This window comes from Marinimicrobium locisalis (assembly GCF_039822625.1).
Lineage (GTDB): Bacteria > Pseudomonadota > Gammaproteobacteria > Pseudomonadales > Cellvibrionaceae > Marinimicrobium > Marinimicrobium locisalis.
The window spans coordinates 57,672-115,342 of the sequence record NZ_JBDLLG010000015.1 but is presented as its reverse complement, the minus strand read 5'-3'; the positions used below and the strand labels follow the sequence as shown (position 1 = coordinate 115,342).

The window sequence follows — 57,671 nt, the reverse complement described above, 5'->3', positions numbered from 1 at the left end:
GTCGGGCAGGAAGTGGTAGAGCGCATCCAGTTGATACAGCGTTAAATCTACATCATCGGTCGGGCTTCTGAACTGTCCTTCCTTGGCGCCGAAGATGGACGCGTCGTCCACTCCGCTGTTGACCATGGATACGGCGCCTTCCACCGCCCAGTGGCGAGTAAGGCTGTAGCCCAGGCGGATACCGTAAGTGGCTCCGTTCTCAAGGTTCTGATCGCTTTCGAAAACGTGGTAGCCCGCGAACGGGCTGATTTCTACTTGGCCGTCCTTGATTTCCGCGTGGGCGGGGATGGCGGCCAGCGCTGCCGACAACGCAACCAGTGGCAGCGAAGCCAGTGTCATTGCGGGGCGAATAGTGAATTGTTTCATGTTGTACTTCCTTCCAAGAAGCCCTGCTCATCAGGAGCCTGGCTTCGAACTACTGCGGGGATGGGGCTGGGCGTACCCAGCGCCTCATCTGTTCTTTTTACTGTTTCTATATCTTGTGAGGCTTATTCGGTGGGCACGGTGACGAGCGCTTCGTCCTGTATCACCACTTCGGCGCCTCGTGCCAGAGCCCGGCCTTCCATGTCGGTGCCGGTGTTAACCGTGACGCCGATGAGTGCCAAAATGGTGCCGGCGAAATCCGAGTTGGTGCCGCCGATGGTCGCGGAGCTTTGAGCCACCCAGAACACGTTTTTGGCTTGGGCACCGTTTTGCAGAATCATGTGGGTGTCGCCGCCAATGGTGTCGATGGTGGATTCCGACTGGAAGATGAACACCGCATCATTGTCGTTGCCGCCATCCAGCGTGATGGTGCCACCGGCCGGAATGGCGATGGAGCTGCCGGACCAATACAGACCAGGACTATAAACGCCGTCGGCATTGCCACCACAAGCCGCAGAGGGGTTGGTGGTAAGCACACCAGAGTCGATTAGCGTACAGACGTTGGTGGTACGGTTGGTCGCTTCGTTGTAAGCCGCTTCCAGCGCGGTTATCGCCTCTTCCGCCGTGACGGTGCCGATCTCAATAACGCCGCTTACCGTCGTGGTATCACAACCGATGCAGGCGCCTGCCGGGAAGATGCCCACGTTGCCATCAACACGCAGCCCAGTGGTGCTGTCAGGGCCGCCACCCAGGGTGACGCCGGTGTTCGAAAGCACACCGTAGGGTTCGGTCGCGCCCAGAGTAATGGTTTGCTGGCAGAATGAGTCGCTAGTGGTAAAGCTCCATACCAGATCCTCTTCCAAAGAGTTGCCGTTTACATCTTCCACCTCGGTGGTAATGGTCGCGGTATATTCCAGGTCCGGGTTCAAGGCTTGCGCCGGCGTAAAAGTGGCGGTGGTGCCGCTCTCATCAAGGCTGACGTCGCCGTCCACGGTGAAGGTGTTGGCCGTTTCAGCGAGTGTAAAGGTGGTTGCCGGAGACACAATGGTGGACGGCTCGAGCGGCTCATTGAAGGTCGCGCTAGGGCTTTTATTGGTGCAAACGCCGGTGCCCGCTTCCACTGGGTTGGTCTCGGTGGGTGTGATGGGCTCAGACACTGTATCGTCGGTGACCGTCGTGAAGCTCCACTGATGGTCGCTGGCCAGCCCCTGTCCGGTCTCACTCTGAGCGCTGGTTGTGACAGCGGCGCTATAGGTGGTGTCGAATTCCAGTTCATTCGCGGGCACGAAGGTCGCAGTCATGTTGGCGACGGAGTAAGTTACTTCGCCCGCCACTGAGGCGCTATCCGGCCCTGTAAGGGTAAAAGATGAGCCAGTGATGGAGGCTTCATCCATTGCCCCATTAAAAGTAACGTTGACCGCTGTGGAGGTAGTCACACCCACGGCTTCATTAACGGGCGTTGTGCTGGTGACCGTTGGGGCGTCTGGCGTGTCGGTTCCGGTGTTGGCGTCGGTGTCCCACTCTCCGCCGCCGCAGCCAGCCAAAAGGCCCAGGGTTAGAAGCGTCGCAGCCCAGGCTGATGTCTTGGTGTAGTATTCAAAGCTTTTCATATTGGTCTTCCAGTTGATTCAAGCGTGACTTTTGAGCACGCGAGCGGGGGCCTTAGCCTACTTTTTGGGTACGCGTTAGCACCTGATGTTTGTCAAGGTTGGATAACTGCATTGGAACGTTGAACACCGACGGGGCGAGCGTGGAACCCAGAGTGGGGATCGCCGTAGCCTTAATCGTGGTTCGGTTCCAAGGGATGGATGTTGTTTGGAAGAGCGCCTTTCGGCGTTGGTGAGGCCGCCTTGTTCTTCGGCTAAGTACCCTTATACGCCCTATTTCAGCAAATAGGTAAATTATGTTGAGATGGCACCAAAGTCGGCTGAAGGCCTTACGCCGGGTTCAAGCCCCCTTGCCGTCAATCGGTTCTATACTCCATATTGAAGGCGTGAGGTTATCGGTCGTATTCCCGGCACGAGACCACGTTCCGCCTTTGGCGCAGAGGTCCCGAGTTTGAAAACCGCAGCACAAATTCCCCTGGACGGTCGCGAGTACGGCATGTCCCGGCTGTTAACCGAGGTCTTCGACCTGCGCGAAGGCACCTTGGCCACGGTGCTTCAGCGCTTGCTCCAAGCGGCACGTATGCATATGGGCATGGATGTGGCGTTTATCTCAAAACTTGAACAGGGCCTGCGTAGGTTTTATTACGTGGACCAAGCCCAAGGCGTGGATTTGCTGAAAGTAGGCGATAGTGACCCACTGGAGGAAAGCTATTGTCAGAAAGTGGTGGAGGGCAGTCTCCCGGAGTTAATGTGCAATGCCCAAACCGTGGAAGAGGCGAAAAAGCTTGAGGCGACAGAGGCGGTGGGGGTAGGGGCTCATATGAGCATTCCCATTCGGTTGCGGGATGGATCGGTATTTGGAACCTTCTGTTGTTTTAGTTTTCAGGCGGACTACTCGTTAAATGAGCGGGATCATGCGCTAATGACGGTGTTCGCTGAAATTGCCGCCGAGCTGCTGGAGAAAGATGTGCAGCGTGCCAAGGAAGAGGAGCAAACCCGCAGAAAAGTCGATGCCCTTCTGGCAGAAGATGGCGTCGCCATGATGTGGCAGCCGGTCGTCGAAATGGTTTCTGGGCGTATCATCGGCGTGGAGGCCTTGGCTCGGTTCCCCTCCGCTGAGGGGATGGGGCCGCCGCAGTGGTTTGAGGAGGCGGCTAGTGTGGGCCTCGCCAACGAACTGGAAGCGCGTGCGATCGCCAGCGGCTTGGAGATTTTGGGGAGCTTGCCTGCAGATCAATACGTGGCTTGCAATGCCAGTGCCCAAGCCGTCTTGAAGGGCGATATCTTCGATTTGCTGGTTGAGGCACCTCTATCCCGAGTGGTGCTTGAAATTACCGAACACGACATAGTCGCGGACTACCGCGCATTGTGTGATGCGATTGCCCCGCTGCGGCGACGAGGGATGCGTCTGGCCATAGACGATGCCGGGGCCGGCTACTCCAGCTTTCGGCATATTCTTCGGCTGCGCCCGGACATCATCAAGCTGGATATGAGCCTTACCCGACATATCGATTCCGATTTAGGGCGGCGCGCATTGGCCGGCTCCCTCGTGACCTTTGCCCGGGAAATCGGCTGTAAATTGATTGCCGAGGGGGTGGAGGCCGAAGGGGAACTACAGATGCTGGCCCAGCTTGGGGTAGAAGCCGCCCAGGGGTTTTACCTGCACAGGCCCAAACCAGCTCGGGACCTGACTCAAATTCTAGCCCGCCAGGCCTGACCCGAAACGCCGTTTCATAACCACTTAATGGTGCCGGAGACGGCAATTCTTCTGCGTTTAATGGCAACGGAAATTCTGTGGGTACCTCAGAATATCACTCACTCTCGCCAACAATCAGGCGCAAATCACTTGTTTTGGTGAGAGCCCTCGAATAGACTTCGGGGGCGCCAGGAAGGCAATGCCGGCGCCATCGTATGTATTATAAAAATATCTTAAGGAGAATTCCAAAAATGACTCAATTAAACCTTTGGGGCTGCCTTGCGCTTTTATTGCTTGTCGGCTGTGGTGGTGGTAGCGGCTCCACCCCGGATGAAGAGACTCCAGCGCCCGAGAATACCGCACCCTCTGCAAACGCCGGTGCGGCGGCCACGGTAGCGGGGGGCACGGTCATCCCGCTGGACGGGTCCGCCTCCTCGGACGAGGATGGAGACGAACTGACTTACGCTTGGTCTCTTGACGCCGCCGCTACCGCCTATTTCCTCGCGGAGGACGGCACGCTAACGGAAACGTTGGAATCCGCTACTGGAAAGCTTCTAATCCCCGCGAGCCAGGCCGGTGAGGACATCACTGTCAGCCTGGAAGTCAGTGATGGCACTGAAACCGCCTCTGACACCGTCACTTACTCAGTGGAGCCCTGTACAGAACAAAGCGGCTACGTTTTCACTGAATGTGTTGACCCTATCTGGCAAGGCCCAATGGCGTGGGACGTTAACTTTCTCGAAGTATCCGAGAACTTTGGCTATTACGGTGGCGACACCGACAACCATGTCCGGTGGGACTTGGTGGATGCTGAAGGCGACAACCGTGGACGGGTGTTCGATGTCACTTTCAACAAAGAGAACTGGAACGGGTCTTTCCGAATCGTCCCTGCTGGTCGCGTCCTAGACGCCGACACGAGTGTGGATATGAGCTCGTACGAAGGTGGGAACCTGGTTTTTGACCTTCGGGTGGTGGAGCCCACCGACGCCGACATTTATGTGACGGCAGAGTGTATATACCCCTGCGAGGCGACGCCACGCCAGGTTTTGCCAGCGACAGATGGAAGCTGGTCTACCATTTCTATTCCACTGGCGGATTTCGAGGGAATGGATTGGTCTAAAACCAGCATCCCCCTCTCTATCTATCCTGAGTGGGGCGCTCAGACTGATGTTCGTTTTCAGGTGGATAATATTCGCTTTGAAAGTGCATCCTGTGTAGAAGAAGAAAACGTCATCTTCGACGAATGCCTGGGTCCTGAGTGGCACACGATGGCTGCCGTTGACAGCGACACCATCAATGAATCGGGTGAGTATCTTTCGGGCAATACCGACAACCACGTTCAATGGAGCGAAGCGTTCTCCGGTAGCCCCGAACGCGGAGATATTCTCGCGGTTCAGTTCACCAATGAGGCGACCGGTGGGCATTTTTACGTGCGCACTGAAAGTAGGCAATCCTCCAATGACATGTCCGCTTATATCAACGGGGCGCTGGTGTTCGACATCAATGTTCAGGAATATGGTTCCAATACCGATGGAATCGTCGTGCGTGTGGACACTTGGTGGGACGGCGAAACCAGCGATGAAATATTGTTGCCGGAGGTGGCGACTGGCGAGTGGGCCACGATTGAAATCCCCGTGTCGGACTTACTGGTCGGCGGCGGCCTGGACATTGCCGATGTTCTTGCCGGGTTCTCCATTTGGCCGGCTGGAGACCAGCGCGGTGACCAGAAAGGCGTAGAAATTCTGCTGGACAACATTCGCTGGGAGATGCAACTTAGCGAGTAAACGCCATTAAAAGGCGCTCTAGTCAGAGCGCCTTTTTCATTTTCCTTCCCCGCTAAACGTCCTCGCCCAATCACGAGCGCCCCTCTTATAGGCCAAGCCAACTGCCACCGCATTTGAGGCGTGTCACCTTAGTGTTTCGCAAGCTTCAAGGACGTCGGTAAAGGGCGTTTCGGCCAAAGCGCCGAAGCGGGCGTGCCGGCTAAGCTTCGCACGACTGGCCTTGGGGCTGGTGATGCCGCATAGAAAACGGGCGAGCTGGCGGGGCTGAGTAAGTGCCGAGTGCTGCTCGGCAGCCACCTCCCGCACAATCTCAAGGTCGACAGGCTCGCTTTGGCGAGGTGGCAGGTTATGGTTGTGACCCAGACAGCCGCTGCACCGGCCGCAGGGTTGTTCCAGGGTTTCCCCAAAATATTGCATCAGAGGCTGCTGCAGGCAGCCCGATGTTTGCGCCCAGTCGCAAACGCCCTGTAGCCGGTCGATATCGCGCTCCTCCCGTTCCCGAAAAAGCTGTGCCATTTTGGCGATTAGCGCCTCCCTATTCTCAGGGGCCTGTTCCAGGCGGTAGCCCTGGCGTAGGCCGGCTACTTTCATTTCGATCATTCCTTGTTGTTCCAGGTAGTTCAGGGCCTTGATGATTCTCAGTTGGGGCTCATCCAGTTGCTCGGCCGCTTCCCGAGGCTTGAGGGTCAGCCAAGTGCGCCCGGCCTTGCCCGTGGCAAACAAGCGCTGTAGAAACGCCGCTCGCGATGAATCAAACCGGGATAGTAGTTCGCCTTCGCCCTGGGCGAAGGCGACTTTGTACTCGGTATAGAAGGGCGCGGTGGCGGTGAGAATACCTTCCAGTTCCAGGTAGGTCAGCAGGGTGTTGAGCACCAGCGGGCGGACGTCGAACTGTTGCGACAGTTCATAGTTAGACAGGTCAAAATGCGCTGGTTGATCGCACAACCAGTGCACCAGCTCGGCGAGCGCTTGAGGGTCCGGCGTGTCGCCGTAGGTGAAATTCTCCAGCACGGTCAGGTCGTCCCGGCAGGCCAGCAACTGGCACTGGGAATCGCCCCCGTCACGACCGGCACGCCCGATTTCCTGCATGTAATTTTCCAGAGACTTGGGCAGGTTGTAGTGGTAAATGGCCCGAATGTCGGACTTGTCGATACCCATGCCGAAGGCAATGGTGGCCACCACAATGGGCGTTTCGCCACTCATAAAGGCATCCTGCGTCGCGCTGCGCTCCTCATCTTTCAGCCCGGCGTGGTAGGGCCGGGCCCGGAAACCCTGTTGGCTCAGAAAGTTGGCCACCGCGAGTGCGGTTTTTTGCAGGGTGACGTACACAATGGAGGGCTCGGCCGGCCGGCTTTTGAGCCGCTCCAGCAAACGTGCCTGGCGTTGGTCAGCGGTGCAGGGCGTTACGCCAATTTGCAGATTGGGCCGATAAAAACCGGTCTGGATGTGATCCCGCGGTGCTATACCAAAGTTCTCGCGGATCTGTTCGGCCACTTTTGGGGTGGCGGTCGCGGTCAGTGCCAGCACTCGCCCGGTGTTCAGAGTGCGCGCCAGTTGCGCCAGCTTGAGGTAGTCGGGGCGGAAGTTGTGGCCCCACTCAGAGACGCAGTGGGCTTCATCCACGGCCATCAGGCTGATATTCAGGCGTGCCAGCCGGGCGAGGAAGCGTTCGTTGGCGAGCCGTTCCGGGGCGACATACAGCAATTTTAGCTCACCCCGTTCTATCGCCCGGTAAATCGCCTGAACCTCCTCCCCGGTTCGGCTTGAGTCCAGGCGTGCGGCAGGCACGCCCAGGGCATTCAGGGCGTCCACCTGGTCCTTCATAAGCGCGATCAGGGGTGAGACCACCAGGGTCAGGCCGTCGAGCATTAGTGCCGGTAACTGGTAGCAAAGGCTTTTACCGCCGCCGGTGGGAAAAATCGCCAGGGCGGACCGGCCTTCCAGAAGCGTATGGATAACGTCCTGCTGGCCCGGGCGAAAAGCGTCGAGTTTGAAAGTGTCTTGCAGAATGTGCTGCGCGCCGTCCATCACATCGGCTCCCTGTGGGTGAATGACCACCTAGTGTAACGCAGCAAACAATATTGAGGGGAGCAGCAGGGGGTAAAGGCCGGTGCGCACCTAACCGGAAAGTCGAGGGAGTGAACCGGCCCGCAACCGGGCCGGCTTTACTCTTAAGCGGGTTCAGCACCCTCCGCCGCACTGATGTCAGCGGTCATCTGGCTGAATATCGCTTCCAGCCCCCGGTAGTTTTCCTTGAATACCGAAATCATGTGCTGGCTCGCCGGGTCCGGGAAGATGTCCTGCTCGCCCCGCTCAAGCGCCTGGAGAGTGTTTGCCGCCGCGACGTCGGGCGAGGTTTTGTCGAAATCCGAACCGGCGGTCATGTCGGTGTCGATGGGGCCCGGGTTGACGGTAAAGACGTCAATATTGTCCGAGGCAAGCTCGATACGCAGGCCCTGGCTCATGGATAGCAGAGCCGCCTTGGAGGCGCAATAACCCCCCAGCACCGGCAGGTTGGCGAAGGCACCGATGGAGGTGACGTTGACCAGTGCCGTGTGCCGCTCGCTCCGGGCGTTGGATCTCAGGGTGGGTATCAGAGCCTGGGTGATCGCCAACGGGCCGTAATAATTGGTGTCCATGTCTCGCTTCACTTCCGAGCTCGGCGTGGTGGTAAAGGGGCCGGCCGCGATGATGCCGGCATTGTTGATCAGCAGAGTGAGGTCGGTCACCCGTTCGGCAACGGCGTGGATGTGCCCTGCGTTGGTGATATCCAGAGGCACCACTTCCACTCGGGGGTCAGTGAACTCGGGCATGCTGCTCGGGTTGCGGCAGCCGGCGTAGACTTTCTTGATGCCCTGGGCCAGTAGGGATTTGACCAACGCCAGACCGATGCCGCGGTTGGCCCCGGTAACCAGAGCGGTGTGCTGGGAAAAGTTCATGTTGTACTCCTTTGCGTTCAAAAAAGGACCGGTCGGTCCATAAATGGGCGAAAGAAAAGCGAGCTGCTTAAAGCTCGCCTTCATTGCCCGTTTGCGTGAGCCGTTAGCTCAAAAGCCTTTCCACCATTTGCAGGCAGTCTCGGCGTTGTTGCGGGGTAAAACTCATGCGCTCCATTACCTTCAGGCCACAAATCAGCGCAAAAACCTGATTGGCGACCGCATCTGGCTCCCGCCCTTTGGGCAGCTCGCCGTTTTCCGCCATCGCCCGGCAAGCCTGCTGCATAATCGCGAGCGCCTTGTCCCGGCGCTTGAGTAGCATCGGCCCGGCCCGGGGGCTCTCGGCCCCCAGCTCGCAGGCGCTGTTCACCAGCAGGCAGCCATTTGGGCCGTCTTCGCTGTGATAGCTGGCGGTGGCCTCCACTAGGTCCAGCAAAAACTGTTTGGGCGATTTCGCTTGCGCCAGGGTGTCGCTCATATAGCCCGCCGTCATTTCCCCGTAGCGGTCCAGGCACAGGTTAAACAGCGCATCCTTGGAGCCGAATGCTTGGTAGAGGCTGCTTTTGGATAGCCCCATAGTGGCCATTAGCTGACTGGTAGAGGTGCCTTCATAGCCTTGGGCCCAGAACAGCAACATGGCTTGCTGCAAGGCTTGTTCGGGGTCGAACTGCAGCGGTCGACCTCGGCCTGTGGAGGCAGATTTGGCCATAATGTCTCCAATTGAGGTGATAATAGAACCGTTCAGTCCAATAATCAAGTATTGCGTTGAAGCCAAAGGGGAGCATTGTAGCGACTCTGTGGCTTCGGTGGGCTCTTCCCGTCAACCCAAAGCGATATTTGAGTAGCGTCCTGGAATTGTTTTTGCTACTTTGTTATATAAAGTATAGGCAGCTATTCGATATATTTATGTCGAATAACAAGGCCCAAAGTTCGTGATAGTGATTATATTCATTGGGGTTGCTGAGCCCGGCTACGGTATAGGCGTGGGGACTGGCTGCCCTCGCCTATGACTGCAATAACCGACAAACGGTGCTGAAGATGAATCGAGGTGGACGGCCCATCAAGTTTATCTCTAAGTTGGAGGCGGCCTTGGTCGTCATGGCCTTGGTGTCGGTGGCCATCATCCTGATCCCCTCTGAAAGCCTCCGTACCTCGTTGACAATAAACCCCACCGACTATCCCGCCACCTTGGTGGATGATGCCTACTCGGGTGGTAATAGCGAAGTGCGCTGGCTGGACCGCGATTCCCAACGCTGGGAGTGCGAGCTCGGCCGAGGCGCCAATGATCCTTATTGCAGCCTTCAGCTCGATGTCACCAATGCCGAAGGTCAAGGCTTGGACTTACGTCGCTTTGACACCGTGACCATCTGGACGGATTACCAGGGCAGCGCCAAGCATATGCGTTTCTATCTTCGCAACCGACACTCCAACTACTATGATCCGAGCAATAGCATTACCACCAAATACAATGCGGTGGAACTGCTGGTGGATGAGTTGGCCACCGGCGTGGCCGTGGACATGAAGAACGACTTTTCCGTTCCTTCCTGGTGGCTCATTCGCTGGGAAATACCCCTGGCATTCTCCCATCCGGAATTCAATGAAGTTTCGGTGATAGAGGTTCAGACCGGTTCCACCGTCCGCTCGGGAACGCACGAAATTCAGCTACAGAAGGTCGTTTTCAGTGGCCCTCTGATAGAGCAGAGCGTTCTGTATCAAGGTGTCATTATAGTGTGGGCCATCATCATTTTCGGAATGCTCATTTCTCGTTTACTGAATATGAGGTCGGCCCTGAATCGTCAGCGGCAATACCAAGAGGAGCTGCTGGCAATTAACCAGTCCCTGAATCTTAAAAGCCAGCGTTATAAAGACATGGCAAAAACCGACGCCCTGACCGGTTTGCCTAATCGTGTGGGTATTCGGAATATGCTACACAAAGGCTTAATGGATTGGCGCAACCACGGCGCGCCTTTCGCCTTCGTGATTATTGACCTGGATAACTTCAAACAGATTAATGACACCTATGGTCACGACATAGGGGACAGAATTTTGAAAGATGCCGCCCGGCTTATGTCCAACCGGGTTCGCCGAAGCGATGCCTTGGCCCGATGGGGCGGTGAGGAGTTTGTACTGGTCTGTCCGGACACCACGCTTGAACAGGCAGAGCAAGTGGCCGAGAACCTCCGGGCCGAGCTAGAGCATTCGCTTGTCCATGAAGGGGAGAGCATTACCGCGAGTTTCGGTGTGGCATCCATGGATGATGCCAATTTGGATCATTTGTTTAAAAAGGCCGATACCGCTCTGTACAAAGCAAAAGATCTCGGACGAAACCGGGTCTACAGTGATAAAAGTTCTGAATCGCTCAGGTGATTCAGGAGGAGGTGATGTGAATCGCAAAGAGCGCGACGCCGCGCGGGGAAGAAACGATTACGATGCCTCGCCAGCGGATCTATCCAGCCCCGAGGTATATTCCGGCTCGGGAAGGGTGTATGACCGGCTGAGCAGAGAACTGGTTCTTATTTCCTTCGGTTTTGTAATGATAGTTGTGCTTGCATGGGCGGTAATGTCCGGCGCCCTGACCGATGAAGAGGGAAAGCGTTCTGGCACCAATTGGCTGGGGGTGGCGCAGGTTCGGCTAAAGGAGAATCGGTTAACGGAGCCACCTGATGACAACGCCCTGGATGCCTACCTCCAAGCCCAGGAGCTGGCGGTCGGCTCTTCCGCCGTGAAGAGCGGGTTGGAAACCATTCCAAAGCGTTATTTGGCCATGATCAATCGCTTGATTGACGCCGGAGACCTGGAGTTGGCGGAGAAGACATTGGGGTCGGCCGCTCGAGTGATTCCTCATGCCTCCGACGATTATGCGTATGCCTTGGCCGAGGCTCGTGCACGATTGGAAAACGCGGTCCGGGAAATGTCGCAGCGGCGACAGGCGGCAAGGTCCACGGCGGAAAACTACGAGCCTCTAACGGTGTTTCAGGACTATCTTAAGGACGGCACCTTGGGCCCCAAAATGGTAGTGATTCCGGGCGGCACTTTTGTGTTGGGCTCACCTGAGGATGAGCGGAATAGAGATCCGGATGAAGGACCCGCGCACCCCGTTTCCGTCGAGCGCTTCGCCATGGCGCAAACCGAGACCACCTTCGCCGAATACCGCCGGTTTGCCGAAGAGGCCGGCTGGGCGCTGCCCGACGATTACGGCTGGGGGCACGGCCAGCAGCCCCTGATCAATGTCAGTTGGGTAGAGGCCAAGGCCTACGCCGCTTGGCTAAGTGAACAGACCGGCTTTCGCTACCGCCTGCCTACTGAAGCAGAATGGGAGTACGCGGCCCGGGCGGGTACCACGACCCCATTTATTGCCGGGAACTGCTTAACGCCCGAATACGCTAATCTAGACTTTCGGGCACGGTCCGAGCAGTGTCCCGGTATTCCTGTGAACGCGGGCAAAGCCGTGGCTGTGGCCGGTCACAAGCCCAACCCTTGGGGGTTGCATAACCTGTACGGCAACGTACGGGAGTGGGTGCGCGATTGCTGGGAGCCCCGCTATGACCCTCTGACTGATGGCCGTGCCAGCTTTTCCGGTGAGGGAGGCACTTGTGGGGTGAATGGCGACAGGGTTTTGCGCGGGGGGGCATGGCCTTCGCCAGCCAACAGTGCCCGAACGGCCAACCGCTACGCCATGGCTGAGCAGGAATGGTCCAGCGGTGTTGGTTTTCGCTTGGTCAGAGAACTGGATTGAGGCCCGGCATGCCGGACTTCGCTATACGATAACCGACAGGCGGTGTCGAACATGACTTTAGGCGGGCGGCCCCTCAAATTTATCTCTAAGCTGGAAGCAGCTTTGGTGGTCATGGCTTTGATTTCCGTGGCTATTATTCTGATCCCCGCCGCAAGCTTGCGCACCTCGTTGACAATAGTTCCCACTGAGTATCCGGCGGCCTTGGTTAACGACGCCTTCACCGGTGGTAATAGCGAAGTGCGCTGGCTGGATCGGGAGGCGCAGCGCTGGCAATGCGAAATCGGCCAAGCGTCTCCCGAGCCTTATTGCAGCTTACAGCTCGATGTGACCGATGCCAACGGCCAAGGGCTGGACCTCCGTCGCTTTGACACCATGACCGTCTGGGCGGATTATCAGGGTAACGCCACGCACATGCGCATTTACCTACGCAATCGCCACCCCAATTACTATAAGCCGGGCATTAGCATTAGCACCAAATTCAATGCGGTGGAAGTTCTTGTGAAAGATTTGGCGGCCGGCCTGGTGGTGGATATGAATAATGATTTTTCGGTTCCCGACTGGTGGCTGGTTGGGGGAGATATACCCCTGGCGTTCTCTCGTCCGGAGTTCAACGACATTTCCCTAATAGAGTTTCAGACTGGCTCCACCGTCCGCTCTGGGGTACATGAAATCCAGGTTCAGAAAATCGTGTGGAAGGGGCATTTGATTGAGCGCACCGTTCTCTATCAAAGCGTCATTATCGCTTGGGCCCTTGCCATTCTCGGAATGCTTGCTTATCGCGTTCTGAACATGAGGTCGGATCTGAACCGTCAGAGGCAGTACCAGCAGGAATTGCTGGCGATCAATCGGTCCCTGAACGTGAAAAGCCGGCGCTACAAAAATATGGCGAAAACCGATGCCCTGACCGGCCTGCCCAATCGCGTGGGCATTCGGAACATGTTGCACAAGGGGTTGACGGATTGGCGCGACAACGGGGCGCCTTTCTCATTTGCGATTATTGATCTGGATAACTTTAAGCACATTAATGACACTTACGGCCACGATGTCGGAGACAGAATTCTGAAAGACGTCGCCCGGCTTATGTCCAACCGGGTTCGCCGAACCGATGCCGTGGCCCGTTGGGGCGGTGAAGAGTTTGTATTGGTCTGCCCGGACACCACGCTGGAGCAGGCGTTGCAAGTCGCCGAAAATCTTCGGGCGGAGCTGGACCAGTCGCTCAGCCATGACGGCCTGAACATCACGGCAAGTTTCGGGGTGGCCTCCATGACAGAGCCAAATCTGGACTCGCTGTTTAAGAAGGCTGACAATGCGCTTTACAAAGCAAAAGAGCTTGGACGTAACCGCGTATGCAGTCAGCTGGAACCCTAACAGCTTGCTCCAGTGCATACCGTGGCCCCGCCGCCGAAGAAGCCACCCGCAAACAGCTTCACGTAAAGGGCCTCCTCGCTCCGGTAGTAACTGGTGGAGCCGGCGGCTCGCAATGCCGCCAGGCTTTCCTGCTCGGTGCCGGTACTCACCGCGCTGAACTGGGGAAAGCGCAGCAGCACCCAGGAGTCGCTGGCCCCCTCACGGGCGGAAATACTGAGTGAGTCCACGGCATTTTCTGTGGTGACTTCAACCTCCGTGCCGTAGCGAATCGTGGTCTCCCGGCTCGACATTCCGCCGAACGAGGTCCCGTGGATGTCGAAGCTACCGCCATTGCCGGTTCTCTCCACCGTCACGATACCGGGGTCTTCGTTCGAGCCGCCGCCGAATCGGCCGTTGAACGTCAGTCGTCCGTAGTCCCCCTGGCACACGGCAGCGTTCCAGCTGGCCTGGATCATGCAGTCGGTCGCATCGGTGAAGAAGGGGTCATTAATAACGATGTAGGCACCGGCGATTCCCCCCACCGAGCCGTCCAAGTCCTGGAAAACCGCGCTGCGGTAACCGTCGGCATGGTCGTTGTGAAAAGCCCATTCGCTCCGGATTTGTGGAAACAGCACCGGCTTGGCGTTATCGAATACGGCCCCTTCCGCCGAGTTGTTGGTGCTGACGGCAAAGTCGGTAAAGAATAAATAGGAAATGGCCCCTGCCTCGCGCGTGGAATTGGCCTCGAAGTTGCGAAAGGTGACGTTACTAAAACGGTTGGTAAAGTCATAATACTCGTAGCCGTGAATGGGGTAGCTGCTGGAGCGGTGGGGCAGGCTGCGGCCATAGTCCCGTTCCGCCTGTGAGGTGGGGGTTCCCTGGTTCTCGGTTTCACCCACAATCAATGAGTCCATCAAGTCGGAGCTGCCGGAGGCGTGGGTGAAACCAATGGCGTTGTCCGCCAGCGCGAAGTTTACGAACTCATGGTTAAAGCCGCGCGCCCAAACGCCATTGTTGCGGTTCTTGTAGGCGGTGAAGTCCTCCATGCGGGTGATCAGTCGTTCGCTGCTGGTATCGGTCGGGTCCGCATAAGCCTCATGGTTATTGCCCGAGATGGGGAAGGTGCCGTCGGGGTTGGGGCCGCGGTCGAACATCATGCCGTCGTAGTTGGAGTGGGCAACGTTACCGGTAAAGGCTCTCAGCGCCGTGCGGCGAGGCCATATCGCCGCGCCTTGCTCGGTGCCCTCAAAAGCGCCCGTCGGGTGTTCCGGCAACGCGAGCCAGAAGCCAATGGCTTCCGAACCCGCCGCCACGTTATTGCGGAAAATGTTATCGGGGTTGGTGATCCAGAAGGTGGAGGCATTGTTGTCCGAAGGCAGCAGAATGTCATCGGCGCTCTGGTTAAAAGGCCTACAACGGCGCGTCGGGTGGCACTTGGTCTGAATGCCCAAGTTGCTCACGAACTGGTTCCCGGTTTCGGCGCCGTCTTCCAAAAAGAAACAGTGCCCGACATGATCAAAGGCCACATTGTTTTCCACCCGGACATTGTTGGTGCCGTGAACCGTTACGCAGCGGTTATAACTGTGGTGAATGGCCGAGTTCTCGATAAACTGTCCATCAGCGTCACCCATCAGGTGCCAATGCACCGGGTAGCGTCCATTGTTCAGGTGTTGTCCCATCCGGTACAACTCTACGCCCGACATCTCAATCTGCCCGGGGTTCATGGCCATGACATGGCCGCCCTGGTAATCATTCTCGGAGTCCGCCGACGACTGAACACGAATGTTGCGCGTGAGCAGCCCCACTTCACCGCGCTGGTCCACCCCCTCGGTAACAGCGCCATAGTGCATGTATTCTAAGGGGCCATCCAGAGTCAGGGTGTCGCCATCCACGCCGGTGATGGTTTTCTGTTCCGCCTGGCGTGAATCGAAATCCGTGGAAGCGAGCACAAGCTCATCACCCACACGCCATTCGGAAGCGTCTTGGACTCGGACGGTGGTATCGCCCACGCTGGCGGTTTGGGCCAGCTGTGACCAGGTGTGGGTGCGATTGCCGTACAGCTTGAGCGCGCCGTCCACAACCATAATCCCCCGATCCCCCATGCCTTCGACATTCTCATCAGGCTCATTATTCACCAGCGTAATGATGGCCTGACGCCCAAAGGGGGCCGTTTCGGTGCCGATCTGTAGCAAACCGCGCACCAATATCCAGTCGGTTGTCAGCTCCAGGTCGGCCTCGCCGAAGGTGAGCCCGCCCTCAATGGTAAGGCTGCGCAGCACCGGCGGGGTCACGTCAAGGGTTACGTCCATGTCCTCGCGAATGACCACCGCCTGCCCCTCCCGAGGCACCTCGCCGCCGGGCCAGGTGTCGGGATCGGACCAGAGACCGGCCCCTGCGGGTTCTTCCGCCTCGCTGGAGCGGCTACTTTGACTGCTGCTACTACTGGCTAACACGCTGCTTGAAGACGAGGCGCTGGCGGCCGCAGAGCGCTCGCTGGAGGAGCTGCCTGCCGGTGGTGCCTCCAGAGAAGACGAGCTGTGGGAGGAGCGAGCGAGGGAGCTCTCGGAAGAGGCCGTGCTCATACTGGACGAAGAGGGAGCGCTGGTGGTTAGCGCCGACGATGAGGAGCCGCCAAGGGGGGAGGCGCTGCTACTCGACGATAGGGCGCTGGAGGAGGAAGCACCTGCATCGGTTTCGTCCTCGTTGCTGCCATCGTCACCACCACAAGCGGTTAGCGCAAGCAGTAAGGCTAGCAATAAAGGTTTTCGTGCCAATATCAGCATTGGGTCGCTCCTAAGGCCGGTCGTGTTGGCAAAGAACACTTTGGTTTTGCGGGGTGATCAAAGGCTCGTGCCGTTTTGGAATTGGGATTTTTGAGGCGGCAAGTGTAGAAACAAAGGAATAAAGACACTGAGACGGCGATCCCGTTATAGAAGAGAAATGGTTCTTCGACGAACTTGTATTCCGAATTTGCGAACAGATAGCGGTAGCGGGTGAGAAGTGGTAGCCGGACCCCATTTGTCAGTTGGTGGTTAAGTGACTTTTCACTCTCGGAAGGGTTTCCTCTGGATTTTGCCCCCCAAAAAAGGTTATCTTGTGCCATAAACCATAACCAATGGATATCTGGGCTTCCGCATGCAGGACTATGACCTCTTCACCTACTGGTTCATCGGCGGCGTCGTGCTGATGTTGCTGGAATTCCTCTTGCCTGGCGGCATCGTTTTCTTTCTGGGCCTTGGCGCCACGCTGGTTTCTCTACTTCTCTATACCGGCCTTATCGAAGGCTGGATACAGGCCTTCACCGCCTGGTTTGTGGGCTCGCTACTGTTGTTGTTTGGGCTGCGAGGCGTGGTGCAGAAGCTGATTCCGGCCCAGGTTGAGCGCGGCCGCACTGACGAGGACCTGGACGCCTACGACCAGATTGCGCAAGTGGCCGAGACCATTCCCGCTGGCGGCGAGGGGCGCATCACCTTCCGGGGCAGTACTTGGGCCGCCAAGCACTATCATGACGACCAGGCCCTGGAAGCCGGCACCCCCGTGCGCATAGTATTTCGTGACAACCTGCTCTGGACTGTGGAAGCCATCGACCCGTCCGAGCGCGAACACCCCAAGGAGTAATACCCGTAACAGCTTCCGGCGTCGAGGTCTTCGCCGGAACCCTCAATCAAGGAGCATCTCATGTTTACCGCTTTAACCATTTTTGTCATCGTAGCCGGCATTTTTGTCTGGAATCTGATGATTGTTGTGCCCATGCGCCAGTCCTGCGTGCTGGAACGCTTCGGTAATTTCCGGCGTGTGCTCGAACCGGGCTTTCACGTAGTCGTCCCGTTTCTGGATAAAGTCGCCTATCGCCATGAAATTCGCGAGCAGGTGTTTGATATCCCCGCCCAAAGCTGCATCACCCGGGACAATATCCAGGTCGCCGTGGATGGGCTGGTGTATTTAAAGGTGATGGATGCCAAGCGAGCCAGCTACGGTATCGGTGATTACCAGATGGCCAGCGTTAACCTGGCCCAGACCACCATGCGCTCGGAAATCGGCAAGCTCACCCTGGGGGATACCTTCTACGAGCGGGACAAACTGAACGAGTCCATCGTGCGGGAAATCGACAAGGCCTCGGACCCCTGGGGCATCAAGGTAATGCGCTACGAAATCAAGAATATCGAGCCCTCGGCCCAGGTGGTCCATACTCTGGAAAAACAAATGGAAGCGGAGCGGGAAAAGCGCGCCGACATTACCCTGGCCACCGCCGGTAAGGAATCGAAAATTCTGATCTCCGAAGGCTATCGCCAGGAGGCCATCAATATTTCCGAAGGTGAGAAACAAAAGCGGATAAACGAAGCCAAGGGCCGCGCCAGTGAAATCGAGATTCTCGCCGAAGCCTCGGCCGAGGGGTTGCAAAACGTGGCTCGGGCCATCAAACAGCCCGGCGGCGACTACGCGGTGAAAATGCGCTTGGTGGAAGACTTCATCGGCCGTACCGGCGAAGTAATGAAGAGCGCCGACATTTCGGTTCTGCCCTCTGACCTGGCGCACATCAAGGGCATACTGACCGCCCTGAACCAGAACCTAGGACAGGGTTCAGCCACCGCCGCGAGTGCCACCGCATCGAAAGGAGCCGCCCAATGAACCCGAATCAAATGAACCCCGTGGATATGTTCAATTTTGCCGTATGGGGCATTATCTTCTTTACCATTGTGGTGCAGCTGTTTCGCTCCATCCGCATTGTATCGACCCGTACCACACTGATTGTCGAGCGCCTGGGTAAGTACAAGGCCACACTGGGGCCAGGTTTCCACGTCTTGATGCCGTTTATCGACAAAGTCACCGCCTTGCAGGACCTGCGCGAAGAAACCATTGATGTGCCGCCCCAGGAATGCTTTTCCCGGGATGAAGTTCAGGTGCAGGTGGATGGTGTGATTTACATGTCCGTGGCGGACCCGGTCAAGGCGACCTACGGGGTGACGGACTATCGCTTTGCCGCCATGCAGTTGGCCATGACCACAACCCGCTCGGTGATTGGCACCCTGGAGCTGGACAAAACCTTTGAAGAGCGGGATATGATCAGTCAAGCGGTGGTGGACACCCTGAATCAGGCTGGCGAGGCCTGGGGCGTACATGTGCATCGTTATGAGATCAAGAACATCAAACCGCCCAGCAGCGTGCAGAACGCCATGGAAAAACAGGTGACCGCCGAGCGCGAACGCCGGGCCATTCTGGCGCGGGCCGAAGGCGACAAACAGAGCCGAATCAACACCTCCGAAGGCACCATGCGCGAGTTGATTAACCTTTCAGAAGGTGAACGGCAACGGTTGGTCAATGAAGCGGAAGGCCGGGCTTCGGAAATTCTGTCCCTCGCCATGGCCACCGCCAGCTCGTTGGAGAAAATCGGTAGCGCCGTGGTGCAGCCCGGTGGCGAGGAAGCCATTAAGCTCAATATGTCGGAGAAGTTTATCGACAACATTGGCCACCTGGCCGATGCTCATACATCGGTTATCTTCCCGGCGGACCTCACCAACATGAGTCAGTTGCTGGAAGCGCTGGACTTACACATTGATGGCACAAATCAAACCAATGTTGTTACCGCACGGGAATAGCCGCTACCACGGCTCGCGTTGGCGCCCGCTACGGCTGACGGTGTTCCTGCTAATGCTCTTGGCCGGTATTGCCGGCGTGGTCCAGGGGCAGGGCGGCAGTGGTAAGGCTCCGGTCTACCAAATCGATATTGACGGCGCCATCAACCCGGGCGCTCTCGGGCTGTTGAAACATGGCATCGAGGTGGCGGAGCTCAACGACGCGGCGGCTCTGATTGTGCGTATTGATACCCCCGGCGGGTCGCTCAGCAGCACGCGGGATATGGTCAGCGCCATTGGAGCGGCGCGGGTGCCGGTCATCGGTTATGTTGGCCCCTCGGGCGCGGGCGCCACTTCGGCGGGGGCGTTCATCTTGCTGTCCACCCATGTGGCCGTGATGAACGAAGGTACCACCGTGGGGGCTTCATCGCCCGTGGCGGGCGATGGCAGTGACATCGAAGGCACCATGGCGAAAAAGGTGATGAATGACTCCCGGGCCTTCATGCGCAGCATTGCCGAACGCCGGGGCCGAAATGCCGATGTGGCGGAGCGTTTCGTCTCCGATGCCGAAAGCGTGACGGCCACCGAAGCGCTGGAGGCCCGGGTCATTGATCGGGTGGTGGCAGAGGCCTCGCAGCTGCTCTCGACTCTTGAAGGCACCGAGATTCAGTTCCAAGGTGAGCCCATGATGCTGGACCTTGCTGGCCGCACGCCGGTGAAGATCGAGCCCCGGCTTATTGACCGCGTGCTGGCGGTAATTGCCAGCCCCCAAATCGCCCATATGCTGATTTCTCTGGGCATGCTGGCCATTTACATCGAACTTCTCAGCCCTGGCTTGGCCTTCCCCGGCGTTCTGGGCACTATCGCGGTGATTCTAGGGCTGATCGGTGCGCAAGCCCTGCCGGTTAACATGGGCTTTCTCATCCTGTTATTTCTGGGCCTGGCCCTGATGTTCGCCGAGCTGTTTGTCGCCGGTCTTGGCGTGCTGGGCATAGGTGGGGCCATTGCCTTTGTGTTGGGCAGTTTAAACTTGTTTGACTTACCGCCGACCGACCAATACCGCAATACGGTACTGGCCGTCAGTGTAGGCGTCAGTGCTGCCGTCATGTTGGCAACCTATCTGATCGGCCGCGGCCTGGCCTCCGCTCGCCCCAGGGAAAAGTCCCTGGTGGGCAAGCATGGCGAGGCCATGGTCAATTTTGAAAAAGACGGCTACGTTCTGATCGACGACAAGCGCTGGCCCGCCGAGACCCGAACACCGCTCCACCACGGCGACGCCATTGTCGTGGTAGCAGAGACCGATGATAATCGGTTGGTGGTTGAGTCGGCCCCCAAGCGGGAGGACGTTTGAGACCTTCCGGTTGGGGCCGGGTTTCCACCTTTGTTCATCTCCGATAAGTACCTGGAGGAAAAATGAAGCTCGAAGGTTCCTGTCATTGCGGAAGCGTAACGTTTACGGTTCAATCCGAGCACCCCTACCCTTTCAACCTATGCTACTGCTCCATCTGCCGGAAAACGGCAGGCAGCGGGGGATACGCCATTAACCTGGGTGGAGACTACGAAACGCTGGAGGTTGACGGAAAGGAACATATCAGCGTCTACCAAGCGCTAATGACGGACCCCGAGACCGGAGAAAAACAGGAAAGCTCTGGGCAAAGACACTTTTGCAAACACTGTGGGAGTGCGCTCTGGTTGTGGGACCCAACGTGGCCGGAGCTCGTTCATCCCTTGGCCTCCGCGATCGATACCGCGTTACCTAAGCCGCCAGAGCGCACGCACATGATGTTGGCCTCAAAGGCGCCCTGGGTTGAAGTGTGCAATGGCCCGAAAGATAAATTGTTTGAAGGGTATCCCGACGAGTCGCTTGCTCAGTGGCATCAGCGGCTAGGGGTGGGTGATGCCCCGAAGATATAACGTACCCGCTTGGGCCGCCGTTAGAACCTGATGCTTTCGGTGGCCTCGGTGCGCGGGCGGGAAGGCTCGACGGGATAGGCCGAGCGCCCTGCGTTCAAGTCTAATAGCAGCAAAGCATCAACCTCGCGGGCGGCTGGCACGGGCTGGTCCGGGTCCACTCGGAGAATGAAAATGCCTTCTGTTTTCAAGTCAGAGGGTAGGGTGTCTGCTCCTTCCGCGGTTCGAACCGAATTGACATCTCTTAGTCGATACAGTACCTCGTTGGCCTGTGAGTGCCCAAGATTACCGCTGCGCCGGCTGCTGTCGCTGGGTGGGTTGGCGCTGTCCGTGCGGGCTGGCTTGGTGCCTGACTTTAGCCCCAAGTGAAACAATAGCATGGTTAATAGCACGAATAGCGCGACCGGTAATCGATAGGAGTGTCTCATATCACCACGCGTTTGGAGCCTGTTTCATTGTAGTGTAGCCCCCCTTGGTAGGCACAGGGGCCATGTTGGGAGTCGGAAGGTCCTGTGTCGGTTTTTGCAGTGCAACCGGGTCGTGCCCTCGAATATTGAGCAGTTAACATCTTAGCTCCTTGTTGAAGGTGTCGTTGCCGCGAATCCTACCTGTACTAGAGCGTTTTTCTATAACGTGAGTTAAACTTACAAAATTTCCGAATGACGATGGTTGTAAGGGTTGGTTTTTAAGCATCCCTCGCTAATAAGGAGCGTGCTATAACATAAGTTATGAACGGGCGGTGCTTCCATCATGATGTGGGAACTTCGCTGCCAGCCATCGGTCTTTTTTTTCAGGATGGCGCTGAAATCGGTTCTTCGATTAAGCGTTTTGGGTATTAATGGGTGTACAAAACAATGGAAAAAAGCTGCATGCTCAAACACTTTAGGAGTTACGCAACGCTCGATTCCGACGACGAGACGCTTCTCGCGTCACTGGAAAAGAGCCCTAAAAAAGTTTGCGCCGATACGGTAGTGTGCCGCGAGCATGATGCGGCAAAGGCGTTTTACACCGTGATGAGCGGGTGGTTGTTCTCCTATCGGGAGCTCGAAGACGGCACGCGTCAGGTGCTGGACATTTATGTTCCCGGGGACGTCATCGGGTTGCGGGAGTTTGCCTTTTCCAACCGTTTAACCACAGTGATGGCTTTAACGGATGCGGAGATTTGCGAATTCCCCAAATCCCGCATGGCCGAGGAGTTTGCCCACTCCGTGTTGCTATCGAACCTGTTCTTTGCAATTGCCACTCGCGAGCAGGCCGTTTTGCTGGAGCGGCTGGTGAACCTCGGGCGTCGCTCGGCGCCGCAGAAACTGGCGCACTTGACGCTGGAAATGTTTTCCCGGCTGCGGCGCACAAACCCCTACCCGGAGAACCAATTCAAAATGCCCTTGCCTCAACATGTGTTGAGTGACGCGCTGGGGCTGAGTGCGGTTCATGTCAGCCGTACCTTTACGGAGCTTAAGCAGGAAGGGTTGCTATTCCGGGACGGCTCCACCATTCTCATCCCGGACCTTGAGAAGCTTAAAGAGTTTGCCGGCTTCAGCCCCCATTATCTTGAGGAGAGTGTGCCGCGCCTGCCGACTCTAGAGGCTTGAGGGCGTTTACAGAATTTGGTTTGCCAGCGCCTGGGTCAGCAAGACGAACCCGGCCAGCAAGGTGGCGGCGCCCAAGCTTGTCAGGAGCGCGTGGCGCCTCCACAGCGCTTCGGCTCGGTCCCCGAACCGGTACACCAGCCAGGCCAGCCCGTAGTAGCGAAAGCCGCGTGCAATCAGAGCGGCCAGGACGAACAGATGGATGGGGTAGCCGGAAAGCCCGGCGGTAATCATCGCCACTTGGAAGGGGATGGGAATAATCCCAAGGGCGAGAATGGCGGCGAACCCGTATTGGTCAAAAAAACGCCGAAAGGACTCATAAGCCTCCTGCATACCCATGGCCTCGATAAACCAGGTGCCCGCGGATTGGTATAGCGCCATTCCTACCCCATACCCTAGAAGCGCGGCCACCAGGCACCCGGCGGTGGTGACGGTGGCAATGGTCCAGATCCGGTGCTTGTTAATGGCCATCAACGGAATCAAAACCACTTCAATCGGAATGGGGATAAGGATGGTTTCCAAAAAGGAGATTACGCCCAGGAGCCAGAGCATGTGGTTTGAATGAGTGAGGCGGTCAAACCACCGTTGGGCTCGTCGGGATTTAATCTCCATGACAAACTCGTGCCTAGTTAGAAGGTTTGACCCGTCCGAATACGGCTGCCAAGGCGCTGTAGGCTCCGAACGCGAATAGGCCGATTGCGACCGTTGCAAAGAGCCACTTCCCGAAAGGTTGTGCTCTTAACGTATTCAGTGCTTCGCCTGTACCACCGGCTTGCTCGGGATTAAAGTGGTAGGCGGCGGCGACGAATAGACCGCCGACAATCATGAACACCAGCCCGCGCACGGTCAGGCCGAAGCGAAACAACGGGAAGGCCCAGTAGCGGGAGCGGCTGGGCATGTCGAACTCCTCGTCAAAGTCGGTGCTCCATGCCCTTATATGGTGGACCACCCCAATACCGACAATGACCAGCCCCACCGAGGCGACCAACCAACGGCCAAAGGGCTGACCCATCAGCCAGTTCACCGTACTTTGCGTCGACCCTTCCGAGCCGCTGCTTGAGGCGCCAATGGCGAAAATCATCATTACGGAGAGGCCGGCCAAAACAAGGTGGGAGAGGGCGCTGCCCAGCAGGCCCGCGCGAATGGCGAGCCCCTTGAGGTCGGTGCCGTTTTGGTCGGGGTCCATTATCGCCTGAATCCCTCGCCAAAGCGCGTAGCACAGAAGCCCTAGCGCCAGTATAAGCAGCAGCCAAGTGCCCAGAGGCGCAGTCATAACACTCTTCAGTGCGCCGGGGCTGCCGGTGGTTTCACCGCCACGACCGAAAGCCGCCAGGGTTGCCAAGCCTCCGACCAATAAATACACAATGCCACGGGCGGCATACCCGGTACGGGCTAGGCAAACGATGACGCTGTCGGAGGTGGAGGCATTGCCAGACATAGTATCCCGTTCCCGGCGTTGATGGGGGCGTGGCCCCGGCGTGTTCCTTGTTTAAAGTGTAACAGTTTGCCTGAGGGTTGGCAGATTGCTGGAAACCCCCACCGTGGCCCTTGAGGTTGGACGGCCGCGCTAGCAGTGGTCTGTTCAATGATAGGCAAAGAGGAGGAGTTATTGAATGATCCAGTGCTGAGCTGTCTTACGCATAGTAGAGTACTGATCATCCATTTCGCTCAGGAGAAGACCCTATGGCCACAGTGAACGCCTACGCCGCCCAATCCGAAGCCAGTCCCTTGGCGCCGTATGATATCGAGCGCCGTGCGCTCCGTCCGGACGATGTGGCGATCGATATCGACTACTGCGGCGTCTGCCACACGGATATTCACTTTGTTGAAAACGACTGGGGTATGACGCAGTTTCCCGTGGTGCCGGGCCATGAGATTATTGGCCGGGTGACCGCCGTCGGTGAGAAAGTGAGTGCTTACAAAGTGGGAGATTTAGTGGGCGTTGGCTGCATGGTGGACTCCTGCCGAGGGTGCGCCGCCTGCGAGTCCGGCCTTGAACAGATGTGTAAGGAGGGGTTTGTGGCCACCTACAATGGTGAGGACCGACACGATCAAAGCATCACCTTCGGCGGCTACTCCAGCCACATCGTGGTCAGCGACCGCTTCGTTGTGAAGGTCCCCGCCAAACTAGACCCTGCCAGTGCGGCCCCTATTCTCTGTGCCGGTATTACCACTTACTCTCCGCTCAAACACTACGGTGTTAAGCCTGGTGACAAGGTCGGGGTGATTGGCATGGGCGGCCTCGGCCATATGGGGGTGAAGTTCGCCAAGGCGCTGGGGGCGGAGGTCACTATTTTTACCCGCTCAGAGTCCAAAGTGGCCGAGGCGAAAAAGCAGGGCGCGGACCACGTTGTCATCTCCACCGACGAAAAGCAGATGGAGGCCGCGGCCGAGACGTTCGACTTCCTGCTTGATACCGTGCCCGTTCAGCACGATCTGAACCCGTACATTAACTGTCTGACGTTCGATGGGGTGCACATCATTGTCGGCCTGTTGGATCCGGTGGAGCCCGCCCTGCAGGCCGGAGGCCTGGTGATGCGCCGGCGCGTTCTGGCCGGCTCGCTCATCGGCGGCATGCCGGAAACCCAGGAAGTGCTGGATTTCTGCGCCGAGCACGACATCACCTGCGATATCGAGATGATCGACATGCAGGATATCAATAGCGCCTACCAGCGTATGAAAAAAGGTGATGTAAAATACCGCTTTGTCATTGATATGAAGAGCTTGAAAACGTAAATCCCAGCCACGAGCCGCCGTGGTTAGTGGGAAGCAGGCCAGTCGGGGATAGGGGTCACGGAGCCTTGCGTGGCGTAGCCCTGTTCGCGGCTGATGTCCTCTAGCCGGTCGATCCGCGCGGCGACATCCGGGTGGCTGGAAAGCCACTCAAGCGGGGCTTGATCCGCCTTCTCTTGCGCCAGCCACTGGAACAGGGCATCGGCTCCCTGGACGTGGCCGTAGTGGTTCTGTAAGGCTCTCAGCGCCCAGGCATCCGCCTCGCGCTCCAGGTCGCGGGAGTAGTTGAGCATGGCAATTTGCCCGCCGGCGCCGGCAAGCTGGGCGACATTGGTGTTGCCAAACACCAGCCCCATGATGACCCCGAAGCCCAGTTGCCGGATAGTCGCTTTCAGTGGGTGTCGGTGTTGCACATGGGCAATTTCGTGGGCCAACACAAAAGCCAGGCCCTGCTCGGTTTTCACCTCATCCAGCAGCCCCTGAAGAATAAATACATGGCCGCCGAGGCTGGCGTAGGCGTTGACCGCCTCGCTCTTCTGGTAATGCACCGTAATGCGCATCGACTCGTCCAGGCCACCCGCTCGCGCGAGGTCATTGGCGAGGGTTTGCAGGTAAGTCAGGCGCTGATCGGGGTCAGAGGGTTGTTGCAAGGAGCTGCTCAGGGCCTGTTCCCAACTGAACGGAATCCAGCGGGCCGACCAGCCCAGGGCGAGCATCATCAGCCAGAGCAGCAGGGCCAGGCCTGCGAAGAAACCCCCTACCAGCAGAACAAAGTCCCTCTGCCAGCCCTTCTTCACGTAGTTGATGCCTTCCGGCGGCTGGGGGTTTCGGTAGCCCATTAGTCCTGCCCGATCAGAGCGGTACCGTAGGCCAGCACTTCCATTGAACCCACCTGACCCTGTGCGCCTCGGCCGGCGATAACGGCGGTTTCGTACTTCACGTTGAACACCTGCTTGGCGCCCATCGCTTGCGCCTCGGCCCGCATCCGCAGCAGGGCTTCCCGGCGGGCTCGGTCGAGCAAGGACTCGTAGCTGTTCAGCCGACCGCCCACCAGCATGCGCAGCGTGGCGATAAAGCGCTTGAAGTAATCTACGGAAATCACCACCGAGCCCATGACCAGAGCGCTTTGCGGCGGGGAGAGGCTCGGTGGGGGTAGCCGTGATGGGAAGACCATCACCTGGCCCGGCCGGGTCTCCTCGGCAATGATGCGCTCGTAATGTTTACGCTCCAGGTAGCGCCCTGAAAAGTAGCCGGTGGCCAACAGGAGCAACGCGAGTAGTAGGGGGAGAAGAAACTGCAAAGTGATCAGAGCGCCCACGGCTTAATCCTCTAGGATAACGGCGCTGCCATACACAAACAGTTCGGCCGCCCCCTGGGTAAGCGAGCTGGTAGAGAACCGGATATTAAGCACGGCGTTGGCCCCAATGGCCTGCGCTTGTTCCTCCATTCGCTTAATCGCTTCCTGGCGGGAGTCATTGAGCAGGTCGGTGTAGCCTTTCAGCTCGCCGCCGAACACGTTCTTGAACGAGGCGGCGATATCGCGCCCTACGTGCTTGGCGCGCACGGTGCTACCCTGTACCAGCCCCAGGTGTTCTTTGACCTTGCGGCCCGGGACGATTTCGAGGTTGCTCAAAAGCATGAATTACTCCTTGTCGATGTTGTTTTTAGCCGCGGCCAGTATAACGAGTTTTGTGCCCAGGGGTAGCTCGCGCTTGGGCTGGCAGACAAAGAAAAGGGCGCCCACCGGAAGGTGAGCGCCCAAATCGGACGGGGGGAACCGCAACGGTCAGAAGGCGGGGGGCAGTTGCCCCAGCATCTCCCGACGGGAGTGAATCAGCTCTTTGTAGGTTTGCATCATGCTGAAGTCCACCGGTTCATCACTGCTTTTTAGGGCGCCCAATTGGCGCTCGAACCGGGTGATTTCTCCCACCAGTTTTTCCCGCAGTTGCTCGGTTCCCTTCAGGTTTGCACTGAAAGCGTGGTTGGGTCGGGTCATGGGGTGTCTCCTTGTCAGTTCCATGTCGGTCTAGCATAGCCCAAAAGGGAGTACTAGTTCTGTGTCCCGCTAGACTGTTTAGTTCCCAAAAACCGGGTTTGGCGCATTAGTCGACATTGGCGGTTATAAGGCGTTTGCGCTGGAAAAGCGTCGGCTCAGCCTTGCTTGTCGAGCCAGGCTTTGGCATAGAAGAGGGCGGCAATGCTGCGCCCCTCACAGACTTCGTCCATTCCCACCAAACTGAGCAGGTCGTCAAAGGCCATGGGCACCACCTCAATGGGCTCGGGCTCGTCGCCTTCCAGGCGTTCCGGGTACAGGCCCCGGGCCAGAATTACGTTGATACCATGCTCCATATAGGCGGGCGAGAGGTGCATGCGCTTGAGAAAGTGCAGTTCCCGTGCGCCGTAGCCGATTTCCTCTTTCAGCTCCCGGTTGGCGGCCTCCAGGGGCTCCTCCCCCTTATCCACGGCTCCCTTGGGCAGGGCTAGGTGGTAGTCGTGAATGCCGGCGGCGTACTCGCGAATCATCACCACCTTGCCATCGTCCATGATCGGCACCATTAACACGGCCCCGGGGCCCCCGGCGCACAGTTTTTCATACACCCGCTCCTCCCCATTGCTGAAGCGAAGGAGCAACTCGTCGGCACGAAAGAGACGGCTGCGGGCCACGGTGTGACGCTTTAATATCTCGGGTTTTCTGGGCATACTGAACATCAAACTCCGCTGTAAAGGCTGTTCCCGGCAATGATCAACTGGCAAGCGATCGACACCGTGTTACTCGATATGGATGGTACCTTGTTGGACCTCCATTTCGACACCTATTTCTGGCTGACCCATCTGCCCAAGCGCTACGCGGAAATCCACTCGCTGGATCAGGCCGCGGCGCGCGAGGCGTTGCTGGGCCAGATTGAAGCACGCCAGGGTACCCTGGAGTGGTACTGTCTGGAGCACTGGTCCCGGTCCCTTTCGGTGGATATTCGCGCGCTTAAAGAGGAAATTCGCCACAAAATCCAGATTCGCCCCCATGTGGAGACGTTTCTCACGCGCTTGCAGGCCCACGGCAAACGTCGGCTGCTGGTCACTAACGCCCACCCCTTGAGCATCTCCCTCAAGCTGGAAGAAACCGCCATTGACCGGTGGCTCGATGGTATCATTTCCTCCCATGAGCTGAGTGAACCCAAGGAGTCCCAACGCTTCTGGGAGCGCCTGAATGAGCGCGAGCCCTTTGACCCGGAGCGCACGCTGTTTGTGGACGATACGCCCCGCGTGCTGGAGGCGGCCAGAGACTATGGTATTCGTCACCTGCTGTGCATCCACCAACCGGACAGTCAGGAGGAGCGCATGATTGAGGAATACCCCGCAATTCACCATTTCGACGAAATTACGCCGTCAGAGCTGCCGAAAACCCTATGAGTGACACACTGGATAAAGTCCGCGTTGATAAGTGGCTCTGGGCCGCCCGCTTTTTTAAAACCCGCAACCTAGCCAAGCAGGCGGTGGAGGGGGGCAAGGTCCAGTGCGATGGCCACCGCGTCAAGCCCAGTAAAGAGCTTACCACTGGGCTGATGTTGACTATCCGCCAGGGCTACGACGACAAAACCGTGTTAGTCAAAGCGCTGTCCGACAAGCGCCGGGGCGCGCCCGAGGCGCAGCTGTTGTATGAAGAAACCCCCGAAAGCATCGCCAAGCGCGAAGAGCGTGCCGCTCAGCGCAAGGCCGGGGGCCTGGCGGGCCAAATCATTAGCGACCACCGCCCCAACAAAAAAGAGCGGCGCCAGATTCACCGTTTCCAGCGCCAGCAATTAGACCCCTAACCAGTAACTAGGCCCCTAGCCAGTAACGAGACCCCTAGCCAGTAACGAGACCCCTAGCCAGTAACGAGACCCCTAGAAAAGTAGCGAGACTCCATGCCCGACAACGACTTACTGCACCGTTTTTTGTTCGATGAATGTGACATCCGGGGTGAAATCGTCACCCTGGAGGATAGCTATCAACAGGTGATGAACAATAACCCCTACCCCGATGGCGTGCGCGAGCTGCTGGGCGAGTGCCTCACGGCGGCGGCGCTGCTGTCCAGCACCCTGAAATTCAACGGCATGATCAGCCTGCAGGCTCAGGGGGACGGACCGGTCAGCATGGTAATGGCCGAGTGTAATCACCACCGGGACCTGCGTGGCATTATCCGCCTGGCCGACGCCAACGACCGGCCCCAGGGGCGCGGCGTGGGGCAGCTTCTAGGCAAGGGCATCATGGCCATTACCATTGAGCCGGAGCGGGGCGAGCGTTATCAGGGAGTGGTGCCGATGGACAGCGACAGTCTCGCCCATTGCCTGGAGCATTACTTCCTGCAGTCGGAGCAACTGAAAACCCGCCTGTGGTTTGCCACCGGGGAGAAAACCTGCACGGGCCTGATGCTGCAGGTGCTGCCCAGCCAGAAGAACGCGGACCCGGACAAGAACCGGGACCACTGGGAAACCCTGGGCACCCTGGCGAGCACGGTTACCCCGCAGGAGCTGCTAGAGCTGCCCCACGCCGACTTGCTTTACCGCCTGTTCAATGAATATCAACTGAGGCTGTTTGAGCCCGGCAAACTCCGGTTCAAATGCAGCTGTTCGCGTGAGCGCAGCGCCAATGCGTTGCTGTCACTCGGCCAGGAGGAGGTGGAGCACCTGTTGGAAGAGCAAGAGGGCAAAATCGATATCGACTGCCAGTTCTGCAACCAGCATTACGTATTTAACGCCGCCGACGTGGAGGCGTTGCTGGGAAGGTTTCACTGACCCCTGGCCGGTTGAACCCCGGCCCCCTTCCCGAAGGCGCTTCCCGAAAGCCACTGAGAATGAGGCCTGCGGGGCTATCAAGCCGCCTCAGCGGTTTGCGGGAATGCCGCTGAAATCTTTTATTGTCACCTTGACAATATCGCAAATCCGGTCTTATAATCATTATTACCATAAGCAATGTCCGTGGTGTGGTGAGAGGCCATCCCCTTTCTGGGCTCTCATCCGGTTGCAACTACCCTGTGCGACCTCCAGACAGAGCTGTGTGTCTTGGTAGACGTTGTTTTGGTTGTATCTTTTGTTCTCTCCATGTTTTACCGGGCTGTTTTTGCAGCCCGGTTTTTTCTTTTTAGGCCCCCTCTAAAATTGCGAACTGGTTCCAGAAAACGAACAAAAGGCTTGAAACCGGTTACAAAATTGAGCACAATCCTTTCATGGCTGAGACGGGTGTCGGCGGCATTAATGCCTAACCGGTTACATTTGCCTCAGCCAACTCTGCTGTGAACACCGTCAGGATGGGCGGCTGTGTACAGTGAGCTTTTACCCAAGCTGTTGTACCCCTTGGCCCCGGCTGCTCGGCAGTCGGGGCATTTTATTGGGACCTCCGAAGGCGGCCCGGGTACCCCTTGTGGCGGAGGACGGTTACACTACTGCTCCCGCCGGAGTGATCAGTAAGAGACAAACCGTTTAACCAAAGGTTGGAAGAACTGGATATGACCGACACCATCAAGGACGCCGCCGAGCGGCTGGAACGCTGGATTACCCAAGAGGCCTTGCCCCTGTGGCAGCGGTTGGGCCTGAGCCCGGAGCAGGGTGGGCACTACGAAGCTCTGAACGCCGATGGCGGCATTGACCTGGACTCCAAAATCCGGGTCCGGGTGCAGGCTCGCCAGGCGTTCTCTTTTGCGTTTGCTCACCACCGCGGCTGGTGCGATGGCGAGGCCGTGGCACGTCAGCTCATGAGTTTTGTACACGATCACACCGCCCACCCAAGCGCCGGCGGCGGTTTTACCCACCTGATGGGCCCGGATTTCGAGGTCATTGACCACAAGCAGGACCTGTACGATCACGCCTTCTTTCTGCTGGCCTATGCCTGGTGTTACCGGGCCTTCGGCGACACCGCTTACCTGGCAGGAGCAGAGCGCCTGATCGCTCACCTGGACCGTCGCTTCGGCTCCATCCACGGCGGCTGGATCGAGGGGGATTACGACTACCCATGGCGCCGCCAAAACCCGCACATGCACCTGTTTGAAGCCATGATGGCGTTGTACGAAGCCAGTGGCGAGGGCCGGTGGTTGGCTCGCGCCGGGGAAATCTTTGCCCTGTTTCAGACCCGCTTCTTCAGTTCCGAGCGGGAAGTGTTGTTTGAATTCTTTGAGGAGGATTGGCAGCTAAAACACGCCCCGGCCCAGGCACCCGTGGAGCCGGGACACATGTTCGAGTGGGTCTGGTTGCTGGACTGGTACCATCGCTTGACGGGTCACCCGGTAGAAGCTTACACCGAAGCACTCTATCGCAAAGGGCTTGAAATCGGCTTGGTGCCCTCGGGGCTGGTGCTGGATGAAGTGCTGCCGGACGGCACACCCCGGAAGCACACTCGCCGCTCCTGGGGGCTGACCGAGTTGATTAAGGCTCACCTGGTGCGCGCCCGGCAGGGCGACCCGGAGGCGGAAGGCCGGGCGATAAAGGCCCTTGGCGATCTGTTCACCTATTACTTGACCGCGACCACGCCCGGCGCCCATGTGGACCAGCGCGGGAGCGAGGATGAAGTGACCATGGACAAGGCGCCCGCCAGCACGCTCTACCACTTGGTGGTGCTGGCCGCCGAGGTGTCGGATTACGCCCGCACGGCCCCCTAGCGCTCGGTCCCATGGGGGGCCGGGCCTGAGTTAGGTGGCGGGAGTGGTTTCCTAAGCGCTACCGGGTTCGGCCGCGTCGGGGGCCGGTGCGGTGCTCTTGCGAATAATAAACTCGGTGGGCAGCACGCACTCGGTTTGCGTTAGCGGCTCTCCCTCGATGATTTTCAGCAGCATGTCCATGGCCATTTTGCCCATTTCCTCGGCGGGTTGGGACATGGTGGTCAGGCTGGGGTCGCAGTACTTGGCGTAGGCGATGTCGTCAAAACCCGTGACCGACATATCCTCCGGAACCCGAATGCCCTGGGACTTCAGCGTCTGAATGGCCCCGATGGCCATCTCATCGTTCATGGAGAAAATGGCCGTGGGCCGGTTTTTCATGTGGCAGAACTGAAAGGCACTGTTCAGGCCGGACCACATAGTGAAGTCCCCCTCGGCCACCAGCTCGGGCTCGAACGCAATGCCGTGGGCCGCCAGACTTTCTTTATAGCCCTTCATCCGGTCGATGGCGTGGGGGTTGTCTTTCAGGCCCGAAATGACCCCAATGCGACGGTGCCCGAGCGAGATTAGATAATCCACCATGGTTTTGGCCGCGCCCCGGTTATCGATGCGCACGGAGGGGCCCGTGGTGTACTCACAGCCACAGGCGTTCACCGAAGCGATATCCGCCGGAATCACATTGTGGGCCTTTTCCGAGTGCGGCCTTAGCTGAAGCAGGCCGTCCGCCAGGCGCGTTTCCACCCGCCGGATGTACTCCATTTCCCGCTCAGGGGTGCCTCGGGTATCTCCCAGCAGCACCGCGTAACCCTTTTGCTGGGCTCGGTCCTCGATGGCGCGAATAACCAGCGAGTAAAAGGGGTTGGCGATGTCCGGGACCAATACCACGATGGCGTAGGAGCGGGCCGAGCGAAAGTTGCGGGCGAGCATGTTGGGGCGGTAACCGACCTTCTCAATCGCTCGGTGTACTTTACTCATGCTCTCTTCCGACACCTTCTCCGGGTTGCTCAGAGCACGGGATACGGTGGCTACGGAAACGCCGGCTTCACGGGCGACATCGCGAATACTGGACATAGTGGCAACTCTTTGGTGGACAAGCCTGGATTATGGCACAAGTTACGACAAACACCGACCGGTGCCGTCCCCTCCGGGGCCCGTCTGGGCCGCCGGAGGAGAGGGGGGTTAGGAGTCGGCGAGGCCAGCTTCGCGGCGGCGCTGACGCAGGTCGTATTCTATCTGATTCATGCGCTCGGCGTTGAGCGGGTATACCACCAGCAACAGAATGGAGACGAACGCGAAAATCGACGGAATCCAGCTCATCAGCGAGATCATGCCGCCGGTGGCTTGCTGGATGGTGCTCGGGTCCGTGCCCACGTAGCCATAGGCGTTGAGCACAATCAGCACCAGCGCCCCGGCGAAACCGCCACCGGTTTTCTGGATAAAGGTGCCGGCCGAGTAGAACAGCCCCGTGGCGCGGCGGTTGTGCTTCCACTCGGAGTAGTCCGCCGCATCACCCAGCATGCTGAAGACCAGCACCGGCATAAACGCGGCGAAAAACTCGGCGGCCCCACCGATGATAAAGACCCAGAGCACCTCGCCCGGGGGAACCAAGGCGATGGTGCAGGTCAAGAGGCCGCTGACGGCCAGGGAGATGACAAAGAGAGTTTTCTTGCCGAGCAGGCGAGCCAGGTAACCCGCCACCAGCGCCGCGACCATGGACACCAGCAACAACACGATAAAGTACCAGCCCGAGAGCGAGGCATCGCCGACATAGTGCTTGAAATAGTAGGCGATGATTCCGTACTTGATGCCGTTGAACAGCATGGTCAGAAAACCCAGACCCAGAATCATCAGCCAGGGCATATTGGTGATCAGGTCGATCAGGTCCCGCTGCGAAGGGGTGGTTTCGCTTTCGGGCTTGCGCACCAGCTTACGAACAAAATAGCCGGTCAGGAACAATACCACGGCGCAGATTACGCCGGTGTACAGGCTGTTCAGTTGATAGGTGGCGTCCTCGCCCTGCGTCAGGCTGTAAAAGAACGCCGAAATGGCCAGTAATGGAACGATAATCAGAGGAAGGTTCAGGCTGAGGTCGGTCAGCTCTTTGCGTAGAGAGGCCGTATTCGCCACGGATTCAACCCGCTCGCGGGTGGTGAAAAAGGTCACCAGGCACAGGGCTACCAGCAGCGCGGCAAACATATACATGGTGTACTGGTAACCTTGGGCATCGTCTCCCTGCCCGAACAGCTCCACCAACTGCGGGGTGAACCCCATTACCAATACGCCGCCGAGAAAGGCGCCGAAGAAGCGGTAGCCGGACAAGACACTGCGCTCGTTGTGGCTAGGGGTCATCACGCCCATCAGGGCCGAGTAGGGAACGTTGTTCACGGTATAGGCGAGCGTCAACCCGATGTAGGTGAAGTACGCCCAGAGCAGCTTCATCTCGGGGCTGAGGTCCGGGGCGGTAAAGGCCAAAACCATAAACAGGCCCAATACCGGTGCGGACCAGAGAATCCAGGGGCGAAAGCGGCCGTGTTTTGACTTGGTGCGGTCCGCCACCATGCCCATGATGATGTCGGTCATCCCGTCGGAGAGGCGCACCACCAGCAGGAGCAGGGCGGCCGCCGCGGCGGAAATGCCCAAGGTATCGGTATAGAAAATGGCCAGATAAGCCAAGGCTCCTCGCCAAACCAGGTTGGCGGCGGCATCGCCCATGGCGTAGCCACTTTTCTCCAGTAGGGAAAGTCTGTGTTGAGTTGGTTCCGTCACTGCACACCTCATGGGTTTTGTTATGTGGGGGGTGGAGTCCGTGCCTGTGCCGATTGCCGATTGTTCTTTGGTATTGCCTAACAGGCCGCAGAGAGAGGGCTTCTGCTGGATCAGGCCACCCCTGTTGAGAGCGGGGCTAGCATAATGGGCGGGTTGGTAAATGTACAGTGAGATGCGATGACAGGCGCCATGGCCCGGTGGCATTTCAGCGAAAAGGCGCTTGCAATGCGTTATGGAACCGGTTACATTTGTGTCTGTTTGAGCGCCAGGCCTCTCTTTGACCGCATTGGTTCGCTAGCGTCTGACGTCGTAGAGAAGATGCATCACAATAACGGGATAGACCTTATGGAGTTTCAGCTTGCCACCCTCGACCTCGTGGTTATTTTTATTTACGGGCTCGCCACGCTGGGAGTGGGGCTCTGGGTCTCGCGCCGGGCGTCGGGCAACATTCGCAGTTATTTTTTGGGCGGCAACAAGCTGCGCTGGTATTTTCTGGGTATTTCCAACGCCTCGGGCCAGTTCGATATCAGCGGCACCATGTGGCTGGTTTCCCTGCTCTTTATTTACGGGCTGACCAGTATTTACATCCCCTGGCTCTGGCCAGTCTTCAACCAGATTTTCCTCATGGTGTTTCTGTCGGTTTGGTTGCGCCGCTCGGGCGTGATGACCGGCGCGGAGTGGATCACCTTCCGTTTCGGCGAAGGCCTGGGTTCGCGCCTGTCGCACTTGAGTGTGGTGGTGTTTGCCCTGGTGGGGGTGATGAGCTTTCTCGCCTATGGCTTTATCGGTATCGGTAAGTTTGCGGCGGTTTTCCTGCCGTGGCAGCTGCACGCCGAGCCCTACTGGAACGAAGTCCTTTACGGTCTGATTATCACCGCGATTACCACCGTCTATGTGGTTAAAGGCGGGATGTTCAGCGTGGTGTTCACAGAAGTGCTGCAGTTCTTCATTATGACCATCGCTTGCGTGGCGGTGGGCATTATCGCCATGCAGCAGGTTTCCCCCGAGGTGCTTCAGGCCGTAATCCCCAACGGCTGGACCGATGTGGGGCTCAAGTGGACCCTGGATATGGACTGGAGCGGCACCCTCGATGCGGCCAATACCCGAATCGCCGCCGACGGCTACGACATGTTCGGTATCTTCTTCATGTTGATGTTGCTCAAGGGCATCCTGGTCAGTATGGCCGGGCCCGCCCCCAACTATGACATGCAGCGGATCCTATCGGCCCAGTCTCCCTCCGAGGCGGCCAAGGTCAGTTGGTTTGTGAACGTGGTGATGCTCTTTCCCCGTTACATGTTGATTACCGGCCTGACCGCCCTGGCGCTGACGTTCTTTATGGATGACCTGAGGGCCATGGGTGAGGCGGTGGACTTTGAGCAGATCCTGCCCATGGCCATGAAGCATTACGTACCGACCGGCCTGCTCGGCCTTCTGATTGCCGGCCTGTTGGCCGCCTTCATGTCCACCTTCGCGGCCACTACCAATGCGGCCCCGGCCTATGTGGTCAATGATATCTACAAGCGCTATATCAACGACGATGCCGACCCCAAGCGGTACGTGTACCTCAGCTACATTGTCTCCGTCGCCTTCGTGGTGATCGGCGTGGGTATTGGTCTGTTTATTCCCACATTGCACGAAATTATCCAGTGGATCGTCAGTGGTCTCTACGGCGCCTATGCCGCCTCCAATGTGCTCAAGTGGTACTGGTGGCGCTTCAACGGGTACGGCTACTTCTTCGGCATGGTGGTGGGGCTGATCATTGCCCTGGGGTTGCCCATGCTGACAGACCTGGACCCGCTGTATGCCTTTCCCTTTATGCTCGCGGCTTGTCTGTTCGTCTGTGTCGTTGGGTCTCTACTGACACCGCCGGACGATATGGATGTGCTCAAGCGCTTTTACGTTAAGGTCCGCCCTTGGGGGTTCTGGGGCCCGGTACGCGATGCCGTGCAAGCCGATTACCCCGGCGTTAAGGCCAACCCTCATTTTTGGCGGGATGCGGCCAATGTGGTGGTGGGCATTGTCTGGCAGACCGGTTTGGTGGCTGCGCCCATCTTTATGGTGATCCAGCACTGGCAGGAGTTTGCCACAGCAATGGCGGTGGTCGCGGTGACCAGCCTGTTCCTTTGGCGTAATTGGTGGTGCAAGCTGGAAGAATACCCAGACGATATGCCGGCAGAGCTGGTTCGGGAAGCGGAAGAGAGCATTGTTTCCAAGCATTAATGGGTCGGCAGGCGCCCCTTGAGGGCGCCCCCGAGCTGAAGTGAGTGTGAAAGGAGGTTGCATCTCGGACTGTAACCGATTACATTATAGTGAAAGTTCTTATGTGTATCGTTGTCTTTATGAGTGGCGGAGCGCCACATGGACAACGGGAGAAAGGGGCGGTTTCGAAGCCCGTAGCGGTGGCCACCGACCCTATTTGTCTAATAAATCTCGGCTTGTTGTTGATGAGCCGACCACCAGTCAGGACTTAACGTTTCATGAGTGACTTTAATGACGCCGTTCAGTCGCTGTTGCGCGACCACGAACTCCTTGTTACCCGCAAGAACCGCCCGGCCGTTGGCGGGAATGGGGTATACCAACGTTGGCAGAGCCCGATTCTGACCGCTGATCACGCCCCGGTATTCTGGCGTTACGATCTCAACCCGGACACCAACCCTCACCTGATGGAGCGCCAGGGGGTGAATGCCACCTTCAATGCCGGCGCCCTGTATCGGGACGGCAAGTACTTGTTGGCGGTTCGGGTGGAAGGAGATGATCGCAAATCCTTTTTTGCCATTGCCGAAAGCCCCAACGGCGTGGACAACTTCCGGTTCTGGGACTATCCGATCACCCTGCCGGAAACCGATCGCCCCGACACCAATGTCTACGACATGCGTTTGACCCAGCACGAAGACGGCTACATCTACGGCCTGTTCTGCACCGAGCGCAAAGATGAAAGCCAGCCCAATGACCTGTCGGCGGCTGAGGCTCAATGTGGCATCGCCCGCACCACAGACCTGATCACCTGGGAGCGCTTGCCGGACTTGGTGACCTATTCCGGCCAGCAGCGCAACGTGGTATTGCACCCCGAGCTTGTCGATGGCAAGTACGCCCTTTACACCCGCCCGCAGGACGGCTTTATCAGCGTTGGGAAAGGTGGCGGCATCGGCTGGGGGTTGAGCGAGTCCATGGAAAATGCCGAAATCAAAGAAGAAGTGATTGTCGACGGCAAGGCCTACCACACGATTAAAGAAGTGAAGAACGGCCAGGGGCCGGTACCGATCAAAACCGACAAGGGCTGGCTGCACCTGGCCCATGGTGTGCGCAATACCGCCGCCGGTTTGCGTTACGTGTTGTACCTGTTTATGACCGAACTGGAACGGCCCTGGGTGGTCACCCACCGCCCGGCGGGCCATTTTATTGCCCCCAAAGGGGAGGAGCGCGTGGGCGATGTGTCCAATGTGACGTTTGCCAACGGCTGGATCGTCAATGAAAACAACGAGGTGTTTATCTACTACGCCTCATCGGATACCCGCATGCATGTGGCCACCTCCACCGTGGACAAGTTGGTGGACTACGTGCTGCATACTCCGGAAGACGGGCTCCGCTCCGCTGCCTCGGTTGCCAACCGCAACCAATTGATTGCGGCGAATCTCAAGCTATTAGAGGAATGGAAATAATGGCCGTGGACGAACTCGAATACGACGATCGGCAAAAAGCGCTGCGTCGGGAGTTTTACGTCGAACTGGAGCGTATTGCGCACTGGTGGCTGGACTACGGTTGGGACCATGAGCGCGGCGGTTTTTTTGGCGAGGTGGGGGTGGACAACACGCCGGTGCCTGAAGCCGAAAAGGGCGTCGTACTCAATACCCGGATACTTTGGTTTTTCTGCGAGCTTTCCCGGACGGTGGATGCCCCCCGTTACCGGAAGGCAGCCGAACGCAGTTACCACTATATTCTCGAACACTTTCTGGACAAAGCCCACGGCGGCGTCTATTGGATGCTCGACTGCAACGGTCGGCCCACGGACACCAAGAAACAGGTGTACGCCCAAGCGTTTGCCATCTACGCGCTACTGGCTTATTACCAGTTAACTCAGGAGCCGCGTGCGCTCTGCGAAGCGAAGAAGGCGTTTGCATTGCTTGAACGGCATACGGTGGACCGGGAGAAGGGTGGCTATCTGGAAGCTTTCACTCGTGAGTGGGAAGTGATGGAGGATGCCCGTCTGAGTACAAAAGATCTTAACTACCCTAAAACCATGAATACCCACCTGCACGTGGTGGAAGCCTATACCACTCTTTATCAAGTGGATCCTTCCCAAGACGTGGCCGATGCGCTGCGGTATTCGATTGACTGCTTTGACCGTTATATTATTAACAAAGGCAATTTCCACTTGCGGATGTTCATGGACCATGACTGGCGGGACCATTCCCCCGGCTTTACCTATGGCCATGATATTGAGTGCAGTTGGCTTCTGGCCAAGGCCGTGGAGTCACTGGGAGATGAATCCGTTACCAGGCGGCTTCGACCCACCCTCATCGCGATGGCCGATGTGTGCCTGAAGGAGGCAATGGGCGAGCATGGCGAAATGTACGACGGCTATGAATTTGACCGGCATCGAGTGAATCAAGAGCGAGTGTGGTGGGTTCAGGCCGAAGCCATGGTCGGCTATTACAAAGCCTACTGCCTTAGCGGGGAGGATCGCTTCTACTTGGCGGCTGAGCGGCTGTGGCGGTTCATGCAAAAGTACCAAATGGCGGGCGACAGTGGTGAATGGTTGTGGCTGTCCACGCTGGATGATCAGTCCCACGCACCGCCTTACAAGCTGGGCGCATGGAAAGGGCCGTACCACAACGGCCGGGCCATGCTGGAAATGATTCGCATGTTGAACAACTAGCAAGCGACAAACCAACCCTTTTAACAATAATCTGAAGGTCGTTATGGTGGCTATAAAAACAATGTTCTATCGAAAGCTCATTTTGCCGGTGCTGGCGGCGCTGGTGTTGACGGCCTGCGGCCAGACATCGATCAGTGAAACCTCGGAGCAAAGCGGTTTTGTTCAGGTGGACGGCCGTCACTTTGTGCTGGACGGGGAGCGTTACTATTTTGTGGGCACCAACTTCTGGTACGGCGCCTACCTCGGTTCGCCGGGGCCGGAAGGCGACCGTGAGCGTCTGTTGCGGGAGTTGGATAACCTCAAGGCCAACGGCATTACCAACTTGCGGGTGCTGGCGGCCTCGGAAAGCAGTGAACTGATGCGTGCCGTTCAGCCGGCTCTGGTCGAGGAACCGGGCGAGTACAACGACAATCTGCTCAAAGGTCTGGACTTCCTGCTGGCGGAAATGGCCAAGCGGGATATGAAAGCGGTTCTCTATATGAATAACTTCTGGCAGTGGTCCGGCGGCATGTCCCAGTATGTGGCCTGGCTGACCGGCGAGCCGGTGATGGACCCGGATAAAACCGGGGAGTGGAACGCATTTATGCAAAACTCCGCGCGCTTTTATCGTATGCCGGAAGCCCAAAAGTGGTACCGGGATGTCATCAAAACCATCGTAACCCGCACCAACAGCATTAACGGTCGGCGCTACAATGAAGATCCCACTGTCATGTCCTGGCAGTTGGCGAACGAGCCCCGTCCGGGCAGCGACGCCGACGGACGGCCGTACTTTGAACACTTCAAAAACTGGATTCACGAAACGGCCAAGTACATCGACTCGTTGGCACCCAAACAGTTGGTAAGCACCGGCAATGAAGGGGCAATGGGCGCGCTGCGGGATATTGAACTGTACCGTGAAGCGCACGAAAGCCCCTACGTGGATTACCTGACCTTCCATATGTGGCTAAAAAACTGGAGCTGGTTTGATATTCACAACCCCGAGGCTACCTACGAGAGTGCCATGAAAGAAGCCTATGACTACATGAACGCCCATGTGGATCTGGCCAATGAAATGGGCAAGCCCATTGTTCTTTCCGAATTTGGCGTCGAGCGTGACCAAGGGCGTTTTGAGCCCGGCACTTCTACCCAGTATCGGGATGATATTTACGCGGCGGTATTTGATTTGATTCACGAGCGGGCCGCCGCGGGCGATGCCATTGCCGGCACCAACTTCTGGACATGGGGCGGCTCGGGCCGGGCGGGGCAGAGCGACTTCATGTGGGCCGAAGGGGATGACTACACCGGTGATCCGCCCCAAGAGGCACAGGGTCTTAACTCGGTATTTGATACCGACGCCTCCACCCTGGAAGTGATTCGTGCCCATGCGGAAGAAATGCATGCACTGGATAAACCCTAACGCATAGGCATACCGACTGAAAAAACCGTCGCGCCCCAAGCGGCGGTTTTTTAAGCCTCAAAACAACTTATAAGATAGATCCGACAAACAAGATAGGTGAGCAGCTGATGAAATACTCTCCGTTAACATTACTGATAGGCCCGCTGTTGTGGTGGGTTGCATCCGGTGTGAGTGCACAAAAGTTCGAGGGGCTGGCTGACACTCCCGCTTTGGGATGGAATAGTTGGAACACCTTCGCCTGTAACGTGGATGAATCCATGATCAAGGAGATGGCCGACGCCATGGTGGAGTCCGGCATGAAAGCGGCCGGCTATGAATACATCAATATTGACGATTGCTGGCACGGCGAGCGCGATGCCGAGGGCAACATTCAGGTGAACCAGGAGCGCTTTCCCTCCGGCATGAAGGCATTGGCCGATTACGTTCACTCCAAGGGCCTGAAGCTGGGTATCTACTCCGACGCGGGTCACACTACCTGTGCCGGTTACCCCGGTAGCCGCGGCCACGAATACCAGGATGCAAAAACCTATGCTGAGTGGGGCATCGACTATCTCAAGTACGACTGGTGCGATACCGAAAACATCAACCCCATCGGCGCCTACACCACCATGCGCGACGCCCTGCACGAAGCCGGCCGGCCGATTCTGTTTAGCATCTGCGAATGGGGCGACAACCAGCCCTGGAATTGGGCCCAGGACATTGGCCACTCCTGGCGTATCAGTGGCGACATTTATCCCTGTTGGGATTGTGAACTGAACTGGGGTTCCTGGTCCTCCTGGGGCGTTTTGAAAATTCTGGATATGCGCGATGAGGTTCGCGTGCGCCAGTACGCTGGCCCTGGCCACTGGAACGATTACGACATGATGGAAGTGGGTAACGGCATGACCCCGGCGGAGGATCGTTCGCACTTTTCCCTGTGGGCCATCGTCAACTCCCCGCTGATTGCCGGTAACGACCTGCGCACCATGTCCGACACCACCCGGGACATCCTGACCAACAAAGAGATCATTGCCCTGAACCAGGATCCGTTGGGTGTGCCGGGCATGAAGTATTTGCACGCGGGCTACCTGATGATTTACGTCAAGCCGCTGGAAAACGGTGAATGGGCGTTTCTGTTCTTGAACCGGGGGGATGAAACCCTGAAGTATACCCACGACTGGCAGCATCATTTTGAGGTGAAGGATGATCAGTTCGGCCACAGCATCGACTTCAACCACGACAGCTTTACCTGGCGTCGGTTGTGGGAAAAGGGCAGTGGCGATACCGAGAAACCGCTGACCTTGAACATCCCCGCGCATGACGTTGCGGTATTGCGGCTGACTCCAGAAGCCTGAGAGTGATGGTTTGGTAACGGCGGATGCACCTGCGCTCCGGCACGTCGGACCGATCCGCCCACACGAAACACTTATCCGTGGGGCAATGCGTCCCGCCCGGTCCGCCGAGGGGTCTACCGGTTGTAGACCCGCCGTAAATACATCCCTGTAGGCTTCTCATCGGCATCCATGCCTCAGAGAGTCTACAACCGGTAGACCCCTCGGCGGACCTCAGTGCCAACCCGTAGCTGATGGGGCGTAGGGCGGATAAGCCAAAGGCGCATCCGCCGTTGCCAGCTCCGAAACTCGTTCCGTCGTCAGCTACCCCATAGCTGCAAGGCCAATACGGCCGCGGTCGCCCATCCCACCACTGCTACCATCGGCCATACCCACTCAGGCTTTCGCTGTATCAAAGGCATCGATGTGTTTTGCTGCCAGCGTGGATTGGGTCGCTGCAGATCCTGCCACCATTCCGACAACGCAGCGTAACGCTGCTGCGGATGAATGCTCAGCGCTTTCTGCAAGGCCCGGTCGAGCCAATAGGGCACCAAGGGGTTATGTTGGCTCGCCGGAATGTATTTCAGCTTCTGAAACTCCCGCCAGTCCATCGCTTTGCCATAGGCCGCGCCGTAGGGATTGTGACCGGTGAGCATCTCGTACAACAATACAGCCAATGAAAACTGATCGGAGTGCGGCCCGGTTTCCCCGCCAAAACGGTACTCGGGGGCGGAGTAGTCCAGCGTGCCCAGAATTCGGTCGCGGGTAAACGGCGCTTCAATTTCCTCCACACTGGCCACCCAGCAGGAACCGAAGTCGACGATAACCGGGCCGTTTGAACTGAGCACAATGTTGTCCGGCTTTATATCCTGGTGGAGCGTTTCCTTTCGATGCAAGGCGCGAATCCCTCGCAGCAACTGTCCGGTAATCTCCACCGCATCGGAAATATTCAGTGGCCCTCGCTCGGCCATCATCTGCCCCAGGGTCGGGCCGGGAATATACTCCGTAAGGTAGTACAGGCAAGAGCGCGCTTGCGGCGGCTGCACCACCACCCGCGCGACTTGTGGACTTTGAATGCGCGCACCGATCCAGGCCTCCATGACAAACCGCTCGATATACGCCGGGTCATCGTTATAGAGCACCGAGGGGGTTTTCATGATCAACGCCCGCTCTTCCGGGTCCCGCACCAGGTAGACCTGGCTGCGGTTGGATTCGTGCAGGCGCTGCTCCACCCGCAGCCCATCGAGGGTCTGTCCCACCTCCAGCAATGGCGGAAAGGGTAAATGCGCCAGCACCTGCATGGCGTCATCCTGACTGGCACTGCCGAGCTGCCGGACCGTGGCCACTTGAATACTCAGGTTATCGTCGCTGCCGTTATCCAACGCCGCCTTGAAGGTTTTATCGACCAAGTGCTGCGGGTTCTCGCAATGGGTTTTGATCAGCACCCGAAACGCGTCGGGGCGGAGGTGATCGTGAATCCCATCGCTGGTGAGAATAAACACGTCTCCGACATGGACTTCCAGCGTGTGAAAATCCACATCGACACTGACGTCGGCCCCCAACGCTCGGCTTAAGTAGGTGTCATGTTTGTTGAGCCGCTGGCAGTGGTCCCGTGTCAGTTGTTCGAGTTGGCCATCGCGCCAGAGGTAGACGCGGGTATCGCCCACGTGAAAGAGGTAGGCGTTGTTGCCTTTAAGAATCAGGGCGCTGAAGGTGGTGAGCAAGCCTTCGTCGTAAACGCTGTTGCGGCTGAGGCCCCAGAGGCTCCGGTTGAGTGATTGCAGTACGCGCTGTGCGGATTTACGAGTGCTCCAGGTGTCGGGTGTGGCGTAGTAGTCGGTAAGAAACCCGGTAATGGCGGTCTGGCTGGCTTCCCGCGCGGCTTCGCTGCTGCTGACGCCGTCGGCCACGGCCATGGCGATGCCTTTGTTGGTAAGCAGCGGGTCGTCGGGCAGCCGGGCACCAATGGTGTCCTGGTTTTCGGCCTTTTGCCCGGCCTCGCTACGCTGGGCAAAGTCGATGCTGAGTTTGGATTTTAGGTGGTCCATTTTTAATCTTTATTCATTTGGATTTGGATTCTCCAGAGAGACCGGTCTGAGGTTGGGTACACCATTGGTAGACCCGCCGTGAACCCATGACGTGAAGGGATTCACTAATGCCTCGGCTTTGGCTTCATGCGTCGCCCTAACACCTACATCCCTGTAGGCGTCAGAGAGTCTGCAAAGGGGATAGACCATCTTGTTCCTCAGTGCAAAGCTGCAACTGGTGTGGACGTAGAGTGTAGGGCGGATAAGCGCAGCGCATCCGCCAAATTCTTTCCATAAACCGCCTGGGCTTTGCGCCTTTTCAAAACCAAAAAATGGCAGGTGCGCCTTAGGCTTACCAGCCCTACACAGCTTAAAGCTTGTCACTGAGGTCCGGTGTGGGATGCACTGTTCCCGGACCGTGGAGCGGGGGACCCGCGATTCGAGCCCCCAGGGAGGGGTTTACGGCGTGTCCGGGAACAGTGCATCCCACACCGGACCGGACTTTCAGAATGGACTGAGCGATCAGGTCAACTCAATCTTCTGCAACGTCCCGTCTGCCATCATCTCGCTCATGTGACCGCGCGGCTCCACCAACAGCTGAACCAGGAAGAACGTCGCCACCGCCGAGCCGGCGATGATCATAAAAAACGTACTCGCATCAATAAAACTGTACGCCGTCAAATACGTCACCGCACCCACGTTACCATAAGCGCCCGTCATTCCCGCGATCTGGCCCGTCATCCGGCGCTTGATCAAGGGCACCATCGCGAACACCGCCCCTTCGCCGGCCTGCACAAAGAACGAACAACACATCACCGACATCACCGCCAGCCACACAGGCCAGGCCGCATCCACCTGGGACAGAACAAAATAGCCAATTGCCAAGCCGCCGATAAAAATCGACATGCTGCGCCGACGGCCGAAATTGTCACTGATCCAACCACCACCCGGGCGGGCCACCAGGTTCATAAACGCAAAGGCACCGCCGAGCATACCCGCTTCGGCCAGGCTCAGGCTGGTGAACGTTTCCAGAAAGAACGCCGGCAACATGGACACCACCGCCAGCTCCGAGCCAAACGTCACGAAGTAGGCCCAGTTCAATACCGCCACCTGTTTAAAATCGTACTTGTCGTGCTCGGGCGCGCCGTGTTTGAGCATGTCCTTATTCACCCGGTAGATCTGGCTGAACTGGAATGCAAACAACGTCAGTAGGACCACCCACATCAAATAGACCAGGTTTTGGGTCAGCAGGCCAATGTTGGACGGGCCGAGGCGCCAGGCCAGCACGCCCAGAATGGCGTACATGGGGATGTTCATGGCGATGTACAGATAGAAGTCCTTCTTGCTGGACACTTCCATGCCGCCGGACTTCTTCGGCTTGAAGTAAGTGGAGCCTTTGGGGGTATTGCGGGCGCGCCAGTAGTAGAACACCCCGTAAATAATGGCAATAACGCCCGTGGAGGCGATGGCCGCACGCCAGCCGCCCATAGAGCCGAAAACGGCCACCGCGAGGGTGGGCAGAATAAACGCCGCTGCGGCGGAACCGAAGTTGCCCCAACCGCCGTAAATGCCTTCGGCCAAGCCCACCTGCCGGGCCGGGAACCATTCGCCCACCATGCGAATGCCGATCACAAAGCCCGCGCCCACGAAGCCCAGCAGGAAGCGGGTCAGGGCCAACTGCTCAAAGGTTTGTGATGAGGCGAAGATCAGGCACAGCACGCCCGAGGAGCAGAGCAGGCCGCAGAACACCTGTCGGGGCCCGAACTTGTCCACGAGAATGCCGATGACGATGCGGGCGGGAATGGTCAGCGCCACGTTAAGGATCAGCAAGGCCTTCCACTGGGCATTACTCATGCCGAGGGTGTCCACGATCAAGGGTTTCAGCGGGGCGTGACTAAACCACACCACAAAGGACAGAAAGAACGCAAACCACGTCAGGTGCAGTATGCGGATCGACGGCTGGGAGAAGTCCAGCGGGTTTAGTTTGTTCAAGCTCATAAGACATCATCCTGGGGTTGGCGGTGCCTGCTTTTACGCGGTATGGCGTCAACGTAAAGGGCGGTGCCGCGGACCGTGTGAATCAAAATGGGGCACGAAAGTCGCTGCGCAGTGTTCATCCGTTGTGCCCGGCCGCTGGGGCGCTTCCCAAGGGCTGGCAGCGATACTTCCCCGTCTCTGCAACCCCTGTGCCAAGCGTTATTAATTTCTAACTGATTGTTTTTAAACAGGATTTCAGAGGAGTTCCTCAAAGGTGGGGGAATGCCGTGAGTCATTAGCGCGCTTGATGAGGGCAGGCGTGAATCACTCTGGTGCGAAGGGAGCGCGGTTTGGCGGCGTTTTGGGGCGGATGAGGGAGGGGGCTACTCGTCACGGCCTGACACCCTATGCACTTGCACCACGGGCTGCCCAACCATAGTGCGATGGCACAAGGCTTTTCTTCCTGAAGGCAATGTTATACTATAACAAAAGTTTTCAAAGAGCACTCGGAGGTAGTTGTGCGCAAAACATCGTGGCGTTCGTTGCGGGGCTATGGGGTTGTGGGGCTCAAAGCGATGGGGCTAGGCGCTCTGTCGTGGGGGGCGTGGGCCGATGAGGCAGACCACCCCAATCCCGCCAAGTTGGAAGTGATTGAAGTGGTGGCCTTGCCCTGGCACGCCTCGACGCTGGAGTCGGCCCAACCGGTGTCGGTGCTGGATGGGGAGGCCCTGGCCCGGCGTCAGTCCTCTACTCTGGGTGAAACCTTGAGCCGCGAAGTGGGGGTGCACACCAACTACTTTGGCCCCGTGGCGAGCAGCCCGATCATTCGGGGCTTGAGTGGGCCCCGGGTGTTGATCACCCAGAACGGGCTGGATGCGGGCGACGCCTCTCGGGTGGGGCCTGACCACCTGGTGACGACCGAGGCTTCCACCGCCCAGCAAATTGAAGTACTGCGCGGGCCTTCGACACTGTTTTACGGCAGTGGCGCCATCGGGGGCGTAGTCAATATTGTTGACGGTCGAGTCCCCCAGGATAACGCGCTCAGCGGCCAGTGGCACGTGAAGCATAACGACGTGGCGGATGAGAATCTTGTTGGCGGTAGCGCCACGGGCGGGACCGGTCAATGGGCCGGCCACATTGATGGTTTTTGGCGCAAATCCAATGACTATCGGATTCCGGTGCCCGCTGAAACGCCCGAGGCGCATGAAGCACATGAAGAGGAGCTCCATGAAGAAGCGGCTCATGGAGAAACCCGCCTGGACAACTCAGCCTACCGAGCCAAGGGCGCCAATCTGGGCAGCAGCTACCTACTCGATAACGGTTTTGTCGGCGTTGCCGTGGGCCGACTTGAGCGCACCTACGGCATTCCGGGGCACAGCCACGGAGACGCCGAGGAAGCGCTCAACGTCTATGCCGACCTGGAGCAGGACCGGGTGCAAGTGCACAGCGAACTGAGCTTTGATCACCACTGGTTCAGTGCGCTGAATACCCGCGTGGGGTACACCGACTATCACCATGCGGAGATCGAAAACGGCGAGGCTCTGACCACCTTTGCCAATGAAAGTTACGAGGCCCGGGCGGAACTGTTCCATCAGCCTCTGGCGGAATGGCGCGGAGCTTGGAGCCTCCAGTACAAGCATCAGGACTTCGAGGCGGTCGGGGCGGAAGCCTTCACGCCACCGTCGCTCACCGAGAGTCTGGCCTTGGCCTGGATGGAAGAGCGACACTTCGGCCCGCTGTTGCTGCAGCTCGGCGCCCGAGTGGAGCGTGTGGAAGTCGACGCTAAACGGTTGACTCTGCCCATGGAGGAAGATGAGTCTCTATTGGCGGTCTACTCGGTGGAGCAGACCTTTGAGCCATTCAGTGTATCCGCCGGGGCGGTGTGGGATTTTACCCCGGGCTACAACCTGGGCGTCTCGATCTCCCGCGCCCAGCGGGCACCGTCGTCCGCCGAGCTCTATTCCTTCGGTCCGCACATCGGCACCAGCAGTTATGAAGTGGGCGCGCTCTACGAGCTTCACACCGAGAGTGACGGCCACTTCCATGTAGAGGTAAACCCCGCCCCGGTGGAGCTGGAAACCTCCAACAACCTGGATGTCTCCCTGCGCAAATTGACCGGCGACTTTGGCTTCACGCTGAACGCTTTCTACAACGTGATGGACGATTACTACTACCTCGCGGCCAGTGGCCTGGAAGCGGAAAGCGGCCACGCGGAAGAGCATGACCACGCCCATGCCGACGAGGAGCCAGAAGGCCTGCCGGTGTATTACTACGCGGCTCGGGATGCCACCTTCTACGGCCTTGAGGGGCAATTCAGTTGGCAGCTGTCCGCTCCCTGGCAGCTGGTACTGACCAGCGACTATACCCGTGCCGAGCTTGACGGCGGCGAGCCCCTTCCCCGTATACCGCCGCTGCGTGTCGGTCTGGAGTTGGACTACGAACGGGATGGCTGGCGCGCCTCCCTCGGCGGCCAGCGTTATTTTGAGCAAGACCGCGTCGCCGACCGGGAAACGGTCACCCCCGGCTACACGCAAATAGATGCCGAGCTGGGGTATGACTGGGACCTGGGCCGCCAGAACCTTACTGTTTACGTACAGGGGCGCAACCTCACCGATGAAGAAGCCCGCCCCCACACCTCGTTTATTAAAGACAAGGCGCCGCTGCCTGCCCGCTCCTTTGCGGTGGGGCTGCGCTCGCAGTTTTAACTTCGCTTTTTTATTGAGTTGGGCCGTTTACCGGCCCGTTTCCCCGACGTTAACAAGGACCCTGGCCATGTTTGATTTCCCACGTTATACCGCCTACGCGTTTTGCCTTAGTGCCACCGTGCTCCTTTCCGCCTGCGGTGGCAGTAGCACCAACATTGTCGAGCGCGAGCCGGTGGCGGCCCCCACCGAAGAGGAAGGGCATGAGGACGAACACGCCGCCGGCGAGGCGCCCAGCACCAAAGGTCGCTTGGTTGTTGCCTCTCAAGGTGAGCCCGAAGTGATGGTGTACGACCTGGACAGCGGGGAAGAGCTTGCCCATTACGAGCTCGCCCACACCGCCTCGGCCGTGTATGCCAGTGCCAACTATCGGTTTGCCTTGATACTCCAACGTGAGGGCAACCAGGTCAACGCCATTGATGCGGGTTTTATTCGCGAAGCCCACGACGACCACTTTGATTACACTATCGCCGCGCCCTCGTTCAGTGACTTTGACGTGTCCGGACCTCGCCCCACGCACTTCACCCGGGGCGATGATGAGGTGGTGATTTTCTACGATGGCAATGCCGACACCGCCGAAGGGGCCGAGGTGGGCGTTGTTTCCGACGCGAAGCTGGCAGCCGGCGCCGCCGGGGTCCGCATCGAACTGGAAACTCACCAGCATGGGGCCGCCCGCATCCTGGGGGAGCATTTGTTCCTCACCCTGCGCGACCCGCTCGATACCAGCACCACCCTGCCGGATCAGATCGCTTGGTACCATCTTCACGATGGCGAGTATGAGCTGGAACAAACGTTCGAAACACGATGCCCCGCCCTGCACGGCAGCGCACGCTGGGAACATGGCGTGGCGTTCGGCTGCAGCGACGGCGTACTGGTGATTCATGCAGAAGGCGGTGAGTTTGTGGCGGATAAGGTCGCGAACCCGGAGGGCTTGTCCGGTCGCATCGGTTCGCTGTATGCGAATGCCGGTGCGCACCAGCTGGTGGGGGTGGCTTCGGGCGAACTCTTTTTGATTGATCCCGAAGCCGGAACCATCGACCGCTTAAGCTGGACTGAGGAGGGGCGGGCGCCCGTCGCCTACGGGTTTGATGGTGAGGCTGAGCACTTCCTGGTGCTGGATGACCAGGGAGCGCTTACGCGGCTGGAGGTCGCGGATGGCTGGGCGGCGCTGGCCCCCATTCCCGTGGTCAGCTCCGACTTGAGTGGCTTGTCCGAGGAGGTGCGCTTGGCCATGACCGTCTCTCACGCCAGCCATCTGGTGTATGTCACCGATCCGGTGGCCATGTCGGTTCTAGAAGTCGACCTGGAGTCCGAAGCGGTGACTACCGCCCTGACGTTGGAATCCGTACCCGCCAAACTCGCCTGGACGGGGTTCGAAGGGGCGCATGAGGAGCACGAGCACTAAGCGCCGTGCTTGTTGCTCCAGAACGCTCTCGCTAGAAAGTGTACCCCAGGGCAAGGAAGCCTTTTACCAACCGCTCCTCATCCACCAATGGACTGTCCGTCAGGCGGCTATCCAACTGCTCCGCGCCGATATTCCCGATCAGTTGCCAACCGGTGGTGATTTCATAAAACACGGACAGGCCCACTTCGGGGTTTAGGGTCGAGCCGGGCGAATAGGCCGGGCGCCACTCGGTGGCAGCACGGCTCGGCACCCCGAACTCATAGTCGGCCAGTTCGCTGCTCAGCCAGTTAACCCCCACCGAGGGCGACAGCCGGGCGTTGCCCCACTGGAAGCCACGGCTGATTGACAGGCTGGCGACCTGCCCGCCCGAATGATCAAGCAGGTCCTGGCTGACACTGCCGGATAGCCGAAAGTTGCCGGGCAGGTCGCCGATGACGGCGAGCCCCAACATAAAAGTATTCCCCCGATCGCCCATGCCCGCCAGATAAGGGCTGTCGGCCTCTTCATAGGCTCCCAGGCGCAGGTCCCCCTGAAGAGCCAGACGCCAGTCGGTGCTGCCGGTCAGCGTGTAGCGCAGGCGTGGCCCCGTCCACTGCAACCGCTCCCCAATGTAAAAAATCGCCGGAATGGCCTGCACCGGTTGAGCATTGCTGTCCCGGTAGGGAGAGCTTTGGCCCACCATTCCGATACCGACGCCCAGTTGGCCGGAGGGTCCGAGCGGGCGGTATAGCGCCATGGTTTGTTTTGCGGCCTCTTGCTCATTCAGGCGAATGCGAGCTCGCTGGAAGCTGGGCGGCCCCTTGGGGCGGTAATCGTTGGTCAGGGCAATGGGCTCTCGGGGGATGCCGATAAAGTTGCGGTCCAGCTCGCCGTTGCGGTTGTCGTCCTGAAACAGCAGTGCCGCATACTCGCCCGCCGGGACTTCAATCACCAGTGGTTCCGGTGGGGAAAAGCGGAACTGTCGCTCGGGCTCGCCCAGGCTGCCGAACCGGTCCGGGTCTTCGTACAAATAGAGAATCAGCTCCGCCTCTTCATCGGCATTGCTTACCGTGAGAGTGAGTTCCGCGCCACTGGCCGCGCCGGTGGCGAGCAACAGCGGCAGCACAAGCACTGAAAAGAAGGTGGGTCGAGGCCGTGAAGTCATAGCTTTTATCCGGACGCCGTAAAAGTCGGGAGCGATTACGCCATGGAAGGCGCTTCGGATGACCATATACTCACTTGTTATAACCCTAGAGCCAATAACTATTTTCTCTGATTAACGCGTTTCGTTATGCTCGCGGGGTTTAATAACCACACTGGACGAGACTGTATGGAATGGCAAGGCGTGCTGTCCCTGTTGCTGACCCTTGGGGCGCTGGGCACCTTGATTTTTACCCGCATCGGACCACACTTGGTCATGACCGGGGTGATGATTTTGCTGATGGTGACCGGCGTTTTGACCGCCGATGAAGCTCTGTCGGGGTTCAGTAACAGCGGCCTGATTACCGTGGCGGCCATGTTTGTGGTGGCCACCGGTATTCATGCCTCCGGGGGGCTTGAGCTGGTGGTACACCATTTGTTGGGCCAACCCCGGAGCGTACGCCGGGCGCAACTGAGGGTGGCGCTGCCGGTGGCACTGTTCAGCGGTTTTCTCAACAATACCCCGGTGGTGGCGACCATGATTCCCGCCGTGCGAGCCTGGGCCAAGCGGATTGATGTCCCCGCCTCCAAGCTGATGATTCCCTTGAGTTATGCCGCCATTCTCGGTGGCACCCTGACGCTGGTGGGCACCAGTACCAACCTGGTGGTGAACGGACTGTACCAATCCATGACCGGCGATGAGGGCTTCTCCTTGTTCTCCATCACGGCGGTGGCCCTGCCCGTGGCCGTGGTGGGCCTGCTGTTTATACTGGCCTTTTTCCCCCGTTGGTTGCCCGATCGTCGGGAAAAAACACTCTTCGGCAATTTGCGGGAATTCACCCTGGAGGTGGCAGTGGCCAGCAACGGGCCGCTGGTGGGCAAAACCGTGGTCGAAGCGGGTTTGCGTAACCTCAAGCGGATCTATCTGGTGGAGATTGAACGCGCGGGGGCCATCGTGCCGGCGGTTGGCTCCGAGGAACCCCTGCAGGCGGGGGACCGTTTGATTTTTGCGGGGGATACCGAGGCGATTTCCGACCTGCTGCGCATCAAAGGTATTGTGGCCTCCACCAACGGCGAGCCCACTCTCGGCCGCGAGCACAGCGAGCGCCGTCTGGTGGAAGCGGTCATTTCCCCCCACAGTAACTGTATTAACCAGACCATTCGGGACTCCCAGTTCCGCGAGCGCTACGGGGCCGTGGTTCTGGCGGTGGCCCGTAATGGCGAACGGGTACCGGGGAGCCTGGGGACGATTAAGCTCAAACCCGGTGACACGCTGTTGCTGGAGGCGCGCCCCGCTTTTGTCAGCCGTCAGCAATACAACAAAGACTTTCTGTTAATCAACGACTTGCAGACCGAGGCGCCACGGCACCAGCGCGCGTACTTGGCCTGGGGCATTTTGCTGGCGGTGGTGCTCACCGCCGCCTTTGGCGTGCTGCCCATGTTGGAGGCCGCCCTGGTGGGCGCGGCCGCCATGATTATCACCGGCTGCTGCTCGGGGCCCCAGGCACAAAAGAGCCTGGACCCGACGGTACTGCTTACCATTGCCGCCTCCTTTTCGCTGGGGGCAGCGCTGGATAAAACCGGAGTGGCTCGATTGCTGGGCCAAGCTGCCGTGGACCTCAGCGGGGGGCACCCCTGGCTGATTTTGGTGCTGGTGTATGTCGCCGTTTCGGTGCTGACCGAATGCGTGACCAACAACGCCGCGGCCATTATCATGCTGCCGGTAGTGTTGGAGATTACCGAAAAGGCCGGCCTCAATCCCGAGCCCTATCTCTTTGCGCTGATGATTGCGGCCTCGGCGAGCTTCGCTACGCCTCTGGGTTATCAGACCAACTTGATGGTTTACGGCCCCGGGGGGTATCGCTTTACGGACTTCCTGAAGGTGGGCGCGCCGATGAATGCCCTGGTGGGGGTGACGACTCTCACCGTATTGATACTGGGGTGGCCGTTAGTGCGTTAATGGTGCGTTAATAGCCGCTGACCGGAATAAAAAAAGGCGACGCCTAAGCGTCGCCAACGAAGGGTCCATAAGGAAAGAGAGCGGTAGATTCTAGTGGTTTAAACGCTACTCATTCGCCGGTTTGCCGATGGTCGCGAGAATGCCGCCGTCCACATACACCACTTGGCCGGTGACGAAATTGCTGGCGTTGGAGGACAGAAAAATAGCCGCCCCTTGCAGGTCATCCGGGTCGCCCCACTTGCCGGCGGGCGTCCGGCTGATGATGAACTCGTTCAACGGGTTGCCTTCCACTCGGATGGGCGCGGTCTGGCTGGTGGCAAAGTAGCCCGGGCCGATTCCGTTGACCTGCACGTTGTGGCGGGCCCACTCGGTGGCCATGTTTTGGGTCAGCATTTTTAACCCGCCCTTGGCCGCGGCGTAAGCGCCGACGGAGTCGCGTCCGAGCTCGCTCATCATCGAACAGATGTTGATGATTTTGCCCTGTTTGCGCTCGACCATTTTCTTTGCGACCGGGCGGGTCATGGTAAACACGCCCACCAAGTCGGTATCGATCACTTGCTGGAACTCCTCAACGGCCATCTCCAGCATGGGCACACGCTTGATGATGCCGGCGTTGTTAACCAGAATGTCAATTGGCCCCACGTCTTTCTCGATTTTGTCGACCGCATCGATCACCTGATCTTCTTTTGTGACGTCGAATTTGTAACCAAACGCCTTGTAGCCCTCCGCTTCGTACTCGGCCACGGCTTTGTCGATTTTCTCCTGGGATGAGTGGCCGTTGATCACGATAGTGGCGCCGGCGCTGCCCAGGCCCTTGGCCATGGCCATGCCGATACCGTGTGTGGCGCCGGTGACGAGGGCAACCTTGCCGGTCAGGTCAAATAACGGATGTGTCATTGTGCTCGCTCCTTACTTCAATTCGTGTGGCTGGTGGAAGTCCATATCGGTGTAGTCTAGGTTTTCACCGGCCATGCCCCAGATGAACGTATAGTTTGCAGTACCCACGCCGGAGTGCATGGACCAGGGTGGAGACAGTACCGCCTGCTCATTGTGAATCCACAGGTGGCGGGTGTCTTCCTTAGGGCCCATAAAATGACAGACGGCTTGGTCTTCCGGCACGTTGAAGTAAAAGTAGGCTTCCATCCTTCGAGTGTGGGTATGCACGGGCATGGTGTTCCAGATGCTACCCGGCTGCAGTTCGGTCATACCCATCTGCAACTGGCAGGTTTCAATAATGCCGTTGATTAGAAGCTGGTTGACCCGGCGTTCGTTGCAGGTTTCCGAAGAGCCCAGCTCCAATACGTTGGCATCCCCCATGCCGACCTTCTTGGTGGGGTAGGCATGGTGGGCGGGGGCGGAGTTGAGGTAGAACTTGGCCGGGTTGCCGGCCTCACGGCTGCGGAAGCTAACCTCTTTGGCGCCGCGACCGATGTATAGCGCACTCTTGGTTTCCAGTTCGTAGTCGGTCCCGTCGACGGTAATGACACCATCGCCACCGATATTGATCGCGCCCAGTTCGCGCCGGTCGAGAAAGTGCTCGGCCTTTTGCTGGTCTACCGGCTCGAGGGGCACGGCGTTTTTGATCGGCTTGGCGCCGCCGACCATCATCCGGTCGTAATGGGTATAGACAAAGTTAAGTTGGTCGTCTTCAAAGATCTTTTCGATCAGAAAGTGCTTACGTAACTTGTCAGTATCGTAGTGCTTATAATCGTCGATATGGACGGCAAAGCGTTCTTCGATGGATTTCATAGTGACCTCATTTGCCCTTGAGCAGTTTGTGCATTTCGATACCGGCCAGGATAAACGGCCCTGTGCCCTTAGGATCATTGCGATAGACCGGCTCGCTCATATAGTACTCATAGCTGCCGTCGCGCCCGAAGCCCAAGCCGGCGACCAGGCAGATATTGGTCAGGCTGACCTTGTTGTCAGTGTGCACGAGCATGAACTCCTGCACCAGGCCGTCGTAGGCTTTTTGCGCCACCGAACGGTAGCTTTCATCCAGGTAGCCGTTGTTCAGAGCCTTGGCATAAAAGTAAGTAAACATGGACGATGCGCTGGACTCGCGGTAATTCCCCGGCGCATTCGGTTGATCCATAATTTGCCACCAAGTGCCGGAGGCCGGGTCCTGGTAGTCCTTTAGGTCGGCGGCAATCTCGTTAATCATCTCGATCAGTGGCCGGCGCAGTTCGGTTTCTTCCTCCGGGATATAGTCGAGCACATCGACGATGGCCATGGTCAGCCAACCGAAACCGCGGCCCCAAAAGTGCTTTGAAAGTCCGGTTTCGGGGTCGGCCCAGTCCTGCTGTTTTTTTTCATCCCAGGCGTGGTAGTAAAGTCCGGTCTGCGGGTCGCGCAGTTGCTCCCGGGAAATTTGAAACTCTTTAACCACCTCCTCCCAGCTATGGCGTTGCTGTTCGCCTTCTTCAAACAGCAGGGCGTATTGGGCCAGGAATGGCATGCCCATATAGACACCATCGAGCCATAGCTGCCAGGGGTAGCGCTCTTTATGCCAGAAGGCGCCCTCACTGGTTCGCGGGTGGTCCTTCAGGTGTTGGCGCAGCGTTTGTGCGGCGAGTTTGTACCGCTGCTCACCGGTTTCTTTCCAAAGGCGTAGAACCACGTCCCCGGGCTTGATGTTGTCGATGTTGTAGTTGCGGGTCTTGTAGCGGGTGATGTCGCCGTCCTCTGCGATGAAAGTGCCCGTAGTCTTGGCTTTCACCTCAGCGTAGCGCGGCTCCCCGGTGACTTTGCCGAGCTCATCATAGGCGAGCGGTAGCAAGCCGATAATGTCGTACTCGAACTTGGGTGGGCGTTCGCGGTTAGTGTCCCACCCGTCTGCGTGATAGCGAAGGGTTTTGCGCTCCAGCTCCGCCTCGGCCAGTCGCCGACTCCACTCCAGCGCGGCTTGCGCGTCGGCCGGTGGGTGTTTCTGGGCCTGACTGTGGGCGAAGAAGGTACGCTCGCGCGGCGGCATGGTCAGGCGGTCGGCTTGCTTCTCAAGGTAGGCAACAAAGTCGTCTCGGGTTTTGATGCCGTTGGTTTCCCCTTCCCAGGCGGCCAGGAAGTAGTAGTCCACATCTTCGCCGGCCGCATCGAGTACGGAAACATAGTTGTGCTCATCTTCGGTTTGCGCTTTCAGATCGGAGCGGCGGAACAGCAGCGCCATACCAAGGTGGTCATCATTCAGGCTTTGCTGGCCCCAACTGGCGACGTAGGTATAGGCTTTGCCTGTAATGTTGACATCGCCCTTGATCAGTTCGGTCCCCGGATGCTTGACCAGGCCGGCGGCGATGTTGTCCAGTGAGTCGCTCAGCTCCAGGTCCACGTGAACCAGGCGGCTGCCGGCGGTCATTGACAGTTGCGCGGTGACGTCCAGGGTTTTGTCGGCCACCTGCCAGTCGTTGTATTGAATGCTAAAGGAAGAGTATAGGTTACCGTCGTCAAGAATACGGGCATCCCAGCCCTCCACCTCGGAGACTCGAACCACTTTTTCCCCATCCCAGTAGCCGTATCCGCCGGCGCCGAGCGAGCTGCCCACCTTCAGAACGTCCATGCCCCAGTCCGCCATTTCGTGGTAGGAGTCAAAGCCATCCTGTCCAACATTCTGTAACACCATGTCACTCGTCTTCTTTCCAAAAATGTCGAAGCCGTTGCGCCAGTCCAGGTACACACGGTAACCCACCAAGTCGGACTCAATGCCGGGCCCCTCATAGCGAATGAAGTATGAGTGATCGGAATGCTCTTCAGGTGCTGTCAGCTGTTGGACGTTCTCAAATTCTCCACCGACATACTCGTATTGCCCCTCGCGACTGTCGTCGGAATGAGGCTGCCATTCGCCGCCGGCCTTGCGGGAAAGTTCGGCTTGAGTGCGCTTTTCGGCCTCGGGCGCCTGGCCCGCCAGCTCGTTGTCGATAACGAGTTCGGCTTGGCTTTCCGAGCCAAGGTTCACCAAGGTGAGCACGCCGTCCTTCTCGCCATCCCCATTGCGGTCGACTAGCTGGACCGCAAGGGGCAAGCCGTCTAGCGTAACGCCCAGTTGTGCATTCAACGCCGCCGGCCGCTCCAGCCCTAGATCGTAGAAGCTCACGTAAACCGGTTCGTCTTTTAATGGGCGGCTGAGAGCGTTGGACAATTCAATACGAGCCAGAGGCAGGGCGTCAGCTTTTGAGTGGGCGCCAGGGGCCGCGCTTTCTTGGAGCTCGGGTGGAGTGGGCGTATCACTGCAGCCCACCA

46 protein-coding genes (2 of these 46 cut by a window edge) are annotated in these 57,671 nt (G+C 58.2%); 24 read left to right on the top strand and 22 right to left on the bottom strand.

Translation table 11 applies throughout. From position 1 onward, the window contains the following. Both AAE514_RS11185 and AAE514_RS11180 read right to left on the bottom strand, forming a co-directional pair. On the bottom strand, positions 1 to 366 hold the start of the coding sequence (locus AAE514_RS11185) for an OmpA family protein (protein ID WP_347331623.1). Its footprint begins 657 nt before the window's first position; 366 of the gene's 1,023 nt are visible here — the first part of the coding sequence; its start codon is at positions 364 to 366; its stop codon lies off the left edge, out of view. A gap of 122 nt (positions 367 to 488) precedes the next feature. After that, a complete protein-coding gene (locus AAE514_RS11180; RefSeq protein WP_347331622.1) occupies positions 489 to 1,973 on the bottom strand; it encodes an Ig-like domain-containing protein in 1,485 nt (494 codons plus the stop codon). 448 nt (positions 1,974 to 2,421) lie between these two features. Here AAE514_RS11180 and AAE514_RS11175 point away from each other — a divergent pair, with 448 nt between their 5' ends. Beyond that, positions 2,422 to 3,687, top strand: coding sequence for a sensor domain-containing phosphodiesterase (locus AAE514_RS11175; protein ID WP_347331621.1), 1,266 nt, complete (start codon positions 2,422 to 2,424; stop codon positions 3,685 to 3,687). A gap of 230 nt (positions 3,688 to 3,917) precedes the next feature. Beyond that, complete coding sequence (locus AAE514_RS11170) at positions 3,918 to 5,450, top strand: putative glycoside hydrolase (RefSeq protein WP_347331620.1); 1,533 nt, start codon at positions 3,918 to 3,920, stop codon at positions 5,448 to 5,450. Between the two features lie 123 nt (positions 5,451 to 5,573). On the opposite strand, the gene AAE514_RS11165 is transcribed toward AAE514_RS11170, so the two are convergent. The 3 genes from AAE514_RS11165 to AAE514_RS11155 all read right to left on the bottom strand — a co-directional run bounded on the left by AAE514_RS11165 (position 5,574) and on the right by AAE514_RS11155 (position 9,095). Further along, a complete protein-coding gene (locus tag AAE514_RS11165) occupies positions 5,574 to 7,478 on the bottom strand; it encodes a RecQ family ATP-dependent DNA helicase (RefSeq protein WP_347331633.1) in 1,905 nt (634 codons plus the stop codon). Between the two features lie 143 nt (positions 7,479 to 7,621). Then, entirely contained in the window at positions 7,622 to 8,389 is a 768-nt protein-coding gene (locus AAE514_RS11160; protein ID WP_347331619.1) for an SDR family NAD(P)-dependent oxidoreductase, read from the bottom strand. 103 nt (positions 8,390 to 8,492) lie between these two features. Beyond that, the gene (locus AAE514_RS11155) at positions 8,493 to 9,095 is read right to left on the bottom strand and encodes a TetR/AcrR family transcriptional regulator (protein ID WP_347331618.1); all 603 of its coding nucleotides are present in this window, start codon (positions 9,093 to 9,095) and stop codon (positions 8,493 to 8,495) included. 329 nt (positions 9,096 to 9,424) lie between these two features. Here AAE514_RS11155 and AAE514_RS11150 point away from each other — a divergent pair, with 329 nt between their 5' ends. From AAE514_RS11150 to AAE514_RS11140, 3 genes are read left to right on the top strand one after another with little or no spacing between them, the layout of a single operon-like run. Beyond that, complete coding sequence (locus AAE514_RS11150) at positions 9,425 to 10,753, top strand: GGDEF domain-containing protein (RefSeq protein ID WP_347331617.1); 1,329 nt, start codon at positions 9,425 to 9,427, stop codon at positions 10,751 to 10,753. Positions 10,754 to 10,769: 16 nt separating this feature from the next. Continuing rightward, positions 10,770 to 12,122, top strand: a complete 1,353-nt coding sequence (locus AAE514_RS11145) for a formylglycine-generating enzyme family protein (protein WP_347331616.1) — start codon at positions 10,770 to 10,772, stop codon at positions 12,120 to 12,122. Between the two features lie 51 nt (positions 12,123 to 12,173). Then, positions 12,174 to 13,490, top strand: coding sequence for a GGDEF domain-containing protein (locus AAE514_RS11140; RefSeq protein WP_347331615.1), 1,317 nt, complete (start codon positions 12,174 to 12,176; stop codon positions 13,488 to 13,490). Here the strand turns inward: AAE514_RS11140 and AAE514_RS11135 are convergent. After that, positions 13,487 to 16,252: a G8 domain-containing protein gene (locus AAE514_RS11135; RefSeq protein WP_347331614.1), complete on the bottom strand. Its 2,766-nt coding sequence runs from the start codon at positions 16,250 to 16,252 to the stop codon at positions 13,487 to 13,489. The genes AAE514_RS11140 and AAE514_RS11135 overlap by 4 nt on opposite strands. Positions 16,253 to 16,604: 352 nt before the next feature. On the opposite strand from AAE514_RS11135, the gene AAE514_RS11130 reads away from it, so the two are divergent. The 5 genes from AAE514_RS11130 to AAE514_RS11110 all read left to right on the top strand — a co-directional run bounded on the left by AAE514_RS11130 (position 16,605) and on the right by AAE514_RS11110 (position 20,956). Next, positions 16,605 to 17,087: an NfeD family protein gene (locus AAE514_RS11130; RefSeq protein ID WP_347331613.1), complete on the top strand. Its 483-nt coding sequence runs from the start codon at positions 16,605 to 16,607 to the stop codon at positions 17,085 to 17,087. 60 nt (positions 17,088 to 17,147) lie between these two features. Beyond that, positions 17,148 to 18,098: an SPFH domain-containing protein gene (locus AAE514_RS11125; protein ID WP_347331612.1), complete on the top strand. Its 951-nt coding sequence runs from the start codon at positions 17,148 to 17,150 to the stop codon at positions 18,096 to 18,098. Next, complete coding sequence (locus tag AAE514_RS11120) at positions 18,095 to 19,066, top strand: SPFH domain-containing protein (protein ID WP_347331611.1); 972 nt, start codon at positions 18,095 to 18,097, stop codon at positions 19,064 to 19,066. Before AAE514_RS11125 ends, AAE514_RS11120 begins: the two co-directional genes overlap by 4 nt. Beyond that, positions 19,044 to 20,393 carry an NfeD family protein gene (locus tag AAE514_RS11115; RefSeq protein WP_347331610.1) on the top strand — a complete coding sequence of 450 codons (1,350 nt, stop codon included), beginning with the start codon at positions 19,044 to 19,046 and terminating at the stop codon, positions 20,391 to 20,393. The genes AAE514_RS11120 and AAE514_RS11115 overlap by 23 nt, the downstream gene beginning before the upstream one ends. Before the next feature lie 62 nt (positions 20,394 to 20,455). After that, the gene (locus tag AAE514_RS11110) at positions 20,456 to 20,956 is read left to right on the top strand and encodes a GFA family protein (protein WP_347331609.1); all 501 of its coding nucleotides are present in this window, start codon (positions 20,456 to 20,458) and stop codon (positions 20,954 to 20,956) included. Between the two features lie 20 nt (positions 20,957 to 20,976). Here AAE514_RS11110 and AAE514_RS11105 read toward each other — a convergent pair whose 3' ends face one another. Further along, positions 20,977 to 21,381, bottom strand: a complete 405-nt coding sequence (locus AAE514_RS11105; protein ID WP_347331608.1) for a hypothetical protein — start codon at positions 21,379 to 21,381, stop codon at positions 20,977 to 20,979. Positions 21,382 to 21,807: 426 nt separating this feature from the next. Between AAE514_RS11105 and AAE514_RS11100 the strand changes: the two genes are divergently transcribed. After that, a complete protein-coding gene (locus AAE514_RS11100) occupies positions 21,808 to 22,545 on the top strand; it encodes a Crp/Fnr family transcriptional regulator (RefSeq protein ID WP_347331607.1) in 738 nt (245 codons plus the stop codon). A 6-nt stretch (positions 22,546 to 22,551) separates the two neighbouring features. Here AAE514_RS11100 and AAE514_RS11095 read toward each other — a convergent pair whose 3' ends face one another. Further along, a complete protein-coding gene (locus tag AAE514_RS11095; protein ID WP_347331606.1) occupies positions 22,552 to 23,154 on the bottom strand; it encodes a YqaA family protein in 603 nt (200 codons plus the stop codon). Positions 23,155 to 23,167: 13 nt separating this feature from the next. Then, positions 23,168 to 23,980: a DUF1206 domain-containing protein gene (locus tag AAE514_RS11090; RefSeq protein ID WP_347331605.1), complete on the bottom strand. Its 813-nt coding sequence runs from the start codon at positions 23,978 to 23,980 to the stop codon at positions 23,168 to 23,170. Positions 23,981 to 24,225: 245 nt separating this feature from the next. Between AAE514_RS11090 and AAE514_RS11085 the strand changes: the two genes are divergently transcribed. Beyond that, positions 24,226 to 25,278, top strand: coding sequence for an NAD(P)-dependent alcohol dehydrogenase (locus AAE514_RS11085; protein WP_347331604.1), 1,053 nt, complete (start codon positions 24,226 to 24,228; stop codon positions 25,276 to 25,278). A 23-nt stretch (positions 25,279 to 25,301) separates the two neighbouring features. Here AAE514_RS11085 and AAE514_RS11080 read toward each other — a convergent pair whose 3' ends face one another. From AAE514_RS11080 to nudE, 5 genes are all read right to left on the bottom strand, one after another. Then, entirely contained in the window at positions 25,302 to 26,114 is an 813-nt protein-coding gene (locus AAE514_RS11080) for a M48 family metallopeptidase (protein ID WP_347331603.1), read from the bottom strand. Further along, positions 26,114 to 26,593, bottom strand: a complete 480-nt coding sequence (locus AAE514_RS11075) for a YbjQ family protein (RefSeq protein ID WP_347331602.1) — start codon at positions 26,591 to 26,593, stop codon at positions 26,114 to 26,116. The genes AAE514_RS11080 and AAE514_RS11075 overlap by 1 nt, the downstream gene beginning before the upstream one ends. Before the next feature lie 3 nt (positions 26,594 to 26,596). Beyond that, positions 26,597 to 26,914 (bottom strand): YbjQ family protein, encoded by a 318-nt coding sequence (locus tag AAE514_RS11070; RefSeq protein WP_347331601.1) that lies wholly within the window; start codon positions 26,912 to 26,914, stop codon positions 26,597 to 26,599. A gap of 147 nt (positions 26,915 to 27,061) precedes the next feature. Next, on the bottom strand, positions 27,062 to 27,271 hold the full coding sequence (locus AAE514_RS11065; RefSeq protein ID WP_347331600.1) for a hypothetical protein: 210 nt from the start codon (positions 27,269 to 27,271) through the stop codon (positions 27,062 to 27,064). Positions 27,272 to 27,426: 155 nt separating this feature from the next. After that, positions 27,427 to 27,975 (bottom strand): ADP compounds hydrolase NudE, encoded by a 549-nt coding sequence (gene nudE, locus AAE514_RS11060; protein ID WP_347331599.1) that lies wholly within the window; start codon positions 27,973 to 27,975, stop codon positions 27,427 to 27,429. A gap of 39 nt (positions 27,976 to 28,014) precedes the next feature. Here nudE and yrfG point away from each other — a divergent pair, with 39 nt between their 5' ends. The 4 genes from yrfG to AAE514_RS11040 all read left to right on the top strand — a co-directional run bounded on the left by yrfG (position 28,015) and on the right by AAE514_RS11040 (position 31,903). Then, positions 28,015 to 28,683, top strand: coding sequence for a GMP/IMP nucleotidase (gene yrfG, locus AAE514_RS11055; protein ID WP_347331598.1), 669 nt, complete (start codon positions 28,015 to 28,017; stop codon positions 28,681 to 28,683). Positions 28,684 to 28,691: 8 nt separating this feature from the next. Continuing rightward, positions 28,692 to 29,084 carry an RNA-binding S4 domain-containing protein gene (locus tag AAE514_RS11050; RefSeq protein WP_347331632.1) on the top strand — a complete coding sequence of 131 codons (393 nt, stop codon included), beginning with the start codon at positions 28,692 to 28,694 and terminating at the stop codon, positions 29,082 to 29,084. Positions 29,085 to 29,177: 93 nt separating this feature from the next. After that, a complete protein-coding gene (gene hslO / locus AAE514_RS11045; RefSeq protein WP_347331597.1) occupies positions 29,178 to 30,047 on the top strand; it encodes an Hsp33 family molecular chaperone HslO in 870 nt (289 codons plus the stop codon). Between the two features lie 710 nt (positions 30,048 to 30,757). Beyond that, complete coding sequence (locus tag AAE514_RS11040; protein WP_347331596.1) at positions 30,758 to 31,903, top strand: AGE family epimerase/isomerase; 1,146 nt, start codon at positions 30,758 to 30,760, stop codon at positions 31,901 to 31,903. A 51-nt stretch (positions 31,904 to 31,954) separates the two neighbouring features. Here the strand turns inward: AAE514_RS11040 and AAE514_RS11035 are convergent, their stop codons facing one another. Together AAE514_RS11035 and AAE514_RS11030 are read right to left on the bottom strand one after the other, a co-directional pair. Beyond that, on the bottom strand, positions 31,955 to 32,971 hold the full coding sequence (locus AAE514_RS11035) for a LacI family DNA-binding transcriptional regulator (protein WP_347331595.1): 1,017 nt from the start codon (positions 32,969 to 32,971) through the stop codon (positions 31,955 to 31,957). 108 nt (positions 32,972 to 33,079) lie between these two features. Then, complete coding sequence (locus AAE514_RS11030; protein WP_347331594.1) at positions 33,080 to 34,666, bottom strand: MFS transporter; 1,587 nt, start codon at positions 34,664 to 34,666, stop codon at positions 33,080 to 33,082. Positions 34,667 to 35,011: 345 nt separating this feature from the next. Between AAE514_RS11030 and AAE514_RS11025 the strand changes: the two genes are divergently transcribed. The 5 genes from AAE514_RS11025 to AAE514_RS11005 all read left to right on the top strand — a co-directional run bounded on the left by AAE514_RS11025 (position 35,012) and on the right by AAE514_RS11005 (position 42,272). Then, complete coding sequence (locus AAE514_RS11025) at positions 35,012 to 36,886, top strand: sodium:solute symporter family protein (RefSeq protein WP_347331593.1); 1,875 nt, start codon at positions 35,012 to 35,014, stop codon at positions 36,884 to 36,886. Between the two features lie 257 nt (positions 36,887 to 37,143). Further along, the gene (mgp130, locus tag AAE514_RS11020) at positions 37,144 to 38,325 is read left to right on the top strand and encodes a 4-O-beta-d-mannosyl-d-glucose phosphorylase Mgp130 (protein ID WP_347331592.1); all 1,182 of its coding nucleotides are present in this window, start codon (positions 37,144 to 37,146) and stop codon (positions 38,323 to 38,325) included. Further along, positions 38,325 to 39,542, top strand: a complete 1,218-nt coding sequence (locus tag AAE514_RS11015; protein ID WP_347331591.1) for an AGE family epimerase/isomerase — start codon at positions 38,325 to 38,327, stop codon at positions 39,540 to 39,542. Before mgp130 ends, AAE514_RS11015 begins: the two co-directional genes overlap by 1 nt. Positions 39,543 to 39,603: 61 nt before the next feature. Continuing rightward, a complete protein-coding gene (locus AAE514_RS11010) occupies positions 39,604 to 40,938 on the top strand; it encodes a glycoside hydrolase 5 family protein (protein WP_347331590.1) in 1,335 nt (444 codons plus the stop codon). Between the two features lie 167 nt (positions 40,939 to 41,105). After that, on the top strand, positions 41,106 to 42,272 hold the full coding sequence (locus AAE514_RS11005) for a glycoside hydrolase family 27 protein (protein WP_347331589.1): 1,167 nt from the start codon (positions 41,106 to 41,108) through the stop codon (positions 42,270 to 42,272). A 296-nt stretch (positions 42,273 to 42,568) separates the two neighbouring features. On the opposite strand, the gene AAE514_RS11000 is transcribed toward AAE514_RS11005, so the two are convergent. Together AAE514_RS11000 and AAE514_RS10995 are read right to left on the bottom strand one after the other, a co-directional pair. Continuing rightward, positions 42,569 to 44,296 (bottom strand): bifunctional protein-serine/threonine kinase/phosphatase, encoded by a 1,728-nt coding sequence (locus tag AAE514_RS11000; RefSeq protein ID WP_347331588.1) that lies wholly within the window; start codon positions 44,294 to 44,296, stop codon positions 42,569 to 42,571. 501 nt (positions 44,297 to 44,797) lie between these two features. Then, on the bottom strand, positions 44,798 to 46,273 hold the full coding sequence (locus AAE514_RS10995; protein WP_347331587.1) for a NarK family nitrate/nitrite MFS transporter: 1,476 nt from the start codon (positions 46,271 to 46,273) through the stop codon (positions 44,798 to 44,800). Between the two features lie 497 nt (positions 46,274 to 46,770). Between AAE514_RS10995 and AAE514_RS10990 the strand changes: the two genes are divergently transcribed. Continuing rightward, on the top strand, positions 46,771 to 48,957 hold the full coding sequence (locus AAE514_RS10990; protein WP_347331586.1) for a TonB-dependent receptor: 2,187 nt from the start codon (positions 46,771 to 46,773) through the stop codon (positions 48,955 to 48,957). Positions 48,958 to 49,024: 67 nt separating this feature from the next. Continuing rightward, complete coding sequence (locus AAE514_RS10985) at positions 49,025 to 50,359, top strand: hypothetical protein (protein ID WP_347331585.1); 1,335 nt, start codon at positions 49,025 to 49,027, stop codon at positions 50,357 to 50,359. Positions 50,360 to 50,390: 31 nt separating this feature from the next. Here AAE514_RS10985 and AAE514_RS10980 read toward each other — a convergent pair whose 3' ends face one another. Next, a complete protein-coding gene (locus AAE514_RS10980) occupies positions 50,391 to 51,503 on the bottom strand; it encodes a MipA/OmpV family protein (protein ID WP_347331584.1) in 1,113 nt (370 codons plus the stop codon). A 165-nt stretch (positions 51,504 to 51,668) separates the two neighbouring features. On the opposite strand from AAE514_RS10980, the gene AAE514_RS10975 reads away from it, so the two are divergent. Continuing rightward, positions 51,669 to 53,438, top strand: a complete 1,770-nt coding sequence (locus tag AAE514_RS10975) for an SLC13 family permease (protein ID WP_347331583.1) — start codon at positions 51,669 to 51,671, stop codon at positions 53,436 to 53,438. Between the two features lie 105 nt (positions 53,439 to 53,543). On the opposite strand, the gene AAE514_RS10970 is transcribed toward AAE514_RS10975, so the two are convergent. The 3 genes in view from AAE514_RS10970 to AAE514_RS10960 are tightly spaced (at most 12 nt apart) and all read right to left on the bottom strand, a layout consistent with a single transcriptional unit that may run on beyond the window. Then, positions 53,544 to 54,335, bottom strand: coding sequence for a gluconate 5-dehydrogenase (locus AAE514_RS10970; RefSeq protein ID WP_347331582.1), 792 nt, complete (start codon positions 54,333 to 54,335; stop codon positions 53,544 to 53,546). Between the two features lie 12 nt (positions 54,336 to 54,347). Continuing rightward, positions 54,348 to 55,187, bottom strand: a complete 840-nt coding sequence (kduI, locus tag AAE514_RS10965; RefSeq protein WP_347331581.1) for a 5-dehydro-4-deoxy-D-glucuronate isomerase — start codon at positions 55,185 to 55,187, stop codon at positions 54,348 to 54,350. Between the two features lie 7 nt (positions 55,188 to 55,194). Next, a protein-coding gene (locus tag AAE514_RS10960) for a DUF4861 family protein (protein WP_347331580.1) crosses the window boundary here: on the bottom strand, positions 55,195 to 57,671 show its 3' portion. 52 nt of this gene lie beyond the right edge of the window; the window shows 2,477 of its 2,529 coding nt (coding positions 53–2,529); its start codon lies off the right edge, out of view; its stop codon occupies positions 55,195 to 55,197.

What these genes read in the sequence shown, in the direction of transcription:
- AAE514_RS11180 (WP_347331622.1), bottom strand. Translation starts at nt 1,973, where the DNA reads ATGAAAAGCTTTGAATACTACACCAAGACATCAGCCTGGGCTGCGACG.
- AAE514_RS11170 (WP_347331620.1), top strand. Translation starts at nt 3,918, where the DNA reads ATGACTCAATTAAACCTTTGGGGCTGCCTTGCGCTTTTATTGCTTGTC.
- AAE514_RS11165 (WP_347331633.1), bottom strand. Translation starts at nt 7,478, where the DNA reads ATGGACGGCGCGCAGCACATTCTGCAAGACACTTTCAAACTCGACGCT.
- AAE514_RS11160 (WP_347331619.1), bottom strand. Translation starts at nt 8,389, where the DNA reads ATGAACTTTTCCCAGCACACCGCTCTGGTTACCGGGGCCAACCGCGGC.
- AAE514_RS11155 (WP_347331618.1), bottom strand. Translation starts at nt 9,095, where the DNA reads ATGGCCAAATCTGCCTCCACAGGCCGAGGTCGACCGCTGCAGTTCGAC.
- AAE514_RS11150 (WP_347331617.1), top strand. Translation starts at nt 9,425, where the DNA reads ATGAATCGAGGTGGACGGCCCATCAAGTTTATCTCTAAGTTGGAGGCG.
- AAE514_RS11140 (WP_347331615.1), top strand. Translation starts at nt 12,174, where the DNA reads ATGACTTTAGGCGGGCGGCCCCTCAAATTTATCTCTAAGCTGGAAGCA.
- AAE514_RS11135 (WP_347331614.1), bottom strand. Translation starts at nt 16,252, where the DNA reads ATGCTGATATTGGCACGAAAACCTTTATTGCTAGCCTTACTGCTTGCG.
- AAE514_RS11130 (WP_347331613.1), top strand. Translation starts at nt 16,605, where the DNA reads ATGCAGGACTATGACCTCTTCACCTACTGGTTCATCGGCGGCGTCGTG.
- AAE514_RS11125 (WP_347331612.1), top strand. Translation starts at nt 17,148, where the DNA reads ATGTTTACCGCTTTAACCATTTTTGTCATCGTAGCCGGCATTTTTGTC.
- AAE514_RS11120 (WP_347331611.1), top strand. Translation starts at nt 18,095, where the DNA reads ATGAACCCGAATCAAATGAACCCCGTGGATATGTTCAATTTTGCCGTA.
- AAE514_RS11115 (WP_347331610.1), top strand. Translation starts at nt 19,044, where the DNA reads ATGTTGTTACCGCACGGGAATAGCCGCTACCACGGCTCGCGTTGGCGC.
- AAE514_RS11110 (WP_347331609.1), top strand. Translation starts at nt 20,456, where the DNA reads ATGAAGCTCGAAGGTTCCTGTCATTGCGGAAGCGTAACGTTTACGGTT.
- AAE514_RS11105 (WP_347331608.1), bottom strand. Translation starts at nt 21,381, where the DNA reads ATGAGACACTCCTATCGATTACCGGTCGCGCTATTCGTGCTATTAACC.
- AAE514_RS11100 (WP_347331607.1), top strand. Translation starts at nt 21,808, where the DNA reads ATGGAAAAAAGCTGCATGCTCAAACACTTTAGGAGTTACGCAACGCTC.
- AAE514_RS11095 (WP_347331606.1), bottom strand. Translation starts at nt 23,154, where the DNA reads ATGGAGATTAAATCCCGACGAGCCCAACGGTGGTTTGACCGCCTCACT.
- AAE514_RS11090 (WP_347331605.1), bottom strand. Translation starts at nt 23,980, where the DNA reads ATGTCTGGCAATGCCTCCACCTCCGACAGCGTCATCGTTTGCCTAGCC.
- AAE514_RS11085 (WP_347331604.1), top strand. Translation starts at nt 24,226, where the DNA reads ATGGCCACAGTGAACGCCTACGCCGCCCAATCCGAAGCCAGTCCCTTG.
- AAE514_RS11080 (WP_347331603.1), bottom strand. Translation starts at nt 26,114, where the DNA reads ATGGGCTACCGAAACCCCCAGCCGCCGGAAGGCATCAACTACGTGAAG.
- AAE514_RS11070 (WP_347331601.1), bottom strand. Translation starts at nt 26,914, where the DNA reads ATGCTTTTGAGCAACCTCGAAATCGTCCCGGGCCGCAAGGTCAAAGAA.
- AAE514_RS11065 (WP_347331600.1), bottom strand. Translation starts at nt 27,271, where the DNA reads ATGACCCGACCCAACCACGCTTTCAGTGCAAACCTGAAGGGAACCGAG.
- nudE (WP_347331599.1), bottom strand. Translation starts at nt 27,975, where the DNA reads ATGCCCAGAAAACCCGAGATATTAAAGCGTCACACCGTGGCCCGCAGC.
- yrfG (WP_347331598.1), top strand. Translation starts at nt 28,015, where the DNA reads ATGATCAACTGGCAAGCGATCGACACCGTGTTACTCGATATGGATGGT.
- hslO (WP_347331597.1), top strand. Translation starts at nt 29,178, where the DNA reads ATGCCCGACAACGACTTACTGCACCGTTTTTTGTTCGATGAATGTGAC.
- AAE514_RS11040 (WP_347331596.1), top strand. Translation starts at nt 30,758, where the DNA reads ATGACCGACACCATCAAGGACGCCGCCGAGCGGCTGGAACGCTGGATT.
- AAE514_RS11035 (WP_347331595.1), bottom strand. Translation starts at nt 32,971, where the DNA reads ATGTCCAGTATTCGCGATGTCGCCCGTGAAGCCGGCGTTTCCGTAGCC.
- AAE514_RS11025 (WP_347331593.1), top strand. Translation starts at nt 35,012, where the DNA reads ATGGAGTTTCAGCTTGCCACCCTCGACCTCGTGGTTATTTTTATTTAC.
- mgp130 (WP_347331592.1), top strand. Translation starts at nt 37,144, where the DNA reads ATGAGTGACTTTAATGACGCCGTTCAGTCGCTGTTGCGCGACCACGAA.
- AAE514_RS11015 (WP_347331591.1), top strand. Translation starts at nt 38,325, where the DNA reads ATGGCCGTGGACGAACTCGAATACGACGATCGGCAAAAAGCGCTGCGT.
- AAE514_RS11010 (WP_347331590.1), top strand. Translation starts at nt 39,604, where the DNA reads ATGTTCTATCGAAAGCTCATTTTGCCGGTGCTGGCGGCGCTGGTGTTG.
- AAE514_RS11000 (WP_347331588.1), bottom strand. Translation starts at nt 44,296, where the DNA reads ATGGACCACCTAAAATCCAAACTCAGCATCGACTTTGCCCAGCGTAGC.
- AAE514_RS10995 (WP_347331587.1), bottom strand. Translation starts at nt 46,273, where the DNA reads ATGAGCTTGAACAAACTAAACCCGCTGGACTTCTCCCAGCCGTCGATC.
- AAE514_RS10985 (WP_347331585.1), top strand. Translation starts at nt 49,025, where the DNA reads ATGTTTGATTTCCCACGTTATACCGCCTACGCGTTTTGCCTTAGTGCC.
- AAE514_RS10980 (WP_347331584.1), bottom strand. Translation starts at nt 51,503, where the DNA reads ATGACTTCACGGCCTCGACCCACCTTCTTTTCAGTGCTTGTGCTGCCG.
- AAE514_RS10975 (WP_347331583.1), top strand. Translation starts at nt 51,669, where the DNA reads ATGGAATGGCAAGGCGTGCTGTCCCTGTTGCTGACCCTTGGGGCGCTG.
- AAE514_RS10970 (WP_347331582.1), bottom strand. Translation starts at nt 54,335, where the DNA reads ATGACACATCCGTTATTTGACCTGACCGGCAAGGTTGCCCTCGTCACC.
- kduI (WP_347331581.1), bottom strand. Translation starts at nt 55,187, where the DNA reads ATGAAATCCATCGAAGAACGCTTTGCCGTCCATATCGACGATTATAAG.